This is a genomic window from Amycolatopsis sp. (assembly GCF_035546795.1).
Taxonomy (GTDB): Bacteria; Actinomycetota; Actinomycetes; order Mycobacteriales; family Pseudonocardiaceae; genus Amycolatopsis_E.
In genome coordinates this window covers 54,972-110,654 of record NZ_DASZWC010000014.1, presented here as the reverse complement: position 1 = coordinate 110,654, position 55,683 = coordinate 54,972, and the positions used below count along the sequence as shown (strand labels likewise).

At 68.6% G+C, this 55,683-nt stretch carries 57 protein-coding genes and 1 tRNA gene (2 of these 58 running past the window's edge); 35 read left to right on the top strand and 23 right to left on the bottom strand.

What is annotated here, in order from left to right:
* Window positions 1-1,116 carry the 3' portion of a site-specific integrase gene (locus tag VHD82_RS10705; RefSeq protein WP_325700470.1) on the top strand. The gene continues 24 nt to the left of window position 1, outside the view, so only the last 1,116 of its 1,140 coding nucleotides appear in the window; the start codon falls outside the window, past its left edge; it ends in the stop codon at window positions 1,114-1,116.
* A 76-nt stretch (window positions 1,117-1,192) separates the two neighbouring features.
* Here the strand turns inward: VHD82_RS10705 and VHD82_RS10700 are convergent.
* Window positions 1,193-1,263: transfer RNA gene (locus tag VHD82_RS10700), tRNA-Gly, on the bottom strand.
* 85 nt (window positions 1,264-1,348) lie between these two features.
* Here VHD82_RS10700 and VHD82_RS10695 point away from each other — a divergent pair.
* From VHD82_RS10695 to VHD82_RS10685, 3 genes are all read left to right on the top strand, one after another.
* The gene (locus VHD82_RS10695) at window positions 1,349-2,554 is read left to right on the top strand and encodes an oxygenase MpaB family protein (protein ID WP_325700466.1); all 1,206 of its coding nucleotides are present in this window, start codon (window positions 1,349-1,351) and stop codon (window positions 2,552-2,554) included.
* Window positions 2,555-2,570: 16 nt separating this feature from the next.
* A complete protein-coding gene (gene dcd, locus VHD82_RS10690) occupies window positions 2,571-3,152 on the top strand; it encodes a dCTP deaminase (RefSeq protein WP_325700463.1) in 582 nt (193 codons plus the stop codon).
* A gap of 107 nt (window positions 3,153-3,259) precedes the next feature.
* Window positions 3,260-4,681 (top strand): sugar porter family MFS transporter, encoded by a 1,422-nt coding sequence (locus VHD82_RS10685; protein ID WP_325700460.1) that lies wholly within the window; start codon window positions 3,260-3,262, stop codon window positions 4,679-4,681.
* On the opposite strand, the gene VHD82_RS10680 is transcribed toward VHD82_RS10685, so the two are convergent.
* The 5 genes from VHD82_RS10680 to VHD82_RS10660 form a co-directional block, all read right to left on the bottom strand.
* Window positions 4,674-6,287: an acyl-CoA dehydrogenase family protein gene (locus VHD82_RS10680; RefSeq protein WP_325700458.1), complete on the bottom strand. Its 1,614-nt coding sequence runs from the start codon at window positions 6,285-6,287 to the stop codon at window positions 4,674-4,676. The two genes, VHD82_RS10685 and VHD82_RS10680, sit on opposite strands and share 8 nt — an antisense overlap.
* Window positions 6,271-6,876, bottom strand: a complete 606-nt coding sequence (locus VHD82_RS10675; RefSeq protein ID WP_325700456.1) for a TetR/AcrR family transcriptional regulator — start codon at window positions 6,874-6,876, stop codon at window positions 6,271-6,273. The genes VHD82_RS10680 and VHD82_RS10675 overlap by 17 nt, the downstream gene beginning before the upstream one ends.
* A 43-nt stretch (window positions 6,877-6,919) precedes the next feature.
* Window positions 6,920-7,918, bottom strand: a complete 999-nt coding sequence (locus tag VHD82_RS10670) for a cation diffusion facilitator family transporter (RefSeq protein WP_325700453.1) — start codon at window positions 7,916-7,918, stop codon at window positions 6,920-6,922.
* Between the two features lie 20 nt (window positions 7,919-7,938).
* Entirely contained in the window at window positions 7,939-8,640 is a 702-nt protein-coding gene (locus VHD82_RS10665) for a DUF742 domain-containing protein (RefSeq protein WP_325700450.1), read from the bottom strand.
* A gap of 63 nt (window positions 8,641-8,703) precedes the next feature.
* Window positions 8,704-10,995: a (Fe-S)-binding protein gene (locus VHD82_RS10660; RefSeq protein ID WP_325700447.1), complete on the bottom strand. Its 2,292-nt coding sequence runs from the start codon at window positions 10,993-10,995 to the stop codon at window positions 8,704-8,706.
* A 128-nt stretch (window positions 10,996-11,123) separates the two neighbouring features.
* Here VHD82_RS10660 and VHD82_RS10655 point away from each other — a divergent pair, with 128 nt between their 5' ends.
* The 3 genes from VHD82_RS10655 to cynS are packed head-to-tail and all read left to right on the top strand — an operon-like array spanning window position 11,124 to window position 12,498.
* On the top strand, window positions 11,124-11,450 hold the full coding sequence (locus VHD82_RS10655) for a DMT family transporter (RefSeq protein WP_325700444.1): 327 nt from the start codon (window positions 11,124-11,126) through the stop codon (window positions 11,448-11,450).
* Complete coding sequence (locus VHD82_RS10650) at window positions 11,447-12,007, top strand: TetR/AcrR family transcriptional regulator (protein WP_325700441.1); 561 nt, start codon at window positions 11,447-11,449, stop codon at window positions 12,005-12,007. The genes VHD82_RS10655 and VHD82_RS10650 overlap by 4 nt, the downstream gene beginning before the upstream one ends.
* 47 nt (window positions 12,008-12,054) lie before the next feature.
* Complete coding sequence (gene cynS / locus VHD82_RS10645) at window positions 12,055-12,498, top strand: cyanase (protein WP_325700438.1); 444 nt, start codon at window positions 12,055-12,057, stop codon at window positions 12,496-12,498.
* A gap of 43 nt (window positions 12,499-12,541) precedes the next feature.
* On the opposite strand, the gene VHD82_RS10640 is transcribed toward cynS, so the two are convergent.
* Window positions 12,542-13,084 (bottom strand): YbhB/YbcL family Raf kinase inhibitor-like protein, encoded by a 543-nt coding sequence (locus VHD82_RS10640; RefSeq protein ID WP_325700435.1) that lies wholly within the window; start codon window positions 13,082-13,084, stop codon window positions 12,542-12,544.
* A gap of 145 nt (window positions 13,085-13,229) precedes the next feature.
* Between VHD82_RS10640 and VHD82_RS10635 the strand changes: the two genes are divergently transcribed.
* The 6 genes from VHD82_RS10635 (at window position 13,230) to VHD82_RS10610 (ending at window position 19,493) form a co-directional block, all read left to right on the top strand.
* Window positions 13,230-13,892, top strand: a complete 663-nt coding sequence (locus VHD82_RS10635) for a DUF4097 family beta strand repeat-containing protein (protein WP_325700432.1) — start codon at window positions 13,230-13,232, stop codon at window positions 13,890-13,892.
* A 169-nt stretch (window positions 13,893-14,061) separates the two neighbouring features.
* The gene (dnaK, locus tag VHD82_RS10630) at window positions 14,062-15,921 is read left to right on the top strand and encodes a molecular chaperone DnaK (protein ID WP_325700429.1); all 1,860 of its coding nucleotides are present in this window, start codon (window positions 14,062-14,064) and stop codon (window positions 15,919-15,921) included.
* The gene (grpE, locus tag VHD82_RS10625; RefSeq protein ID WP_325700426.1) at window positions 15,918-16,613 is read left to right on the top strand and encodes a nucleotide exchange factor GrpE; all 696 of its coding nucleotides are present in this window, start codon (window positions 15,918-15,920) and stop codon (window positions 16,611-16,613) included. Before dnaK ends, grpE begins: the two co-directional genes overlap by 4 nt.
* Before the next feature lie 24 nt (window positions 16,614-16,637).
* Window positions 16,638-17,819, top strand: coding sequence for a molecular chaperone DnaJ (gene dnaJ / locus VHD82_RS10620; protein WP_325700423.1), 1,182 nt, complete (start codon window positions 16,638-16,640; stop codon window positions 17,817-17,819).
* A complete protein-coding gene (locus tag VHD82_RS10615) occupies window positions 17,819-18,250 on the top strand; it encodes a heat shock protein transcriptional repressor HspR (protein WP_325700420.1) in 432 nt (143 codons plus the stop codon). Before dnaJ ends, VHD82_RS10615 begins: the two co-directional genes overlap by 1 nt.
* 7 nt (window positions 18,251-18,257) lie before the next feature.
* Window positions 18,258-19,493 carry an epoxide hydrolase gene (locus VHD82_RS10610; protein ID WP_325700418.1) on the top strand — a complete coding sequence of 412 codons (1,236 nt, stop codon included), beginning with the start codon at window positions 18,258-18,260 and terminating at the stop codon, window positions 19,491-19,493.
* Here the strand turns inward: VHD82_RS10610 and VHD82_RS10605 are convergent, their stop codons facing one another.
* Window positions 19,494-20,192 carry a dienelactone hydrolase family protein gene (locus VHD82_RS10605; RefSeq protein ID WP_325700415.1) on the bottom strand — a complete coding sequence of 233 codons (699 nt, stop codon included), beginning with the start codon at window positions 20,190-20,192 and terminating at the stop codon, window positions 19,494-19,496. It abuts the gene before it with no gap.
* Window positions 20,193-20,221: 29 nt separating this feature from the next.
* The gene (locus VHD82_RS10600; RefSeq protein ID WP_325700412.1) at window positions 20,222-21,394 is read right to left on the bottom strand and encodes a globin domain-containing protein; all 1,173 of its coding nucleotides are present in this window, start codon (window positions 21,392-21,394) and stop codon (window positions 20,222-20,224) included.
* A 347-nt stretch (window positions 21,395-21,741) separates the two neighbouring features.
* Here VHD82_RS10600 and VHD82_RS10595 point away from each other — a divergent pair, with 347 nt between their 5' ends.
* The 8 genes from VHD82_RS10595 (at window position 21,742) to VHD82_RS10560 (ending at window position 29,269) form a co-directional block, all read left to right on the top strand.
* Complete coding sequence (locus tag VHD82_RS10595; RefSeq protein WP_325700409.1) at window positions 21,742-22,209, top strand: MarR family winged helix-turn-helix transcriptional regulator; 468 nt, start codon at window positions 21,742-21,744, stop codon at window positions 22,207-22,209.
* 107 nt (window positions 22,210-22,316) lie between these two features.
* Complete coding sequence (clpB, locus tag VHD82_RS10590) at window positions 22,317-24,914, top strand: ATP-dependent chaperone ClpB (protein WP_325700406.1); 2,598 nt, start codon at window positions 22,317-22,319, stop codon at window positions 24,912-24,914.
* Between the two features lie 119 nt (window positions 24,915-25,033).
* Entirely contained in the window at window positions 25,034-25,732 is a 699-nt protein-coding gene (locus tag VHD82_RS10585) for a hypothetical protein (protein WP_325700403.1), read from the top strand.
* Window positions 25,729-26,493, top strand: a complete 765-nt coding sequence (locus VHD82_RS10580) for an SDR family oxidoreductase (RefSeq protein WP_325700401.1) — start codon at window positions 25,729-25,731, stop codon at window positions 26,491-26,493. The genes VHD82_RS10585 and VHD82_RS10580 overlap by 4 nt, the downstream gene beginning before the upstream one ends.
* Window positions 26,494-26,533: 40 nt before the next feature.
* Complete coding sequence (pyrE, locus tag VHD82_RS10575; protein WP_325700399.1) at window positions 26,534-27,097, top strand: orotate phosphoribosyltransferase; 564 nt, start codon at window positions 26,534-26,536, stop codon at window positions 27,095-27,097.
* 118 nt (window positions 27,098-27,215) lie between these two features.
* Window positions 27,216-27,608, top strand: coding sequence for a DUF2784 domain-containing protein (locus VHD82_RS10570; RefSeq protein WP_325700396.1), 393 nt, complete (start codon window positions 27,216-27,218; stop codon window positions 27,606-27,608).
* Window positions 27,609-27,622: 14 nt separating this feature from the next.
* Complete coding sequence (locus tag VHD82_RS10565) at window positions 27,623-28,276, top strand: TrmH family RNA methyltransferase (protein WP_325700393.1); 654 nt, start codon at window positions 27,623-27,625, stop codon at window positions 28,274-28,276.
* A gap of 3 nt (window positions 28,277-28,279) precedes the next feature.
* Window positions 28,280-29,269 (top strand): glycoside hydrolase family 76 protein, encoded by a 990-nt coding sequence (locus tag VHD82_RS10560; protein ID WP_325700370.1) that lies wholly within the window; start codon window positions 28,280-28,282, stop codon window positions 29,267-29,269.
* Here the strand turns inward: VHD82_RS10560 and VHD82_RS10555 are convergent.
* Window positions 29,238-30,257: a LacI family DNA-binding transcriptional regulator gene (locus VHD82_RS10555; RefSeq protein ID WP_325700359.1), complete on the bottom strand. Its 1,020-nt coding sequence runs from the start codon at window positions 30,255-30,257 to the stop codon at window positions 29,238-29,240. The two genes, VHD82_RS10560 and VHD82_RS10555, sit on opposite strands and share 32 nt — an antisense overlap.
* Window positions 30,258-30,374: 117 nt before the next feature.
* Between VHD82_RS10555 and VHD82_RS10550 the strand changes: the two genes are divergently transcribed.
* The 5 genes from VHD82_RS10550 to VHD82_RS10530 are packed head-to-tail and all read left to right on the top strand — an operon-like array spanning window position 30,375 to window position 34,627.
* The gene (locus VHD82_RS10550) at window positions 30,375-31,379 is read left to right on the top strand and encodes a substrate-binding domain-containing protein (protein ID WP_325700357.1); all 1,005 of its coding nucleotides are present in this window, start codon (window positions 30,375-30,377) and stop codon (window positions 31,377-31,379) included.
* Window positions 31,376-32,359: an ABC transporter permease gene (locus VHD82_RS10545; protein ID WP_325700355.1), complete on the top strand. Its 984-nt coding sequence runs from the start codon at window positions 31,376-31,378 to the stop codon at window positions 32,357-32,359. The genes VHD82_RS10550 and VHD82_RS10545 overlap by 4 nt, the downstream gene beginning before the upstream one ends.
* Window positions 32,356-33,168, top strand: coding sequence for an ATP-binding cassette domain-containing protein (locus tag VHD82_RS10540; RefSeq protein ID WP_325700353.1), 813 nt, complete (start codon window positions 32,356-32,358; stop codon window positions 33,166-33,168). The genes VHD82_RS10545 and VHD82_RS10540 overlap by 4 nt, the downstream gene beginning before the upstream one ends.
* Window positions 33,165-33,995, top strand: a complete 831-nt coding sequence (locus tag VHD82_RS10535; protein ID WP_325700350.1) for a PfkB family carbohydrate kinase — start codon at window positions 33,165-33,167, stop codon at window positions 33,993-33,995. The genes VHD82_RS10540 and VHD82_RS10535 overlap by 4 nt, the downstream gene beginning before the upstream one ends.
* The gene (locus VHD82_RS10530) at window positions 33,992-34,627 is read left to right on the top strand and encodes a nucleoside/nucleotide kinase family protein (protein WP_325700347.1); all 636 of its coding nucleotides are present in this window, start codon (window positions 33,992-33,994) and stop codon (window positions 34,625-34,627) included. Before VHD82_RS10535 ends, VHD82_RS10530 begins: the two co-directional genes overlap by 4 nt.
* 102 nt (window positions 34,628-34,729) lie before the next feature.
* Here the strand turns inward: VHD82_RS10530 and VHD82_RS10525 are convergent, their stop codons facing one another.
* Complete coding sequence (locus tag VHD82_RS10525; RefSeq protein ID WP_325700344.1) at window positions 34,730-35,095, bottom strand: VOC family protein; 366 nt, start codon at window positions 35,093-35,095, stop codon at window positions 34,730-34,732.
* 223 nt (window positions 35,096-35,318) lie between these two features.
* Between VHD82_RS10525 and VHD82_RS10520 the strand changes: the two genes are divergently transcribed.
* A complete protein-coding gene (locus VHD82_RS10520) occupies window positions 35,319-35,732 on the top strand; it encodes a VOC family protein (RefSeq protein WP_325700342.1) in 414 nt (137 codons plus the stop codon).
* A 333-nt stretch (window positions 35,733-36,065) separates the two neighbouring features.
* Here VHD82_RS10520 and VHD82_RS10515 read toward each other — a convergent pair whose 3' ends face one another.
* From VHD82_RS10515 to VHD82_RS10500, 4 genes are all read right to left on the bottom strand, one after another.
* Window positions 36,066-36,758 (bottom strand): DedA family protein, encoded by a 693-nt coding sequence (locus VHD82_RS10515; RefSeq protein ID WP_325700338.1) that lies wholly within the window; start codon window positions 36,756-36,758, stop codon window positions 36,066-36,068.
* 145 nt (window positions 36,759-36,903) lie between these two features.
* A complete protein-coding gene (locus tag VHD82_RS10510; protein WP_325700334.1) occupies window positions 36,904-37,725 on the bottom strand; it encodes a YceI family protein in 822 nt (273 codons plus the stop codon).
* Window positions 37,722-40,358, bottom strand: a complete 2,637-nt coding sequence (locus VHD82_RS10505; protein ID WP_325700331.1) for an MFS transporter — start codon at window positions 40,356-40,358, stop codon at window positions 37,722-37,724. Before VHD82_RS10505 ends, VHD82_RS10510 begins: the two co-directional genes overlap by 4 nt.
* Window positions 40,355-40,879, bottom strand: a complete 525-nt coding sequence (locus VHD82_RS10500; RefSeq protein ID WP_325700324.1) for a MarR family winged helix-turn-helix transcriptional regulator — start codon at window positions 40,877-40,879, stop codon at window positions 40,355-40,357. The genes VHD82_RS10505 and VHD82_RS10500 overlap by 4 nt, the downstream gene beginning before the upstream one ends.
* A 263-nt stretch (window positions 40,880-41,142) precedes the next feature.
* Between VHD82_RS10500 and VHD82_RS10495 the strand changes: the two genes are divergently transcribed.
* On the top strand, window positions 41,143-41,565 hold the full coding sequence (locus tag VHD82_RS10495) for a PPOX class F420-dependent oxidoreductase (protein WP_325700321.1): 423 nt from the start codon (window positions 41,143-41,145) through the stop codon (window positions 41,563-41,565).
* A gap of 53 nt (window positions 41,566-41,618) precedes the next feature.
* Window positions 41,619-43,004 (top strand): FAD-binding oxidoreductase, encoded by a 1,386-nt coding sequence (locus VHD82_RS10490; protein ID WP_325700318.1) that lies wholly within the window; start codon window positions 41,619-41,621, stop codon window positions 43,002-43,004.
* On the opposite strand, the gene VHD82_RS10485 is transcribed toward VHD82_RS10490, so the two are convergent.
* Genes VHD82_RS10485 through VHD82_RS10470 form a run of 4 tightly spaced genes read right to left on the bottom strand, consistent with a single transcriptional unit; the run spans window position 43,001 to window position 45,887 of the window.
* Window positions 43,001-43,723, bottom strand: coding sequence for a DedA family protein (locus VHD82_RS10485; RefSeq protein ID WP_325700493.1), 723 nt, complete (start codon window positions 43,721-43,723; stop codon window positions 43,001-43,003). The genes VHD82_RS10490 and VHD82_RS10485 overlap by 4 nt on opposite strands.
* A 49-nt stretch (window positions 43,724-43,772) precedes the next feature.
* Window positions 43,773-44,096, bottom strand: a complete 324-nt coding sequence (locus VHD82_RS10480) for a hypothetical protein (RefSeq protein WP_325700315.1) — start codon at window positions 44,094-44,096, stop codon at window positions 43,773-43,775.
* A gap of 45 nt (window positions 44,097-44,141) precedes the next feature.
* A complete protein-coding gene (nagA, locus tag VHD82_RS10475) occupies window positions 44,142-45,290 on the bottom strand; it encodes an N-acetylglucosamine-6-phosphate deacetylase (RefSeq protein ID WP_414637485.1) in 1,149 nt (382 codons plus the stop codon).
* Between the two features lie 24 nt (window positions 45,291-45,314).
* Entirely contained in the window at window positions 45,315-45,887 is a 573-nt protein-coding gene (locus VHD82_RS10470) for a SigE family RNA polymerase sigma factor (RefSeq protein WP_325700312.1), read from the bottom strand.
* Window positions 45,888-46,020: 133 nt separating this feature from the next.
* On the opposite strand from VHD82_RS10470, the gene VHD82_RS10465 reads away from it, so the two are divergent.
* Window positions 46,021-46,296, top strand: coding sequence for a YciI family protein (locus VHD82_RS10465; protein ID WP_325700309.1), 276 nt, complete (start codon window positions 46,021-46,023; stop codon window positions 46,294-46,296).
* Between the two features lie 3 nt (window positions 46,297-46,299).
* Here VHD82_RS10465 and VHD82_RS10460 read toward each other — a convergent pair whose 3' ends face one another.
* A complete protein-coding gene (locus VHD82_RS10460) occupies window positions 46,300-47,217 on the bottom strand; it encodes an SDR family oxidoreductase (protein WP_325700306.1) in 918 nt (305 codons plus the stop codon).
* 111 nt (window positions 47,218-47,328) lie between these two features.
* Window positions 47,329-48,267 (bottom strand): aldo/keto reductase, encoded by a 939-nt coding sequence (locus tag VHD82_RS10455; RefSeq protein WP_325700303.1) that lies wholly within the window; start codon window positions 48,265-48,267, stop codon window positions 47,329-47,331.
* 50 nt (window positions 48,268-48,317) lie between these two features.
* Here VHD82_RS10455 and VHD82_RS10450 point away from each other — a divergent pair, with 50 nt between their 5' ends.
* Window positions 48,318-49,145, top strand: a complete 828-nt coding sequence (locus VHD82_RS10450; RefSeq protein WP_325700300.1) for an LLM class F420-dependent oxidoreductase — start codon at window positions 48,318-48,320, stop codon at window positions 49,143-49,145.
* A gap of 64 nt (window positions 49,146-49,209) precedes the next feature.
* Window positions 49,210-50,238 carry a class II fructose-bisphosphate aldolase gene (gene fbaA, locus VHD82_RS10445; protein ID WP_325700298.1) on the top strand — a complete coding sequence of 343 codons (1,029 nt, stop codon included), beginning with the start codon at window positions 49,210-49,212 and terminating at the stop codon, window positions 50,236-50,238.
* Here fbaA and VHD82_RS10440 read toward each other — a convergent pair.
* Complete coding sequence (locus tag VHD82_RS10440) at window positions 50,213-51,313, bottom strand: hypothetical protein (RefSeq protein WP_325700295.1); 1,101 nt, start codon at window positions 51,311-51,313, stop codon at window positions 50,213-50,215. The genes fbaA and VHD82_RS10440 overlap by 26 nt on opposite strands.
* A 347-nt stretch (window positions 51,314-51,660) precedes the next feature.
* Here VHD82_RS10440 and VHD82_RS10435 point away from each other — a divergent pair, with 347 nt between their 5' ends.
* Complete coding sequence (locus tag VHD82_RS10435; protein WP_325700292.1) at window positions 51,661-52,071, top strand: DUF3151 domain-containing protein; 411 nt, start codon at window positions 51,661-51,663, stop codon at window positions 52,069-52,071.
* Between the two features lie 17 nt (window positions 52,072-52,088).
* Here the strand turns inward: VHD82_RS10435 and VHD82_RS10430 are convergent, their stop codons facing one another.
* A complete protein-coding gene (locus VHD82_RS10430) occupies window positions 52,089-53,312 on the bottom strand; it encodes a lipase family protein (RefSeq protein WP_325700289.1) in 1,224 nt (407 codons plus the stop codon).
* A gap of 72 nt (window positions 53,313-53,384) precedes the next feature.
* Here VHD82_RS10430 and VHD82_RS10425 point away from each other — a divergent pair, with 72 nt between their 5' ends.
* Window positions 53,385-54,029 (top strand): TetR/AcrR family transcriptional regulator, encoded by a 645-nt coding sequence (locus VHD82_RS10425; protein WP_325700286.1) that lies wholly within the window; start codon window positions 53,385-53,387, stop codon window positions 54,027-54,029.
* 76 nt (window positions 54,030-54,105) lie between these two features.
* Window positions 54,106-55,683, top strand: partial view of an FAD/NAD(P)-binding protein gene (locus VHD82_RS10420; protein WP_325700283.1) — the 5' portion only. The gene runs 291 nt beyond the window's last position; 1,578 of the gene's 1,869 nt are visible here — the first part of the coding sequence; the start codon lies at window positions 54,106-54,108; the stop codon falls past the right edge of the window.

Genomic DNA, 55,683 nt, shown 5'->3' with positions numbered 1-55,683 from the left:
CGACGCTTCGGCAGCATCCGGAAAACCTCGCTGGGCGAGTTCCAAGCGAGCTACCTCGGGCCGGATGGCAGGCGGCATTTCGCTCCACACCGGTTCAAGCGGGAGCGCGATGCTGACCGCTGGCTGAACGGCGTGGAGGCGCTGATCATCGCCGGGGACTGGACCGACCCGGAGCGGGCCAAGGTGACGTTGGGCGAGTACGCGGAGCGGTGGATCAAGGAGCGTCCGGGCCTTCGGCCGCGCACGGTCGAGCTGTACCGCTGGCTCCTGCGCAAGCACGTTATGCCGTACATCGGTGGCGTCGAGCTGCGCAAGCTGTCGGCGGCAACCTTTCGGCAGTGGCGGGCCGATCGACTGGAGGCCGGCGTGTCGGCGTCGGTGCTGGCCAAGTGCTACCGGCTGCTTCGCGGCATCCTCAACACGGCCGTAGATCCGGACGCGATCATCACGAAGAACCCGTGCAAGATCGCGGGCGCCGAGAAGGAGAGCCCCGAGGAACGTCCGCTCGTCACGGTGGCGCAGGTCTTTCAGATCGCCGAGAAGATGCCGGAGCGGTTCGCGGCGATGGTGTTGCTCGCGGCGTTCGGGTCGCTGCGGTACGGCGAAGTGGTCGCGCTGCGGCGGTGCGACGTGGCCGCGGACGGAAGCTGGGTCCGGGTGTCCCGGTCGTTCGGCGAGGTTCCGGGCAAGGGCTTCGTTGCGGGGCCGCCGAAGTCGCGGGCCGGTGTGCGGACGGTGATCCTTCCCGAAGCCATCCGCGGGGAGATCGTGGCCCACCTGAAGACCTTCGTGAAGCCGGACAAGGAGGCCCTGTTGTTCACGCTCGCGGAGTCGGGCAACCCGGTGCGGCGGCCGAACTTCGCGCAGCGCACGAAGTGGACCGAGACGGTGACCAAGCTCGGCCTCAAGGGCGTGCACTTCCACGACTTGCGGCACGCGGGCAACGTGTGGGCGTCCAAGGCCGGTATGTCGACGCGGGACCTCATGGCGCGGATGGGGCACGACGACATGCGGGCCGCGCTGATCTACCAGCGGGCGACCAGCGATGCGGACCGGCTCATTGCGGATCGGCTGTCGAAGTTGGTGGAAGAACACCGGCAGAAGCCCGCCGATTGATGTTGTTGGGATGTTGCTGGAGATAGCAGGAGGGGTGCCTCCCAAGATCGGGTGGCACCCCTTCTGACCTGCGAAGAGCGGATGACGGGAATCGAACCCGCGTATTCAGCTTGGGAAGCTGATGTTCTACCATTGAACTACATCCGCAGCAGCGCAAAGCATACACGCTGCCACCCACCCCCTTCACGCCAGGTGCTTGACGCGTCGGCGGCAACTGACAACACTTGTTGTCATGGAAGACCCCGAGTTGTTTCGCCAGGGTGGGTTCCGGCTTGCGGCGAGGCTGGCCGGGGTCGGGGACATCCGTGGCACCGACGAGCAGATCAAGAGGTTCCGCCGCTTCGCGCAGGCCGAAGATCCGGCGGCGGACGCGGTCGTCGCGATGATCAACCGGATGCCGCCCGGGCACGGACACCGCCTCTTCGGGGAAGCCCTTGAACACGGCATCGAGCACCTGGACAACCCGCCGCCCGAACTGGCGAGCTTCTTCGAGCGCGTCGAGGCCACGCCGTACTGGGTCGATCACGAGCGCATCGAGCGCGGGGCGCGGGCGATCACGCGGACGGGACTACTGGGCCTCTTCCCGCTCGGCGACATGTCGTTGATGGGTGGCTATCTCGCCTCGCGAGCGACGAAACCCCTTGTCGGGACCGGGGAAATCGAGCACATGGCCAGCAGGCGCCTCGTCGAAACCGCCGCGTGGTGGATCGACGTGACGACGCCCGGCAGGCTGCGGCACGGCCAATCCGGCTACGTGTCGGCGCTGCGGGTCCGGCTGGTGCACGCGCACGTCCGCGCGGCGATGAATCGGCGCCAGGACTGGGACTACGAAACCTGGGACAAGCCGGTCAACCAGATCCAGACCACCGGCACCCTTCTCCTCTTCTCCCTCGTCTACGTACTCGGCACCCAGCTCCTCGGCGTGCGCTACACCGAGCGCGAGCGTGGCGACATTCTGCATCTCTGGCGCTACGTCGGGTGGCTGCTCGGCATCGACGACGAGCTGCTCCCGGCCACCGAGCAAGACGCGTGGCGACTCTTGTGGCTGCTCGCCGCCACCGAGTTCATCCCCGACGAGGACTCGAAGCGCCTGGCCAAAGCCCTGCTCGTCACCCACGAAGCAATCGGCTACGGGCGCGGGACGCTCGGCAAGGTGCTCTCGCACGTCTCCGTCCGCGTGCACAGCTCCATCAGCAGGCTCGTGCTGGGCAAGACCAACGCCGACTTCCTCGAGCTGCCCGACGACCCGATCGCCCAGACCGCCGTGGTCACCGCGGCGGCCGTGAACTTCGCCGCCGAGACGGCGCTGCGCTACGTGCCGGGCATCAACAGCCTGCGCGAGGTCATCGGCGGCATCGAGCGCCGCCACTACGTCACCCGCCTCGGCAAGGTGTTCCAGCTCGACCCGACGTACGCCCGGCACATGCGCGCGGCCTGACGGCTAGGGTGTTCGGGTGCTGCTCAGTGACCGTGACCTCCGCAAAGAAGTCGAAGCCGGCAAGCTGGGGATCGACCCGTTCGACTCCGGCATGGTGCAACCGTCGAGTATCGACGTCCGCCTCGACCGTTTCTTCCGGGTGTTCGACAACAGCAAGTACACCCACATCGACCCGTCGCTGCAGCAGGACGAGCTGACCTCGCTGGTGGAAAAGGAGGGCGACGACCCGTTCGTCCTGCACCCCGGCGAGTTCGTGCTCGCCTCCACCTTCGAGCTGGTCAGCCTGCCCGACGACCTGGCCGGACGCCTCGAGGGCAAATCCTCACTCGGCAGGCTCGGGCTGCTCACGCACTCCACGGCCGGCTTCATCGACCCCGGCTTCTCCGGCCACATCACCCTCGAGCTGTCCAACGTGGCAAACCTGCCGATCACCCTGTGGCCTGGTATGAAGATCGGCCAGCTCTGCCTGTTCCGGCTGAGCAGCTCGGCCGAATTCCCGTACGGCTCCGCCGAAGTCGGCTCCCGCTACCAGGGCCAGCGTGGCCCGACGCCGAGCCGCGCCTACCAGAACTTCCACCGCGTGGACACCTGGCGCTGAACCGCACCAACCCGGTGAAACATCTCACCCGGTTGGTCCGGCATGGACTGGACCATTCCCGGGTTTACTCCGATTGGACGTAAGAGTCGGAGCAAGGGAGCAGGGTCGTGAGCTCAACGACGACCGGGGATCGTGCCGGTCAACAACATCTGGCCCACGTGGTGTTCATCGCCGGGGCGGCCGCGGTCGGAGGCTTCCTGTTCGGCTACGACAGTTCGAACATCAACGGCGCCGTACTCGGTATCCAGCACCACTTCCAGGTCGGCGACGGGGTGACCGGGCTGACCGTGTCCAGCGCGCTGATCGGGTCCGCGGTCGGCGCGTGGTTCGGCGGGCTGCTGTCCGACCGGATCGGGCGCATCCGCACGATGCAGCTGGCCGCGGTGCTGTTCCTGGTCAGCGCGGTCGGCGCGATGTTCCCGTTCAGCGTGTGGGACCTGGCGATCTGGCGGGTGATCGGCGGCATCGCGATCGGGGTCGCCTCGGTGATCGGCCCGGCCTACATCGCCGAGGTCGCGCCGCCGGCCTATCGCGGCAGGCTGGCGTCACTGCAGCAACTCGCCATCGTGCTCGGCATCGGGGTCTCGGCGCTGGTCAACTGGGTCATCAAGGCCTTCGCGCCTACCGGCGCCGACGGTTCGCACGACCTCAACAGCTCACTCGGCGGACTTGAGGCCTGGCAGTGGATGCTCGGCGCCGCCGCCGTGCCGGCGATCGTCTACTTCGTACTCGCCTCGATCATTCCCGAGTCGCCGCACTACCTGCTGTCCATCGGCAAGACCGAGCGCGCGCGCAAGGTGCTGGCCGAAGTCGAGGGCGGTGACGTGGACGCCAAGCTGGCGGACCTCCAGCGCGGGCTGCGCACCGAGAAGAAGTCGCGGGTGCGTGACCTCGTCGGCGGGAAGCTGGGCCTGCTGCCGATCGTCTGGGTCGGTATCGCGCTGGCGGTGTTCCAGCAGTTCGTCGGCATCAACGTGATCTTCTACTACTCGGACACGCTGTGGCACTCGGTCGGCCAGAACACCGACTCGCTGCTGATCTCGATGGTCAGCCCGGTGATCAACATCATCGGTACCTTCATCGCCATCGCCTTCATCGACAAGGTCGGCCGGAAACCGTTGCTGCTCATCGGTTCCGTCGGCATGACGATCGGGCTCGCGGTCGCCGCGATCGCGTTCGGCAACGCGCGGCAGGTGAACGGAGACCTGACTCTGCCAGGTGCGTGGGGACCGATCGCGCTGGTGTTCGCGAACCTCTTCGTGATCTCGTTCGCGCTGTCCTGGGGCGTCATCCTGTGGGTGATGCTGGGCGAGATGTTCCCGCTGCGCATCCGCAGCGCCGCGCTGGCCGTCGGCACCGCCGCGAACTGGGTCGCCAACTGGGTGGTCACGGTCAGCTTCCCGAGCATGGCCGACTGGAACCTCTCGATGACGTACTGGATCTACGCCGCCTTCGCGGTGCTCTCGATCCCGTTCGCGCTGAAGTTCGTCCGCGAGACCAAGGGCACCGCGATCGAGGACGTCAGCTGACGCGGGCCCGCTCGACGACCGCCTTCGTGTCCACTGTGGACGGCAAGGTGCCGAAGGCGATGCCCCAGTCGCCGCCGAGGCGGGACGCGCAGAAGGCGTCCGCCACGGCGGCCGGGGCGTAGCGCACGAGCAGCGAACCCTGCAGTACCAACGCCATCGACTCGACCAGCCGCCGGGCGCGGTACTGGATGTCGTCGAGATCGGCCAGTTCCTTGCGGACCCGGCCGATCGCGTCGTCCAGCCGGGAGTCCGCCCCGGCGGCGAGGTCGACCTCGCCGAAGAACGCCTCCACGGACTCGGGCTGCTTACCCATCGCGCGCAGTGCGTCGAGCGCGGCGACGTTGCCCGAGCCCTCCCAGATCGACAGCAACGGCGCCTCACGGTACAGCCGGGGCATCCCGGATTCCTCGACGTAACCGTTGCCGCCCAAGCATTCCAGCGCTTCCGCAGTATGCGCGGCGCCGCGTTTGCACACCCAGTACTTCGTCACCGCGAGCGCCAGCCGGCGGAACGGGAGCTCGTCGGGGTCACCCGTCGCGGCGGCGAGCCGCATCGCGACCGTGGTCGCGGCCTCGGATTCGACCACCAGATCGGCCAGCACGTTGGCCATCGCGGGCTGGTCGATCAGGTTCGCGCCGAACGCGCGGCGGTGCGCGGCGTGGTGCGTCGCGAGCACAACCCCTTGGCGCATCAGGGAAGTACTGCCGAGCACGCAGTCGAGCCGGGTGTTGTTGACCATCTCGATGATGGTCTGCACCCCGCGCCCCTCCTCGCCGACGAGCCAGCCGACGGCGCCGTCGTACTCGATTTCGGACGAGGCGTTGGACTTGTTGCCGAGCTTGTCCTTCAAGCGCTGCAAGAAGATCCGGTTGCGCGCACCGTCGGGCAGCACGCGCGGCAGCAGGAAACAGGACAACCCGCCGGGCGCCTGCGCCAGCGTCAGGAACAGGTCCGACATCGGCGCCGACGTGAACCACTTGTGCCCGGTGAGCATGTAACTGCCGTCCCCGGCCGGCTTCGCCGTGGTGGTGTTCGCGCGGACGTCCGAACCGCCCTGCTTCTCTGTCATCGACATGCCGGCGATGAGCCCGCGTTTGGTGGTTGGCACGCGCAGCCCGAAGTCGTACTCGGGCGACGCGAGTAGCGGCTCGTACGTCGCGGCCAGTTCGGGGCTGAAGCGCAGTGCCGGAATTGCCGCGTAGGTCATGGAAATCGGGCAGACGTGGCCGCCTTCCGCCTGGTTCCACACCAGCACCTTCGCGGCCCGCGCGGCGTGCGCGCCCGGGCGTTCGTCGCGCCACGGCGCCGCGTGCAGACCGTGCCGCACCGCGACGGTCATCAGCTCGTGCCAGTACGGATGGAACTCGACCTCGTCGATGCGGTGCCCGTAGCGGTCGTGGGTGTGCAGGACCGGCGGGTTCTCGTTGACCACCCGGCCCCATTCCTGCCCCTGCGCGCTGCCGGCGAGCCTGCCCAGCTCGTGCACCTCGTCCTCGGCCCAACCCGCACCGGCCCGGTGCAGGCCGTCGAGCAGGGCCGCGTCGCCGGCGACGTCGTAGTCGACGAGCGGCGGGGCCTGGTTGGTGACCTCATGGGTGTCGGACATCGGAACCTCCCAAAGCGCGCAGGATGAAGGTGCGCAATCCGGCGACTGCGCCGCTGTTGTTCGTGGTCAACGGACCGATCAGGATTTCCGCCGCCGCGCCGACGAGCGCGGCCGCGGTAAGCGCGGCGTCCTGCGAAGGCAGCAGCCCGGCGCGGACGCCTTCGCCGATGTGACGGGCAACGAGGTCGCGGAACACCTGACGGAACACGATGCGCTCGGCCTCCACCGGCGCATCGACCGGCTCCGCGAGCAGGGCGTACGCGCGGCGGGGCGCTTTCAGCGCACGGTTGGCGAAGGTCTCGAACACCGCGGTGACCCGCTCGACCGGATCACCGGGCAGCTCGGCGGCCTTCGTGACAGCCTCGACCTCGCGGTTCACCACCCCGCGAAACAGCTCCACGACCAGCTCGACCTTGCCGGGGAAATGCCGGTACACGCTGCCCGTGGCTATTCCGGCCTTGTCGGCGACGGCCGCGACGGAACAGCCGGCGTAGCCGCGCTCGGCGAGCAGCTCGGCGGCGGCGTCGAGGATCGCCATGCGCTGGGCGTCCAGGCGCGCCTGCACCTGCGGGGTCCGTCGGTAGGGCACTCAAGCAGTGAACCACTGGTTCACTGCTTCACGCAAGCGCGGCTCAGGGCGTATCGCCGAACTTCGAGGCGTCCTTTCCGTACCTGGCCAGCACCGCCGCGCGCAGGTCCGAATCGGTGCGCGGCACCGGCTCGATGAACACCTCCGCCACGTCGCTGTAGGTCTCGTGCAGCTCCGAAGCCAGCCGCACGCACGCCCGTTCCACATCGGCCGCGCCGAGCGAATCGTCGAAGTCCACCCGCGCGCACACGAGGATCTGGTCGGTGCCCAGCAGCATCGTCTGCAGGTCGACCACCACCTCGATCTCCGGCGCACCGGCCAGCAACTCACGAATCCCGCCCACCACAACGGGATCCGCCTGCCTGCCGATCAGCAGCCCCAGGTTGGTCCGGCCGAGGTTGTAGGCGACGAACACGAGCAGCAGACCGATGGTGATCGACGCGAGCCCGTCCCACAGGCTCGAACCCGTGAGCTGGTGCAGCAGCAGCCCGGCGAACGCGAGCACCAGCCCGACAAGCGCCGCGGAATCCTCGAAGAACACCGACTTCGGCGCGGGGTCGTCGACCAGCCGCAGGTACTGGCGGATCGACCGGTTCTGCTCACGGGCCTCGCCGCGCACCTGCCGCACCGCCTGCGTCCAGGAAACGCCCTCCATCAGGAAGGCCAGGATCAGCACGATGTAGCCGACGAGCGGGTTCGACTGCTCCTGCGGCTCCCCGAAGACCGTGGAAAAGCCTTCGTAGAAGGAGAACATCGCGCCCGAGGCGAAGATGGAGACCGCGGCGAGCAGGCACCAGAAGTAGCGTTCCTTGCCGTAGCCGAAGGGATGCACCCGGTCCGCGGGCCTCGCGGAGCGGCGTAACGCGGTCAGCAGCAGGATTTCGGTGATGGTGTCGGCGACGGAATGCGCGGCTTCGGAAAGCAGCGCCCCGGAGCCGGTGATGACCCCGGCAACCGCTTTCATCACCGCGATCGCCAAATTGACGGCCCCCGCCAGCACTACTGTGACAGTGCTCTCACCATTCGGCTCTTCGTCGTTCACCCGGCGATCCTAGAGCGCGGCTAAAGGCGTTGCAGACCGTCCAGAACGCGCCGCATCAGGTTCATCGGGGGCCTGCCCTCCGCGGTGCGCGCGGTGCCGTGGATGTGCAACAGGCCCAGCTCTGCCATGTCGGACAACAGAACCCGGGCGACGCCGAGCGGCATGGCCAGCCCCGCAGCGACCTCGGCGACCGACTGCGGTACCGCGCACAACGCGCGCACTGGCTGGTATTCGGAGTTCAGGGCCGGGCCGCTCCAGCGGGCGTCCGCGCGCAGCGAGACCATCGTCTCCAGCGCCAGCTCGTAGGCCGACTGGGTGCGCCCCTTGGTGAGCACGTACGGCCGCACGCGCGGGCCGTCGTCCTCCTGCTCGAACTGCTCGGGCGGGCGGGGCCGTGGACGCGGGCTGGGTACCGGCTGGGGCGGGGGCTCCGGCTGCGCCACAGGCTCCGGCGGCTCGTCCTCGGCATAGCGTCCGAGCTGGCGTTCTGTAGGGAACCGCGCCCCGGACGGACGCTCGGGATACCGCTTTTCGAGCGCGGGCCCGGGGGCCAGCTGTTCGTCGGCGTACTTCTCGAGCTGCTTGGCAGAGGGGAAACGAGCCCCGGCACGGACGACGACCGGTTCCTCGGCCGAATTTCCTTCGGCGGGAAAGCCCATGTCTTCGCCCCCGTTCACGCAGGTCAGGTGTTTCTCGCCGACGACCTTGGCACGCGAGGTCACCAGGATAACCCGCTTGTCGAGTCCCACCGGAGCCCCGAAAGCGGGACTCCGGCAGGAAATCGTCTACTTGTCTTCCTCCGGCAACGGCGTACCGGTGGACACCTTGTCCGTCGGCGTGTCCGCTTCCAGCGGGTCGGACCCGGACTCGGGCAGCTCCGTCGACGCCGCTTCCGGCACTGGCTGTGGCCGCCGTTTGACCGACTGCAGCAGCAGCTGCGAGACGTCCACGACTTCGACCTTCTCGCTGGCGATCCCGTCGTTCTGGCGGGCGGTCACGCCGTCGGTCAGCATGACCCGGCAGAACGGGCAGCCGGTGGCGATCTTCGACGGCGCGGTGCCCAGTGCCTCGTCGACGCGGTCGATGTTGATCCGCTTGCCGATCTTCTCTTCCATCCACATCCGGGCACCACCGGCGCCACAGCACATCGACCTGTCGCCGTGCCGCGGCATTTCGCGGAACTGCGCGCCCGAAGCACCGACCAGCTCACGCGGCGCCTCGTAGATCTTGTTGTGCCGACCCAGGTAGCAGGGGTCGTGGTAGGTGACGTCGTCGGCGATCGGGGCGACCGGCACCAGCCGCTTCTCCCGCACCAGCCGGTTCAGCAGCTGCGTGTGGTGCACGACCTCGTACTGGCCGCCCAGCTCCGGGTACTCGTTGGCGAGCGTGTTGAAGCAGTGCGCACAGGTGACGACGATCTTGCGCTCGAGCGGCGGCCGGTCCTCGAACACCGAGTTGAGCACCTCGACGTTCTGCTGCGCCAGCATCTGGAACAGGAACTCGTTGCCGGCGCGGCGGGCCGGGTCACCGGTGCAGGACTCCTCCGGGCCGAGCACGGTGTACTTGACGTCGGCCAGGTGCAGCAGCTCCGCGACCGCACGGGTGGTCTTCTTCGCGCGGTCCTCGAAGGCGCCCGCACAACCGACCCAGAACAGGTACTCGGCGTCGCCCAGTTCGCCCTCGAACACCGGCACCTCGAAGTCGAGGTCCTCGGCCCAGGCGAGGCGGTCCTTGGCGTTCTGGCCCCACGGATTGCCCTTGTTCTCCAGGTTCTTGAACATCCCGTTGAGCTCGGTCGGGAAGTTCGACTCGATCATCACCTGGTACCGGCGCATGTCGACGATGTGGTCGACGTGCTCGATGTCCACCGGGCACTGCTCGACGCAGGCACCGCAGGAGGTGCACGACCACAGCACGTCGGGGTCGATCACGCCGCCGTCTTCCGCGGTGCCGACCAGCGGGCGCTCGGACTCGGCCAGCGCCAGCACGTCGATCCCGGCGTGCGGGTTGTCGCCGGTCAGGCCGATCTCGTCACCGGCCATGTCGCGCCTGCCGCCGGCCAGCAGGTACGGCGCCTTGGCGTAGGCGTGGTCCCGCAGCTGCGTGATGAGCAGCTTGGGGGACAACGGTTTCCCGGTGTTCCAGGCCGGGCACTGGGACTGGCAGCGACCGCATTCGGTGCAGGTGGTGAAGTCCAGCCAGCCCTTCCAGCTGAAGTCCTCCACCGCGCCGGCGCCGAAGACGTCCTTCTCCGGGTCGGCCTCTTCGAAGTCCAACGGCTTGCCTGCGCTCATCATCGGCTTGAGCGCGCCGAGCGCGACGCCGCCGTCCTTCTCACGCTTGAAGTAGATGTTGAAGAACGCGCTGAACCGGTGCCACGCCACGCCCATGGTGAGCTTGCGGCCGACCACGATCAGCCAGACCATCCCGGACAGCAGCTTGATCAGCGCGGTGATCGTGACCGCCGCGGTGCTCGACGGCAGCAGCTCGGCGATGCCCTTGGTGGCGAAGCTGCTCCACCACGACGGGTCCTCGATGCCGCTGGAGATCTTGAACGCCTTCACCCCGAGGATGCCGAGCCCCTCGATGATGACCACGGCCTCGACGAAGTAGGCCTGCCCGAAGTTCGAGCCCTGGAACCGGGACTGCCGGTCGGCACGGCGCGGGTGGTTGCGCTGCCGGATGATCGCCAGCGCGATCCCGCCGATCACGGTGCCGAGGCCGAGCAGTTCGGTGAGCAGCAGCCAGGGCTGCCACGCGCCGATGATCGGCCAGTGGAACTCGGGGTCGAACGTCTCGCCGTAGGCCTCGAACCAGGCCAGCGACCCGATCAGGAAGCCCCACATGACCATCCAGTGCCACGGGCCGACGTGCCGGAACTTGTTCATCCGCGTATGCGCGGCGAACTCCTTGATCAACGTCGTGATGCGTGGGCCGAACGGGCCGTTGCGGGTGGGGTCGGGCTGTCCAAGGCGAATGATGCGCACCATCCGCCAGACGCCGGCGACGAACATGATCCAAGCGACAATGCTTATGGCGACGCCGATCACACCGAGCGTGATCTGCAGAGCACCCATGATCGGGGCCTTTCGTCCAATGTGTGGTGGTTGAACCGGAGCGTAACGGCTCTTACCGGTGGGTAACCAATCGACGTGACGTACAACTCGCTGGTTACCGGGACGATCGTTCAGGTACTTTGGCGGTTGTGTCCGCTTATCTGCTGCTCGCGTTGGCGATCGCCGCCGAGGTCACCGGGACCGTCTCGCTGAAGCTCTCCGAGGGTTTCTCGAAACTCGGCCCGTCGATCGTCGTGGTCCTCGGATACGGGGTCGCCTTCGTGGCGTTGTCCGTCGTACTGAAGATGGGCCTGCCGATCGGCGTGGCCTACGCGATCTGGGCCGCCGCCGGGGTGGCGGCGGTCGCGCTCGTCGGGGTGGTCTTCCTGCACGAGCGAATCAATCTCACCATGGTCGGCGGGATCGCGCTGGTGATCGGCGGTGTCGTACTGATCGAACTGGGGTCGGCGCAGTGAAGGCGCAGCGCGACGGACGCAAGGCCCGCGGCGACCGGCGGCGGCAGGAGATCATCGACGCCACCCTGCGCGTGATCGAACGGGACGGCGTCGCGGGCGTCACGCACCGCACCGTCGCCGCCGAAGCCGGCGTACCCACCACGTCCACGACGTATCACTTCGCAAGCCTCAACGACCTGCTGATCGCGACGCTCATCTCGTGCGCGAAGGACATGGCCACCGAGGTCTACTGGATGATCGACCGCGCCCGCTCGCGGGGCAGCCTCGGCGCGGACGAGGTGGCCGGCCTGCTCGCCGAAGCGCTCGGCCCGCGGCGCGGCCGCACCATGGCGGAGTACGAGCTGTACCTGCTGGCCGCGCGGCGCCCGGAGCTGCGCCCGGCCGCCCGGCGCTGGCTGGACGTGCTCACGTCGATGGTCCGCCCGGACGACCTGGTGGCGCTGCGGGCTTTTCTCGCCGGTATCGACGGCCTGCTGATCCAGGGGCTGATCGACGACGAGCCACCGGCGGCCGAGGAACTGAGGCCGGTGGTCGAGTACCTGCTCCGGCCGCGCTGAGATCTCCGCAAACCGCCGGTAACACTTGCCGGGCACAATGCCCTGGCATGACAAGTAAGAAAGAAGCGAGCGACGCCGTGCTCGCCGCGAAGGTGCGGCTCGGACTGAGCTGGGCCGACCTCGCCGAGGCCGTCGGCGCCCCACTGGCGTGGACCACTGCGGCGCTGCTCGGCCAGCACCCGATGAGCAAGGAGCGCGCGAGCAAGGCCGCCGACATCCTCGAACTGCCCGCGGACGTGGAGACGGCGTTGCAGCTGCAGCCCACCCGGGGCGCGCTCGACGCGGCGGTGCCGACGGATCCGACGATCTACCGCTTCTACGAGGTGCTCCAGGTCTACGGCCCGACCATCAAGGAGCTCATCCACGAACAGTTCGGCGACGGGATCATGAGCGCCATCAACTTCCGGATGAACGTCGAGCGGGTGCCGGACCCGGCAGGCGACCGCGTGGTGGTGACACTGGACGGGAAGTTCCTGCCGTACCAGTGGTGAACCCCCGGGGCGCCTTCCCTGCGCGGGAAGGCGCCCCGCCTGCTCAGCCCTTGTTCTCGTAGATCGTCGTGATCGTCGCGCGCGCGAGCGTGTGCGAGAAGAGGTTGAAGCCGAGGAACGCGGGCGTGGCCTCGGCGGGAATGTCGAGCGACTCGACGCCGACGGCGTGCACCACGAAGTAGTAGCGGTGCGGGCCGTGCCCCGGCGGCGGGGCGGCACCGAGGAACTGCTTGACCCCGCCGTCGTTGGTCAAGGTCACCGCACCCGAAGGCAGCCCCGAGCCGTTGGCGTCACCGGCGCCGGTGGGCAGTTCGGTCACCGAGGCGGGGATGTTGAACACCGCCCAGTGCCAGAAACCGCTCGCGGTGGGGGCATCCGGGTCGTAACAGGTGACGGCGAAGCTCTTCGTCTCGGCCGGGAAGCCCTCCCACGCCAGGTGCGGGGAGCGGTCCTCGCCACCGGGCACGCCGAAGATCCCGCTCAGGTGCGGGGCCGCCAACGTCTCGCCGTCGGCGACGTCGTTGCTTCGCACCGTGAAGCCGGGCACTGCGGGCAGAAAGTCGTAGGGGTTGGGCGGCTGGGCCATCAATCCTCCTCGGAGCGCGAAAAGGGACGCCTCGAAGACTAGGTAGGGGGAACCTCAGGGGCGAACCGGGGGCGTTCCCTGATGTCCCCGGATACGCGTGCGCCTTAGCGTCTTCCGCACAGCAAATTTGCCTGGGGAGGACGCAATGGGAAGGCCAGCGCTGGCGATCGGCGGGATCGCACTGATCGGCGCCGGCGTGGCCATCGCCGTCGGCTGGTGGTGGCCCACGTCGGCACGCGAGGACCGGCAGGTCACGGTGCAGGTGTCGAGCGTGCAGCTCGATGTCCGCTCCGACGACGTGCACGTCCGCGCGGAGGACGTCGCCACCACGACGGTGCACCAGGAATTCCGGTACCACGGCGGCAAACCCGCGGACGCCTTCCACGTCGAGGGCGGTCGGCTCGTGCTGACCGGCTGTGGCTCCGACTGCAGCGTCGAGTACGACATCGTCGTGCCCCGCGGCACCACGATGAGCGGGCACAGCACCTCCGGTGACGTCACCGTGGAGGGCCTCGCCGCGACGGACGTGACCACTACCTCCGGCGAGATCCACCTGCTGGACGCCGCCGGGACGGTGCAGGCGCAGGCGAGTTCCGGCGACGTCACGGTCGTCGCTCGCGTCGCATCGGACGTGCACGTGGAAACCACCAGCGGCGACGTGCAGGTGACCGTGCCGAACGACCACTACCGGGTAAGGATCGACACGTCCAGTGGCGACCAGCGGATCGGCATCCCGAGCGATCCGGCGGGCACCCATCTGCTGGATCTGCAGGCCACCAGCGGGGATGTTTCGGTCACTCCGGCGTAGCCGGGAACAAGCCCGCGAACCCGGTCGTTAGACTGGCAGAAAGGTTGAGCGCCCCCGGCTCAAGTCTGGTTTGACGCCAGGCGCGGGTCCGAGATAGAACTTGAGTGTGCCCCACTCAGGACGGGCGCAACACCGCAGCTCAAGCAGCGTATCAACAGGAGGAAAGAACATGGCGCGAGCGGTCGGCATCGACCTCGGCACGACCAACTCGGTCGTAGCTGTCCTTGAGGGCGGCGAGCCGACGGTCATCGCCAACTCCGAAGGATCCCGGACCACCCCGTCGATCGTCGCCTTCGCCAAGAACGGCGAAGTGCTGACCGGCCAGCCGGCGAAGAACCAGGCCGTGACGAACGTGGACCGCACCATCCGGTCCGTGAAGCGGCACATCGGCACCGACTGGAAGACCGAGATCGACGGCAAGGCCTACACCGCGCAGGAGATCAGCGCCCGGGTGCTGATGAAGCTCAAGCGCGACGCGGAGTCCTACCTCGGTGAGGAGATCACCGACGCGGTCATCACCGTCCCGGCGTACTTCGAGGACGCGCAGCGGCAGGCCACCAAGGAGGCCGGCCAGATCGCGGGCCTGAACGTGCTCCGCATCGTCAACGAGCCCACCGCCGCGGCGCTGGCCTACGGCCTGGACAAGGGCGAGAAGGAACAGACCATCCTGGTCTTCGACCTCGGTGGCGGTACGTTCGACGTCTCCCTGCTGGAGATCGGCGAGGGTGTCGTCGAGGTCCGCGCCACCAGTGGTGACAACCACCTCGGTGGTGACGACTGGGACCAGCGCATCGTCGACTGGCTGGTGGACAAGTTCAAGGCGTCCAACGGTATCGACCTGACCAAGGACCGGATGGCGCTGCAGCGCATCCGCGAGGCGGCCGAGAAGGCGAAGATCGAGCTGTCCAGCTCGTCCAGCGCCAGCATCAACCTGCCCTACATCACGGTCGACGCGGACAAGAACCCGCTCTTCCTCGACGAGACGCTGTCTCGCGCGGAGTTCCAGCGGATCACCTCCGACCTGCTCGACCGCACCAAGGCGCCGTTCAACAACGTCATCCGTGACGCGGGCATCTCGGTCGGCCAGATCGACCACGTGGTGCTCGTCGGTGGTTCCACCCGGATGCCGGCCGTCGCCGAGCTGGTCAAGGAGCTGACCGGCGGCCGCGAGCCGAACAAGGGCGTGAACCCGGACGAGGTCGTCGCCGTCGGTGCCGCCCTGCAGGCCGGTGTGCTCAAGGGTGAGGTCAAGGACGTCCTGCTGCTCGACGTGACCCCGCTGTCGCTGGGCATCGAGACCAAGGGCGGGGTGTTCACCAAGCTCATCGAGCGCAACACCACGATCCCGACCAAGCGCAGCGAGATCTTCTCCACCGCGGACGACAACCAGCCCTCGGTGCAGATCCAGGTCTTCCAGGGTGAGCGCGAGATCGCGGCGCAGAACAAGAAGCTCGGCATGTTCGAGTTGACCGGGCTGCCCCCGGCCCCGCGTGGCGTGCCGCAGATCGAGGTCACCTTCGACATCGACGCCAACGGCATCGTGCACGTGACCGCGAAGGACCTCGGCACCAACAAGGAACAGTCGATGACGATCACCGGTGGCTCCGCGCTGCCGAAGGACGACATCGAGCGCATGGTCAGGGACGCCGAGGAGCACGCGGAGGAGGACAGGCAGCGCCGCGAGGAAGCGGAGACCCGCAACCAGGCGGAGACGCTGGTCTACCAGACCGAGAAGTTCGTCAAGGACAACGACGACAAGCTGCCCGAGGACATCAAGGGCAAGGTCAAGACCGCGATCGACGAGGCCAACGAGGCGCTCAAGGGCACCGACACCGCGAAGATCTCCGAGGCGATCGAGAAATTGAACACCGCTTCGCAGGAGCTGGGCACGGCGCTGTACGCGAACGCTCAGCAGGCTGGTGGCGCCGATGGCGCCGCGGGTGCGGGTGCCGGCGAGCAGGCCGGTGACTCGGCCAAGGCCGACGACGTGGTGGACGCCGAGATCGTGGACGAGGACGAGAAGAAGTGACCGGCAAGCATTCGCGTGACACCGAGGAACAGGAACGGGAGGTAGTCGAGCCTGTGGTGGTGCGAGACCGCCGCAAGATCGACCCGCTGACCGGCCAGGTTCGCACGCCGGAGCAGGCGCCCGAGGAGGTCAAGGAGACCCCCTCGGGGCCGAGCCTCGGCGAGTCCATTGTGGACGACTCGGTCGGCGTTCAGTCCGATGTGGAGAAGCAGCTCGCCGAGCGCACCGCTGATCTGCAGCGGCTGCAGGCGGAGTACGCCAACTACCGCAAGCGGGTCGACCGCGACCGCGAGGCAGTGGTCAACGGCGCGAAGGCGTCGGTGGTCAACGACCTGCTGCCGCTCCTGGACGACCTGGAGCGGGCCGAGCAGCACGGTGACCTCACCGGTGCGTTCAAGGCGGTCGGCGAGAAGCTCGTCGCGGGCCTGCAGCGGGCCGGGCTCGAGGCGTTCGGCGCGGAGGGCGAGCCCTTCGACCCGAGCGTGCACGAGGCGGTGCAGCACAGCACCTCCCCGGACGTGGCCGGCCCGACGGTGACAACGGTGCTGCGCCGTGGTTACCGCTTCGGCGAGCGGACGTTGCGCGCGGCGCTGGTCGGGGTGACCGATCACGAGCCGGCTGCCCAGCCGGTCGACTCGCCGGTCGAGGGTGAACTGCCGGTGGAGCAACTGTCGGATGAGAACAACGGTTAATGAGCGTGAGGGGAGGAGACGTCCGTGAGCGCACGGGAGTGGATAGGTAAGGACTTCTACCGCGAATTGGGCGTCTCCTCCGGCGCTTCCCAGGACGAGATCAAGAAGGCCTACCGCAAGCTGGCGCGGGAGAACCACCCCGACGCCAACCCGGGCAACGCCGACGCGGAGCAGAAGTTCAAGGCCGTGTCGGAGGCCTACGGCGTGCTGTCGGATCCGGCCAAGCGCAAGGAATACGACGAGGCCCGCCAGCTGTTCGGCGCCGGTGGCGCCGGCGGTTTCGGCTTCCCCGGCGCGGGTGGCGGCGGTGGTTCGTTCGACATGGGCGATCTGTTCGGCCAGACGACCGGCGCGGGCCAGGCCGGTTTCGGTGGGCTCGGCGACATTCTCGGTGGCCTCTTCGGCCGCCGGGGCGGCGCGACAGGTGCCGCCACCGGTACCAGGGCCCAGCGCGGCGCCGACGTCGAGACGGACGTGCGGATCGACTTCACCGAGGCGGTCAAGGGCGCGACCCTGCCGCTGCGGTTGTCGAGCCCGGCCACGTGCGGCACCTGTGGCGGTAACGGCGCGAAGCCCGGCACCACCCCGCGTACCTGCCCGACCTGTGGCGGGGCCGGGCTGGTCAACCGGAGCCAGGGCGCGTTCGCGTTCTCCGAGCCGTGCCGGGACTGCCGTGGCCGCGGCAAGATCATCGACGACCCCTGCCCGGAATGCGGCGGCGAGGGCATCAGCAACCGCACCAGGACGCTCACCGTCCGGATCCCCGCCGGGGTGGACGACAACCAGCGGATCAGGCTGGCGGGCCAGGGCGAACCGGGCCGCGGCGGCGCGACGGCCGGTGACCTGTACGTACGCGTGCACGTCGCCCCGCATCCGGTGTTCGGCCGGTCGGGCAACGACCTGACGATCACGGTGCCGGTGAGCTTCCCCGAGGTGACGCTCGGCGGCACGATCACGGTGCCGACCCTGGACGGGAAGGTCTCGCTGAAGGTGCCGGCCGGCACCAACAGCGGCCGGGTGCTTCGCGTGCGCGGCAAGGGAATCAAGAAGCGCGACGGCACACAGGGCGACCTGCTGGTGACCCTGCAGGTGGCCGTGCCGTCCAGACTGGACGCCGCTGAGAAGCAGGCGCTTGAATCGTTCGCGGAGGCCTCGGCGAAGCACGACCCACGGCCTGAGATCACTGAGATGCTCAAGGAGCGGTGATGGCTTTCGGCAGCTTGCCCCACGGGGCGGATGAGGACACTCCGGTTTTCGTCATCTCGGTGGCGGCGCAGCTGTCCGGCCTGCACGCGCAGACCTTGCGCGCCTACGACAGGCAGGGGCTGGTGTCGCCGGGCCGCACGTCGGGTGGCGGTCGCCGCTACTCGATGCGGGACATCGCGCTGCTCCGGGAAGTGCAGCGACTGTCCCAGGAGGCCGGGGTCAACCTGGCCGGGATCAAGCGGATCATCGAGCTGGAGAACCAGGTCGATGCGTTGCGGGCCAGGGTGTCCGAGCTGACCGAAGAACTCGCCGCGGCCTACGCGGCGGCCGAACACGCGGCCGCCGCCGTGCATGCCTCCTACCGGAAGGACCTCGTGCCCATCCGGCAGGAGACAGCGCTGGTGGTGTGGAAACCCAAGCGCGGCAAATAATCACGGGATGCCCACCCCGCGTGCTTTTCCCTTGGAGCCGACCACTCTCCGGGTGCCCGACGAGGTCCTCGAAGACCTGCGCGCCCGTCTCGCGTTGACCCGTCCGCCAGTGGACGAGAGCAACGAGGACTGGTCCTACGGCGTCCCGGAGAGCTATCTCCGTGAGCTGGTCGCGTACTGGGGGGATGGCTACGACTGGCGCAAGGCCGAGGCCGCCATCAACGCCTACGAGCACTACCAGGTGAGCGTCTCCGGCGTCGAAGTGCACTTCATGCGCAAACCCGGCCGCGGCCCGCGCCCGGTCCCGCTGATCCTCACCCACGGCTGGCCGTGGACGTTCTGGCACTGGTCGAAGGTGATCGACCCGCTCGCCGACCCGGCCGCGTTCGGCGGTGACCCGGCGGACGCGTTCGACGTCATCGTGCCGTCCCTGCCCGGCTTCGGTTTCCCTGGCCCGCTCACCGGCTTTCCGGACGTCAACTTCTGGAAGGTCGCCGATCTCTGGCACACCCTGATGACCGAGACGCTGGGGTACGAGAAGTACGCCGCCGGGGGCTGCGACATCGGCGGGATCGTCACCAGCCAGCTCGGCCACAAGTACGCCGACGAGTTGTACGGCATCCACATCGGTTCCGGGCTGCCGCTCGACTTCTTCACCGGCCCTCGTGCCTGGGACTTCGCCCGGAACCGGCCGCTCACCGACGATCAGCCTGCCGACGTCCGCGCCCGCATCATCGAGCTGGACCACCGCTCGGCGGCCCACCTCAACGTGCACATGCTCGACGGCGCCACCCTCGCCCACGGGCTGAGCGACTCACCGGCCGGGCTGCTCGCCTGGCTGCTGGAGCGCTGGAATGCCTGGAGCGACAACGGCGGGGACGTCGAGTCCGTCTTCACCAAGGACGACCTGCTCACCCACGCCACGATCTACTGGGTGAACAACTCCATCGCCACATCGATGCGGTACTACGCCAACGCCAACCGCTACCCCTGGGCCCCCGCCCACGACCGCACCCCGGTCGTGCAGGCCCCGGTCGGCCTCACCATGGTCACGTACGAGAACCCGCCCGGCATCCACACCGCCGACGAACGCGTCCTGGCGTTCAAGACCGGCCCGCAGGGCGGCTGGTTCAACCACGTCAACGTCAACGTCCATGACCACGGCGGCCACTTCATCCCCTGGGAGAACCCCGAGGCCTGGGTGCGCGACCTGCGCCGTACCTTCCACGGCCGCAGGCCCTGACTAGCGCAGGTGCTCGCCGAAGAAGGCGAACACGCGGCGCCAGGCGTCTTCGCTCGCCTCGCGGTTGAAGCCCATCCCGGTGATTCTGGCCAGCGGCGTGAAGGGCCCGAGGTTGAACTGGTTCGCGAAGCTGTGCCCGACGTTCGGGTATTCCTTGACGTCGTGGGGAATTCCGCGCGCTTCGAGTTCTTTTTCGAGCTTCGCCGCGGTGCCCTTCAACGACGGGTCCTTCTTCCCGAAGCTGGCGACCACCGGGCAGGCATCATCCAAAATGGACAGATCCTTCGGCAGCTGCCCGTAGTACGGCGCCGACGCGTCGAAGCCCTGCGTCGCCGCGACGATCGCGAACCCGCCGCCCATGCAGAAGCCGACCACGCCGACCTTGCCCGTGCAGTCCGGCCGCGCGGCGAGCAGCTCTCGCGCCGCGGCGATGTCCTGGAACGACTGGCCCTTTGCCGCGGCCAGTTCCTTGAAGACCGTCTTGACGCAGCGGAAGAAACCGCCGCGCGAGTACAGGTTCGGGCTGAGCGCCAGGTAGCCACCCGTCGCGAAGCGCTCCGTGATGTTGCGCGCGTCCTCGGTGAGGCCGATCGCGTCGTGCACGATCACCACGCCGGGCCACGGCGGTTCCCCCGAAACCGCCCGCGACGGTTCGGCCAGATAGCCCTCGATGGATCCGTCCGCTACTGGAATGTCCATGGCACCGAACCTAGGCGATTGGCGGAGCGTCAGTCGATGGTGAACGGGTCGTAGCGGATCTGGTCGAGCGCCGTGCCGGCGACGAGCATCCGCGAGACCGTCGCCCGGATCATCGCCGGGGAGCCCGACACCAGCACGTCGCGCCCTGGCCAGGCGCCGTGCCTGGTGACGACGTCGGCCAGTGTGCCCTGCTCACAGCCGCTCACGCCGGGGCCGGACTCGATCACCGGGGTGACCGTGAGCCACGGGTTGCACGAGGCCATCAGCCGCAGTCCCTCCAGCGCGTACAGGTCCTCGCGGGTGCGCCCGCCATAGAACAGCCGCACCTTCGGGTTCTCGCCCCACTGCGCCAGCTCGTCGAGCAGCGACTGCATCGGCGCGACGCCGGTGCCGCCGGCGACCATCAAGACCTCCCGGTCCGACTCGCGGTCGACCGAAAGCCTGCCCAGCGGCGGACCGAAGCGCCACATGTCGCCCTTCTGCGTGTGGCTCACGATCGCGCGCGACACCCAGCCGCCGTCGACGGCGCGCACGTGGAACTCCAGCGAACCGTCCGGGCGCGGGGCGTTGGCCGGGGACAGGTACCGCCACAGCCGCGGCCGTTGCGGCACCTCGACGCTCAGGTACTGGCCGGGATGGAACGGGATCACCTCGTCCGGCTCCACCCGCACCATCGCCAGGTCCCAGCTCAGCCGCCGGTGCTCGGCGACTATCGCGGACCAGTTGGGCGGGTTGGTGTCGGCGGACGCCGCCTCCTGCATCTGCCTGGCGATGATCGTGAACGCCTCGGCCCACGCGCGCTCCACGTCCGGGGTCCAGTCCGGGCCGAGCTGGCTGCGCATCGCGGCGAGCAGCGCCGTGCCGATCGCCTCGTAGTGCTTGGGGATCACGCCGAACTTGCGGTGGTCCCGGCCGAGCTGGCGCAGGAAGGGCACCAGGTCGTCGGGCTGGTCGACCATCTGCACCACGTGTACGAGCGCGCGCACCATCCGGTTGCGCTGGACCTCCATGTTGATGGGGAAGAAATCCCGGGTCGCGGGCGCGAGGGTGAAAAGCATCCCGTAGAAGAACTGGGTTACTTCCGGTAAGTACGGCTCCGCCTTGGTCCAGGAATCCCGGATCAGCCGCACCATGGCGGTGACGGCTGGCGGTGCCTCCCGGTGGGCGGACCGGGGGACGGGGCTGACGGGTTCGGCGGTCATGGGGTTCCGAAGTGCTCCGGGGTGCGCGTTGATGCTCGGACTCGATTATTCACGAACGCGCAATAGCACGGGCCCGGACCGCAGTCGCAGGCCAGAGGGGTCGTCACTGCGTGAAATGATCACGAATATTCCACCCCATTCAGTCAAGCGTCAGCCGAAAAGCGGGAGAGCATTAGATCGCAGAGTAACTGCCGGACGGCCGTTTGCACCGATAGTTGCTCCGTCCGGGTGGTTACCCGATCGCTCGCCGCGTGTCCGGACTCACCCCCAAGAAGGGTGCAGCGAGCAACTACTTTTCGTATAGTTGTATGTGTCAACCAAGTTAGACGTGCGGGGCGGTGTCTGCGATGAATCTGGACGAAGATGCCAGCATCGAGCTGATGCGCCAGCTGCGCACCGCCGGCCAGTTGCAGCACTCGTGGGTGACCGCGACCTGGCAGGGTGAGGAAGGCGGGCTGCACCCCGCCGCCGCGATGCTGCTGTCCGAGCTCGCGGTGCACGGCGAGGTCCGCCCGTCCGAACTGGCCCGTCGTCGCATGGTGGACGTGTCCGTGGTGAGCCGGCAGATCGCGCAGCTGTCGGCGGCCGGGCTCGTCGACCGCCGGCCCGCCCCCGAGGACGGCCGCGCCGCGCTCGTCAGCGTCTCCGAACAGGGCATGATCGAACTCAAACGCTGGCGCGGGAAGTACCTGAAGTTCTTCCGGTCCGCGCTCGGTGACTGGACCAATGCCGAGCTCACCGCGCTGACCAGCAGGTTGAGCCAGATGAACGACGCGCTCCGCAGCGCGCTGCAACCCAAGGACCGGCCAGAGTAAAAACTCAGACTTGAGCGGAACACACTCAACTTTCCTGACGTTGTGCATAGCGACGGCCTTTGGTGGAGGCTGTCGCCAGGACATACGTTTCGACATGGAGTGTGGGGATGGACGCTTTCAACCCGACGACGAAGACCCAGCAGGCGATCTCGTCGGCGGCACAGGCGGCGACCGTGGCGGGCAACCCGGCGATCGCGCCGGCGCATTTGCTGGGTGCGCTGCTGGCCCAGAGCGACGGGGTCGCGGGCCCGCTGCTGACGGCGGTCGGCGCCGATCCGGCGCAGGTGCACAAGGAGCTGGAGCCGATCATCAACGGCCTGCCGTCGGCCACCGGCGCCACCGTTTCCACCCCCCAGTTCGACAACCACGCGCTCAAGTCGCTGACGCACGCGCAGAAGCTCGCGACCGAGATGGGCGACGAGTTCGTGTCCACCGAGCACCTCATGGTCGGCCTCGCCGCCGAGGGCGGCACGGTGGCCGATCTGCTCAAGCGCCACGGCGCCACCGCCGAAGCGCTGCGCGAAGCGTTCACCAACGTGCGTGGTTCCGCGCGCATCACCAGCCCGGACCCGGAGGGCACCTTCAAGGCGCTGGACAAGTACGGCTTGGATCTCACTGCTCGAGCTCGATCCGGCGAGCTGGACCCGGTGATCGGCCGCGACACCGAGATCCGCCGCGTGGTGCAGGTGCTTTCCCGCCGTACCAAGAACAACCCGGTGCTGATCGGTGAGCCGGGCGTCGGCAAGACGGCGATCGTCGAGGGGCTCGCCCAGCGCGTGGTCGCCGGCGACGTGCCGGAATCCTTGCGTGGCAAGCGGGTCGTCGCGCTGGACCTCGGTTCGATGGTGGCCGGCGCGAAGTACCGCGGTGAGTTCGAGGAACGACTCAAGGCCGTGCTGAAGGAGATCACCGACTCCGCGGGCCAGGTCATCACCTTCATCGACGAGCTGCACACGATCGTCGGCGCGGGAGCGGCAGGCGGTGCCGAGTCTTCTCTGGACGCGGGCAACATGATCAAGCCGATGCTCGCCCGCGGCGAGCTGCGCATGGTCGGCGCGACGACGCTCGACGAGTACCGCAAGCACATCGAGAAGGACGCCGCGCTGGAGCGCCGCTTCCAGCAGGTGCTGGTCGGCGAGCCGTCGGTCGAGGACACCATCGGCATCCTGCGCGGGCTCAAGGAGCGCTACGAGGTGCACCACGGCGTCCGCATCACCGACGCCGCGCTGGTGTCGGCCGCGACGCTGTCCGACCGCTACATCACCGCGCGGTTCCTGCCGGACAAGGCGATCGACCTCGTCGACGAGGCCGCCTCCCGGCTGCGCATGGAGATCGACTCCCGCCCCGTCGAGATCGACGAAGTGGAGCGGGCCGTGCGCCGGCTCGAGATCGAGGAAATGGCGCTGGAGAAGGAGGAGGACCCCGCGTCGCAGGAGCGGCTCGCCGCGTTGCGCGCCGAACTGGCCGAGAAGCGCGAGGCGCTGTCGGCGCTGACAGCCCGATGGCAGAACGAGAAGGGTTCGATCGAGAAGGCCCGTGACCTCAAGGAGCAGCTGGAGCAGCTGCGCGGTGAGGCCGACCGGGCCGAGCGCGACGCGGATCTGGGCCTGGCCGCCGAGCTGCGGTACGGCAAGATTCCGGCGCTGGAGAAGGAACTCGAGGCGGCCGAAGCCGCCACCGCCCAGCGCGCCGACGTGATGCTCAAGGAAGAGGTCGGCCCGGACGACGTCGCCGACGTGGTGAGCGCGTGGACCGGGATCCCGGCGGGGCGGCTGCTGGAGGGCGAGACCGGCAAGCTCCTGCGGATGGAGGAGGAGCTCGGCAAGCGGGTCGTCGGGCAGCAGGAAGCCGTCGCCGCGGTTTCCGACGCGGTGCGCCGCGCCAGGGCCGGCGTCGCCGACCCCGACCGGCCGACGGGTTCGTTCCTGTTCCTCGGCCCGACCGGTGTCGGCAAGACCGAGCTGGCGAAGGGGCTGGCGGAGTTCCTGTTCGACGACGAGCGGGCGATCACCCGGATCGACATGAGCGAGTACTCGGAAAAGCACAGCGTGGCCCGACTGGTCGGCGCCCCGCCCGGGTACGTCGGCTACGACCAGGGCGGCCAGTTGACCGAATCGGTGCGGCGCAGGCCTTACTCGGTGGTACTGCTCGACGAGGTGGAGAAGGCGCACCCCGACGTGTTCGACGTGCTGCTGCAGGTGTTCGACGACGGCAGGCTGACCGACGGCCAGGGCCGCACGGTCGACTTCCGCAACACCATCCTGGTGCTGACGTCGAACCTGGGCTCGCAGGCCATCGCCGATCCGAACCTCGACGAACGGCAGCGCCGCGACGCGGTGCTGGAGACCGTGCAGCGACATTTCAAGCCGGAGTTCCTGAACCGGCTGGACGACATCGTGGTCTTCCACTCGCTCGACACCGAGCAGCTGACGTCCATCGTGGACATCCAGGTCGCCAAGCTGGCGCAGCGGCTGGCCCAGCGGCGGCTGACGCTCGACGTCACGCCAGGCGCGAAGGAATGGCTGGCGCTGAACGGTTTCGACCCGATCTACGGCGCGCGCCCGCTGCGGCGGCTGGTGCAGTCGGCGATCGGTGACCAGCTGGCGAAGAAGCTGCTCTCGGGCGAGGTCCGGGACGGCGACACCGTGAAGGTCGACGTGCCGAGCCTGGAAGCCGCCGACGCGCTGACCGTGACGAAGGAATAGTCGCGAACGAAAGGCCGCCGGGTGCCCGGCGGCCTTTCCGCACGCCAAGAACCCAATCGAGTCACGCCGACACGGCCCACTGATCTTGGTTCCACGCTCCGTGGCGATACCCTGAGCGCGTGGGTATTCCAGCGTGGGTCTGGTTCGTGATCGCCGCCGTCGCCCTGCTCGCGGGGCTGGTGCTGCTCGCGGCCGACCGGACCAGAGAAGGCTCCCGGAACCGGGAGCGGATGCGCTGGGCCGACCTGCGCGGCTGGCAGTTCGTCGAGGAGGACGAGCGGCTCGCCAAGCAGTGGTCGGGCGGCGCGATCGGCTACTTCGGCGCGGACGCGGCGGTGAACGTCGTGGCCGGGTCCACCTTCACCTCAGACGGGCGGCGCCCGGTGTTCGTCTTCGACATCGAGGCCGACGGGCAGATCCCGGCCGTGGTGGTCGCGGTGCGGTGTAACCGGGTGCATCCGGTGCTGGTCGAGCTGTGGCTGGCGAGCGTGCCGTTCCAGCGCGCCGACATGCCCGAACTGCTCGGCCCCGTCGGCCAGCGCTACGCCTTCGCCGACGACCCCGAGGGTGCTCGTCGCGTCATCACGCAGGAGCTGGTGGACGCGGCCGACGCGCTCGGCGGTGACGTCGGGGTGGCGTGGCTGGAGAACGAATGGGTGCTCGCCAGCTCCGCCCCGCAGGCCGGGCCTTCCCGGCTGGAGCGGCTGTTGCGGGACCTCGGCGAAATCGCCGATATCGTCGACCCTTTTGACGACGAGGGCTCCGGCCGGCACTGGCAGGGCGGCGAGCAGCCGACCACTCCGCAGGGCCAGGCGTGAGTACCTCTTTGGTCACCGGTGCGACAGCTGGGCTCGGCGCCGCCTTCGCGCGCCGGCTCGCGACCGAGGGTTATGACCTCGTGCTCGTCGCCAGGGACAAGCAGCGCCTGGACGCCGCCGCGAGCGAACTCGCCGAGCGGCACGGCGTACACGTCGCCGTGCTCGCGGCCGACCTCGCGACCGCGGAAGGCCGTGCCGCCGTGGAAAAGCGGCTCGAAGAGAGCCCGGTGGACCTGCTGGTGAACAACGCCGGCCTCGGTCTGGCCGGTGAGTTCTGGACGGTGCCCGCCGACGATCTGCAGCGCCAGCTCGACGTCAACGTGACAGCCGTGCTGAGGCTGACGCGCGCCGCGCTGCCGGGCATGATCGCGCGCGGCAGTGGGGACGTGATCAACGTGTCGAGCGTGGCCGGGTACTTCGCCGGCCGCGGTTCCACGTACACGGCGAGCAAGAAATGGGTCACCTCGTTCAGCCAGGACATCGCCGCCGGGCTGCCGCGCGGGATCCGGATGATGGCGCTGTGCCCCGGTTTCACGCACACGGAGTTCCACGAGCGGGCCGGCCTGACCAAGCCGGGGCCGAAGCTGTTCTGGCTGCAGGCCGACCGGGTGGTCGCCGAAGGGCTCGCGGATCTGCGCCGTGGCCGCACGGTCTCGATTCCCAGCCCGCAGTACAAGGCGCTGGTCGCGCTGAGCAGCCTGGTGCCCGACAGTCTCGTCCGGCGCTTGAGCGAACTCGTCGGCTCGCACGACCGGCCCTGACCTCGCGGGACTGTCGGACCCGTGTGTAAGACTGCGAGCCGTGCAGACATCCGGGGTTGACCAAGCGGCGAAACTCGAACTGGCCAGGCTCGTCACCGAGCTTTCCGTGGTACACGGCAAGGTGACGCTCTCCTCCGGCAAGGAAGCCGACTACTACATCGATCTGCGCCGGGCCACGCTGCACCATGCGGCCGCCCCGCTGATCGGCAGGCTGCTGCGTCAGCTCACCGCGGACTGGAACTACGTCGCCGTCGGCGGGCTCACTCTCGGCGCGGACCCGGTGGCCACCGCGATGCTGCATTCCGCGGCGGCCGACGGGATGGTGCTCGACGCGTTCGTGGTCCGCAAGGAGACCAAGCAGCACGGGATGCAGCGCCGGATCGAGGGCCTCGAGGTCGCCGGGCAGCGGGTGCTCGCGGTGGAGGACACGTCCACCACCGGCGGCAGCGTGCTCACCGCCGTGGAGGCGATCAAGGAGGCCGGGGGCACTGTCGCCGGCGTCGCCACGGTCGTCGACAGGGACACCGGGGCGCGCGAGGCGATCGAAAAAGAAGGCCTCGAATACCGCTATCTGCTCAATCTGGATGATCTCGGGCTCGGCTGACCTGCCGGGGTGATCAAAACCACCCCCTTGTGCGTCCCCACCAGCTATTTGTCGACGTTTCTCAAGAAACTCGGAGTAGCGTGGAATGTAAGGGGACTGTGAAAGGGGGCGGTCAGGGGTGTCGACCGCGAGACTTCTTGCCGACGCGACCGTCGCCATTCACATTTTGGCGTTGCTCTACATCGGTCTCGGCGGCTTCCTGGCCTGGCGCTGGCCCAAGAGCATCTTCGTGCACATCTTTTTCGCCATCTGGGGCGTGGCGGTCAACGTCTTCCCCATCCCGTGCCCGCTGACCGCGCTGGAGGACTACTTCCGCAGTCTGCAGGGGCTCGGGCCGCTGCCCGGCGGGTTCAACTCGTACTACCTCTACGGCACGATCTTCCCGCGTTCACTGCTGCCGGTGGTCGCGGTGACGGCGCTGGCGATAGTCGTGTACTCCTACGTCGGCGCGTTCAGCCGCTGGCGCAACCACGACTCCGGCGCACCGACGCACCAGGCCCGGCAGGCCTGAGCGAAAATCACCGGGTGAGCTTGGACGAGGCCGGACCCACCGAATGGACCGCACGCGAGGAAGTCGGCGTCGGTCCGTGGGAAGGACCTTGGCCGGCGGACGAGAAGTACGACCCGGAACTGCTCGCCGAGGGCGACCGCCGCAACGTGGTCGACGCCTACCGCTACTGGCGGCGTGAGGCGATCGTCGCCGACGTGGACGCGCGGCGGCATCCGTTCCACGTCGCGATCGAGAACTTCCAGCACGACCACAACATCGGCACCGTCGTGCGCACCGCGAACGCGTTCGCCGCGGCGGCCGTGCACATCGTCGGACGCCGCCGCTGGAACCGCCGCGGCGCGATGGTGACCGACCGGTACCAGCACCTCGAACACCACACCGACGCCACGGCGCTCGCGGAGTTCGCGGCGGCCCGCGGGCTGACCGTGGTGGCCGTGGACAACACGCCGGGCGCGCGGCCGGTGGAAACGGTTTCGCTGCCCCGGGACTGCGTACTGCTCTTCGGCCAGGAGGGTCCGGGGCTCTCGGCCGAGGCGCAGGCGAGCGCGTCGCTCGTGGTGTCGATAGCGCAGTTCGGCACCACCCGCTCGATCAATGCCGGGGTGGCCGCCGGGATCGTCATGCACGCGTGGATCCGGGAGCACGCCGACCTTTCCCAAAGCTGGTGAGCGATGTACCACGAGTGGGCCGCCGCGGCGGAAAGCGCGATCACCACCCGGCATCTGCGCCGCGTGTGGGGCCTGCCCGGCACGGTGCTCGGCCGTAGTGGCTGGCCGCCGTCGCCGGATCAGCGCGTGCACTGGCATTGGAACTACTGGTGGCAGGCGCATCTGCTGGACTGCCTGATCGACGCGCAGCTGCGCGCCCCGTCGGCGGCCCGCGGCGCCACTGTCGACAGGTTCATTTCGTCGGTGCGGCTGCGCAATTTCGGCAGATGGACCAACGACTACTACGACGACATGGCCTGGCTCGGGCTGGCGATGCAGCGTGCCGGGCGCGACATCGAGCCGCTGCTGGCGGAACTGCGCTCGGCGTGGACGCCCGAAGGTGGCGGCGGAATCTGGTGGCGCCACAACGATCGCTTCAAGAACACCCCGTCCAACGGGCCTGCCGCGATCCTGCACGCGCGCGCCGGAGAGACCGAACGTGCGCGGGAACTGTTCGAGTGGATGGATTCCACACTTGTCGACCCGGAGACCGGACTCGTCTGGGACGGGCTACAGGTCGATTCCGGCGAACTCGTGAAGCATATTTACACGTACTGCCAAGGGGTTTTCCTCGGCGCCGCCCTTGAACTGTCCGAAGTGGACGCCGCCGCGCGCACGGTGCGCGCGGTCGGTGTGCATTGCGCGCGCGACGGAGTGCTGGTTGGTCAGGGCGACGGAGACGGCGGGCTGTTCGCCGGGATTCTGGCGCGATATCTGGCTTTGGCCGCGAACCGGCTACCGCCCGGCGCGGAAGCCGATACGGCGCGGGAACTGGTGCTCTCGTCGGCAAGGGCGTGCTGGGAGGGCGCGCACGAAGCACCCGGCGGGCCGCTCTTCAGCGCGGAATGGTCGCGCTGGTCGCCGGCGACCGACCTGTCCGTTCAGGTCGGCGCGTGGCTGCTGCTCGAAGCCGCGGCCACGCTCACGAGCAACCACACGAATGGCGGTGCATGAGCCGCGGCGGAAGGCGAAGCGTCTCCGGCGGGCGGTTCGGGTCGGCGATCCTGGCCAGCAGTAACCGCACCGCGCGACGGCCGATTTCCTCGATGGGCTGCGACATCGTGGTCAGCGGCGGTTCGACCAGATCGGCCCACTCCGCGTCGTCGTAGCCGACGATCGCCAGGTCCTCGCCGACGCGCAGGCCCGCGCGGCGCGTTTCGTGCAGGACGCCGACCATCATGCTGTCGTTCGCCACCACGAGCGCGGTCGGCTTTTCGGGCAGCTCCAACAGTTTCCGCAGCGCCTGCGCGCCACCCTCCTTCGAGGAATACCCACAGGCCACCAGTTCCGGGTTCCACGACAGGCCGCCGCGGCCGAGGCCCAGCCGGTAGCCGAGCGTGCGTTCCTCGCTGGTGCTCAGGCCGGCTGTCCCACTGATCAGGCCGATCCGGCGATGCCCGAGCGAGGCGAGGTGCTCGGTCAGCGCGGAGGTGGACTGGATGTTCTCCGAGCCGACCTGATCGACGTCGGTGCGGGTGGTCAGCCTGTCCAGCAGCACCACCGGCGCGCCCAGCGACACCAGCTCGCTGATCACCGCGCCGTCGCCGGACGAAGGCGTCAGCAGCAGCCCGTCGACGCGACGGGAACGCAACGTGCGCACCGTGTCCTGCTCGGTCTGCACGGTGTCGTGCGTGTCGGCGAGCAAGACCGTGTACCCCGCCGTCGCCGCTTCGCGCTCGATAGCCTGCATCAGCGCGGCGAAGTACGGGTTGGCCAGCAGCGAGATCGCGACCCCGATGGACCGGGTGCCACCGGTGACCAGCGAACGCGCGATGGCGTCGCCGGTGTAGCCGGTCTGCTCGATCGCCTCCAGCACCGCGGCCTTCGTCTCCGGCGCCACGGCTCGCGTCCCGTTGACGACGTGCGAGACCGTGGTGATGGAGACCCCGGCCAGCTCGGCGATGTCTCGCTGAGTCGGCCTGGTCGATTTTGACTGCGGCATCGGCTGCTCCCGTGAGGAATCAACGGCAAGCGTTTGCGCAAACGCTTGCCGTTTCATGTTAGGTCCTTCTACGGTCCGGAAATCATCAAGGGTCCAGCCTCGACGAGGAGGAAGCACGTGGGACGACGAAGTCTCCTGTGTCTGGCCGTCGTCGCCGCGGTGGCGCTGACCGGGTGCACGGTCCAGCGGCACTGGGGCGGCAGCACCAGTGCCGGCGGTGGTGGCAAGGCCAAGATCGGCCTGGTCACCAAGACCAACACCAATCCCTATTTCGTCGAGCTGCGCAACGCGGCCGACGCCGCGGCGAAGGCGCAGGGCGCCGATTTCGTCGCGCTCGCCGGCCAGTTCGACGGCGACAACGACGGCCAGGTCCGCGCGATCGAGAACCTGATGCAACAGGGCGCGACCACGATCATGATCACGCCGAACTCCTCCACCGGCGTGCTCGACGCGATCAGCCGGGCGCGGCAGAACGGCATCATGGTGATCGCGCTGGACACCGCGACCGATCCGGCCACCGCCGTGGACGCCACCTTCGCCACCGACAACGTCGCCGCCGGCCGCGAGCAGGGCCAGTACGTCAAGGCCGCGCTCGCCGGTGTGACCCCGAAACTGGTCATGATCGACGGCACCGCGGGCAGCACCGTGGACACCTACCGGCACAACGGTTTCCTCGAAGGCATCGGGCTCAAGGACGGCGACTCCGCGATCGTCGGCCGCGAACCGGCCAACGGTGACCAGAGCACGGCGCAGCAGAAGATGGAGAACCTGTTACAGCGCAGCAGTGACATCAACGCGGTGTACACGATGAACGAACCGACCGCGCGGGGCGCGTTCGCCGCGTTGCAGGCGCGGAACCTGCAGGTCGTGATGGGTTCGATCGACGGCGGCTGCCAGGGCGTGCAGAACGTGCGCGACGGGCAGTACGCCGCGACAGTCATGCAGTTCCCGCGCAAGATGGCGCAGGAGGGCGTGGACGCGGCCGTCGAATACGCGCGCACGGGGCAGAAGCCCAGCGGGTTCATCGACACCGGATCCGTGATCGTCACCGACAAACCGATGCCGGGCGTGCCCAGCCAGAACACCGACTGGGGCCTGCAGAACTGCTGGGGGACGAAATGACCGCAATCGCCGCCAGGCGGCGCGAAAGCGTCGGCGAGTTCTTCCTGCGCGCGCCGGCGGCGGGCCCCGCGCTCGCCCTCATCGTCGCGATGATCGTGTTTTCCTTGTCCACCAGCAGGTTCCTCGAACTGGACAACCTGTCGCTGATGGTCAACCAGGCGCTCGTGGTCGGCACGCTGGCACTGGGCCAGACGCTGATCATCCTGACCGCCGGTATCGACCTGTCCAACGCGTCGAGCATGGTGCTGGCCACCCTGATCATGGCGAAACTGTTCGCGGGCGGGATGCCCGGGATTTTCGCGCTGATCCTCGGCATCCTGGTCGCGGTGGGCATCGGGCTGGTGATCGGCTCGCTCGTCACGAAGATCAAACTGCCGCCGTTCATCGTCACGCTCGGCTTCTTCACCATGCTCACCGCGGCCGACAAGCTCGTCGCGAGCGGGCAGGCCGTGCCGGTGTCCGAGCACGGCGTGCTCACCTGGCTCGGCACCCAGCGGTACCTGTTCGGCGGCATCCCGGTCACCTACGGGATGACCGTGGCGCTCGTGATGTACCTCGTCGTCTGGTATGCGCTGACCCGCACCGCCTGGGGCAAGCACGTCTACGCCGTCGGCGATTCCGCCGAAGCCGCAAGGCTTTCCGGGATCAAGGTGAACCGCACGGTGATCTCGGTGTACGTGGTGGCCGGGGTGATCTTCGGGATCGCGGCCTGGCAGGCGCTCGGCCGGATCCCCAACGCCGACCCGAACGCCTTCCAGCTCGGCAACCTGCAGTCGATCACCGCCGTGGTGCTTGGTGGCACCAGCCTGTTCGGCGGGCGTGGTTCGGTGCTGGGCACGATGGTGGGTGCGCTGATCGTGACCGTGCTGCAGTCCGGGCTGTCCCAGCTCGGCGTCGATTCGCTCTACCAGGACCTGGCGACGGGTGCGCTGGTGATCGCCGCGGTGGCCGTCGACCGGCTCGCGAGGAGGCAACGATGACGACCACACCAACGCTTTCCGCCCGCGGCTTGGTGAAGCGCTACGGGCACGTGACCGCGATCGACGGCGCCGATTTCGACCTGTACCCCGGCGAGGTGCTCGCGGTCGTCGGCGACAACGGTGCCGGGAAGTCCAGCATGATCAAGGCGTTGTCCGGGGCGCTGGTGCCCGATGCCGGCGAGATCAGGGTGGACGGCGAGCCCGTGCACTTCCGCACTCCGCTGGACGCGCGCCGGGTCGGCATCGAGACCGTGTACCAGGATCTGGCGCTGTCACCGGCGCAGGACATCGCGTCGAACATGTTCCTGGGGCGGGAAATCCGGCGGACCGGCCCGCTCGGGGTGATCCGCAAGCTGGACACGGCGAAGATGCGCGACGAGGCCCAGCGAGTACTCGCCGAGCTGGACATCAAGATCAAGTCGATCACGCAGCCGGTGGAAACGCTGTCCGGCGGGCAGCGCCAGGGTGTCGCGGTCGCGCGGGCGGCGGCGTTCGGCTCCAAGGCGGTGATCATGGACGAGCCCACCGCGGCGCTCGGCGTCGCCGAGTCCGCGCAGGTACTGGCGCTGATCGACCGGATCCGCGAGCGTGGGCTGCCGGTGGTGCTGATCAGCCACAACATGCCGCACGTGTACGAGATCGCGGACCGGATCCATGTGCACCGGCTGGGAAAACGGGTCGCGGTGGTGTCGCCGAAGAGCACGTCGATGAACCAGGTCGTCGGGCTGATCACCGGCGCCCTGGAACTCGACGACAATGGCGAGGTGCGCGAAGTGGAGTCGGCCATTCACACGGGGCTGAGCGCGTGACCGTCCTTCTCGCCGGATTGTGCACGATCGACGTGGTGCAGCGGGTCGAAGAGCTGCCCGCGCCCGGCGAGAAGGTGCAGTCGCTGTCGGTGGACGTGGCCGCGGGTGGGCCGGCGACCAACGCGGCGGTGACAGTGGCGGCGCTCGGGGAGTCCGCCACCCTGCTCACCGTCCTCGGCTCGCATCCGCTCGCGGCGCTGGCCCGCACGGACCTGGCCGCCTGCGGGGTGGATCTCGTCGACCTCGCCCCGGACCATCCCGAGCCGCCGTCACTGAGCGCGGTCGCGGTACGGGATCGCGACGGCGAACGAACCGTGGTGTCCCGCAACGCCGGGCACCTGCAGGTGGAAGTGTCCAGTTTGGACGCTCCGGACGCCACCGCCGTGCTCGTCGACGGGCACCATCCGGAGCTGGCGCTGGCCGCCGCGCGATGGGGTCGCGCGCACGAAGTTCCGGTGGTGCTGGACGCGGGCAGCTGGAAACCGGTGCTGGACGAACTGTTGCCGCTGGTGGACATCGCGGCCTGCTCGGCGCATTTCCGGGCGCCGGGGCCCGGTCTGCTGGAGCGCGGGGTCGGCACCGTCATCGTCACCGCCGGGCCGGATCCGGTGCGCTGGTGGACGAGCAAGGACTCGGGAACGGTGCCGGTGCCGCCGGTGCGGGCGCGGGACACCCTCGGCGCGGGCGATGTGTGGCACGGCGCGCTCGCTTACGGTGTCGGAAGGTTCGCGCTGCCGGAGCTGATCCGGTTCGCCAACGACGTGGCCGCACGCAGGGTGCGGCAGGCGGGGCCCAGGTCTTGGGTGCGGGAGATGGGAGTGCGATGACGTCGTTCGATGACCTGCTGGGCAGGGCCGAGGAGCTGGTGGCGCGGGGCGGCCGGACGGTGCTCGGCATCGTGGGGGCGCCGGCGTCGGGCAAGACCACGCTCGCCTGGGGGCTGGCGAACGCGCTGGGCACCCGGGCGACCGTGGTGGGCATGGACGGCTTCCACCTCGCGCAGGTCGAACTGCGACGGCTCGGGCGCGCCGAGCGCAAGGGCGCCCCGGACACGTTCGACGCGCACGGGTACGTGCATTTGGTGCGGCGGTTGAAGGAAGCAACGGAAACCGTGTACGCGCCGGAGTTCCGCCGCGAGATCGAGGAGCCGATCGCGGGCGCGGTGCCGGTGCCGCCGGACGTGCCGCTGGTGATCACCGAGGGCAATTACCTGTTGCTGGACAGCGAACCGTGGACCGAGATCCGCGGCCTGCTCGACGAGGCCTGGTTCCTCGCGCCCGACGAGCACGACCGGATCGAGCGGCTGGTCACCCGGCACCGGCGCTACGGGCGTTCGCTGGTGGAGGCGCGGCAGCGGGCGCTGGGCACCGATCAGCGCAACGCCGACCAGATCCAGGCCACGGCCGCGCGGGCCGACCTCGTGCTGGAAAACATGCCGCTGGTGAACTTCGCGCTGTGACGCTCATCGTGATCGGCGGGAGCCGCCGGGGCGCCGGACCGGATCGCTCCCCCGATTCCCTTGGCGGAGTGGGACTGCCGGCGGAAATCGCGGAAGCGGGGCTCACCGTCGGCGGGGGCCGGTAGCGATCTGGAACTGGTTGCCGGACGGGTCTTTGACCATCGCTCGGTAATCGCCGTACGGGGTTTCGCGGGGTTCCTCGATGGTCGCGGCGCCGGCGGCCAGCGCGCGGCGGTAGGTCTCGTCGACGTTGTCGACGTACACGTACAGGAACGCGGGAAACGGTTCTCGGGCACCGGAGCCGGAAACCAGGATCAGCGAGTCACCGATCCGGATCTCGGCCGGGCGGTCCGCCGGGGCAGTGCCCGCTGCGCCGAAGACTTCGCGCAGAAACCCGACCGCAGCAGGGACATCGGGCACGACCATCCGTGGCGTGACCGAATGGTAACCGGCTGGAACCGAAGTCATGGCAGCACCTCGCGGTGGTCGAGCGTAACGGCGGCGGCCTCGCGATGGATACCCGCAGGGTGGCCGGTCACCGCGGACCGGTCTGGATCGCTGCGCGATGCCGCCGAGTTATCCACAAGATGTGAGTAATTCGTGGAGTTGTCCACAGATTCTTGAGAAAGCGCTTACTCCGAGCGGACGTAGGTAGCCTGACGCTGGGGTAGAGAAAGGACGGCCTGCCGATATGTCAACGCTGACCAGCGTGCATCACCTGGCACTCACGGTGACGGACGTGGATCGCAGCGTGCCCTGGTACGAGCGGGTGCTCGAACTGAAGGAGGTCGCCCGCCGCGAGGACCCCGAGTCCGGTATCCGCAAGGTGTTCATGCGAGCACAGGCCGATTCGTTCTCGGTGATCCTCGTCCAGCACCCCGACACCGAGCGTGGTGGCTTCGACGAGCGGCGCACCGGCCTCGATCACGTCGCCTTCAAGGTGGAGACGTACTTCGAGCTGAAGGAATGGGAACAGCGGCTCGCCGACTACGGGGTGACCTACAGTCCGGCGAAGGCCTCACGCACCCTGCCCGGCTCGGCGGTGGTGGTGTTCCGCGATCCCGACGGGATCCAGCTCGAGGTCTGGGCCGACCCAGCCAGCTGAGATCCCGCGCACGGGAACCCGGGTAGGCCCGCCTGAACTCCACGCGCGGGGAACCCGGGCCGACCGGGCCACCTCAACTCCCGGCACGGGAACCCGGACCGACCCGGCCATCTGGACTCCGCGCGCGGGGAACCCGAGCCGACCCCAGCCACCAGAAGACCACGCGCAGGGAACCCGGACCGACCCCAGCCATCTGGACTCCGCGCGCGAGAACCCGGGCCGACCCCCAAGCCACCTGAAATCCCGCGCGGGGAACCCGGGCCGACCGGGCCACCTGCGCGGACCGCCACCGGAAGCGGGCGGGCCCTCGGAACTACGCGGGACCGTCGGAACTTACGCGGCGCGGCGGAGTTCCGGGTCGTCGTCGGTTTCGCGGCCGTCGTCCACCGGGCGGCGCATCTCCTGCCGGTAGCGCACGATGCCGTAGCCGGTCCCGCCGACGAAGAACGCGACCGAGATCCAGACCATCGCCGTCTTGAGCCACGGCAGCACGTCCAGCAGCCCGGCGCCGTAGTAGCCGAGCAGCACCAGCGTCGGCACCCAGAGCAGGCCACCGAGGGTGGTGGCCACCAGGAACCGCCGTGGGTCCATCCGTGCGGCACCGGCGATCAGCGGGGCCAGCGTGCGCACCCACGGAATCCACCTGGCGGCGACGATGGCGAAGAAACCCTTCCGGTCCAGGAAGGCCCTGGCCCGGTCGAGGTTGCCGCGGTTGAGCACCCGACCGCCACGACGGGCGATGAACCGGGTGCCGGTGTGTCTGCCGATGTAGTACCCGACCTGGTTGCCGACGACGGCCACCACCAGGGCGGCGACCGACAAGAGCCAGGCGTTCGCGTCCGCGCCGTGCGTGGCGAGCACGACCCCGGCGGCGAACAGGAGCGAATCCCCCGGCAGGAAAAGGCCGATGATCAGCGCGCATTCCATGAACACGAAGCTGAGCACGATGACCCAGACCAGCGGTGGACCAGCCGTATCCAGCCAGCTCACGCCGAGTGATCCGGACGCGGAGTAGACGACACTCACCCGGCGAAGCCTACGTGCCCGTGCCGAACCGTATCCATCCGAAGGGTGGATTTGCGATATCCGTTATCAATCAAGAACGCCCGGACCAGCGCGGAACCCGCCGGAAAACCGGTTCGGGCCCGCGCCGGGCCGGGCGCCCGATGGGCTACATCTGCGGTAGAGACTCGCCCTGAACCGCTTCGATGTCGAGTTCGATCTTGACCGTGGTGCCGATCGCGGCCACCCCGGCGCGGACCATCGCGTTGTAGTTGATCGCGAAATCGTTCCGGTGCAACTGAGTCTCGGCGTGGAAGGCCACCCGGACCCCGCCCCACGGGTCGGGCCCGTAGCCGCCGTACGTCAGGTCCAGCTCCACCGGGCGCTTCTCCCCGTGCAGGCTCAGCTCCCCGAGCAGAGTCCAGCTGTCCACGCCGCGCTGACGCAGCCCGGTGCTCGCGAACCCGATCGTCGGATACGAGTCGACGTCGAGGAACTCCGGCGAACGCAGGTTGTCGTCCCGCATCGTGATGCCGGTGTCGATACTCGCCGCCTTGATCTCGGCCTGCACCGACGACTGCTCGACGGGCCTGCCGACGGTGATCCGGCCGCCGACATCGCTGAAGCGCGCCTTGATGCTGGCGATGCCCAGATGCCGGGCGGTGGCGACGACCGTGGAGTGCACCGGGTCGATCGTCCACGGCCCCGGCGGCGGGAGCTCGACGGCTCCCGCCATCGGGGCCAGCGGGATCTCGCCGAGCGAGCCACTGCCGTCCGAACCGATCTGCGCCGTGCGGGCGACCGGGCTGTACCCGGCCGCCGTGAGCACCGCGGTGTAGATGCCGGGGGCCAGCGGCGTGGTGTCCACCGTGCCGGTGGCGTCGGCCACCGCACGGGCGACCTGCTGGCCGCCCATGTCGGTGACCGTCAGCACCGCGTTCTCCACGGCCCAGCCCTCGGCCGTGCGGATCTGCGCGCGCAAGCCCGTCATGACTGCTCCGACCCGTTCTGGCTGTGCCCGGAGAACTGGTCGATCACCTGCTCGTAGCCAAGGCTCACGTCGTGGGTGATCTCCCCGCCGCCGAGCAGGTTGACCTGGCTGGTGGCCGGCGGGTACCCACTGGCCACGACCGTGTAGTCGCCCTCCGGCAGATCGCTGACCAGGTACCGGCCCTCGCTGTCGGTCCTGGCGACCGCGGCGACGTTGCCCTCCGCGTCCAGCACCGTGATCCGCGCGTCGGGCACGATCCGCTCGCCGTCCGTGCGGGCCGTACCGGCCAGCACGACCGCGGAGGTCAGCTCGACGTCGTGCCGGAGCACGCCGCTGTCGGGCACCGTCAGCAGTGTCGCGACCGGACGCATCCGCTCGGCGCTGGCGACCAGCGTGTACGTGCCGGCACCGACCCCGTTGAAGGTGTACGCACCCTCGCCCGTGGTGATGGACGCACCGGTGACCTCACCGCGCGAGTCGGTCAGGGTGACCGTCGCGCCGGCGAGCGCGGTGCCGCTGCCCGCCAGCCGGACGAACCCGGACAGCTCGCCCGAACCGATCAGCGTCACGTCCAGGCGCGCCGGGGCCTGCCCGACGACCACGCTGGACGCCTGCGGCTGGTGCCCGCCCGCTGAGACGATCAGCACGTACGTGCCGGGCCCCGGAGTGCCGATGCGGTAGCCGCCGTCGCTGCCCGCGGTGCCCCGCGCGACCTGACGGCCACGCTGGTCGATCAGCGTCAGTGCCGCACCCAGCACCGAGGAGCCGTCCTGTCGCCGGATGTGCCCGGTCACAGGCTGGCCGTCGGTGTCGACCGGGCTGCTCATCCCCGCCGTGACGGTGGCGAACGGCGTGGTCCGCGCGGCAGGCTCATACGAGCCATGCCCGTTCTCCAGCGGCCGGGAGTGCTTGCCCGCCCCGACGAGCTCGGGCTCGCGGTCGTCCAGCTGGGCGTCGATCTCGGCCCAGTCCTCCTGCGTGGCACCGGCCGCTGCCGCCGCGTTGTCCTGCGGGGTGTCGGCGAACGCCTCCGCACCCTCGACCGGCGGCGGGGTGGCCGCGCCGCCCTTGAGCGGGATCTCCTTCATGAACAGCAGCACGATGAACGCCAGCAGCGCGACACCGGCCGCCACCCAGAACACGACCACCATGGAGTTGGTGAACCCGGTCAGCACCGGGATCCGGAGCTGGTCCGGCAGGCTCTGGATCCCGCTGGTGTTGCTGGCGAGGTCGCCGCTACCGGAGAAGCCCGCGGGCAGTTTGCCGCCGAACGCGTCGGCCAGCTTGCCCGGCAGCGCATTGAACAGGATCGTCAGGAACACCGCGACACCGAGCGTGCCGCCGATCTGCCGGAAGAACGTGGCGGCCGCCGTGGACACACCCATGTCCCGGCGCGGGCCGGCGTTCTGCACCGCGATGATCAGCGTCTGCATACAGCCACCGAGGCCGAGACCGATGATCAGGGAGAACACCATCGGCTGCCACAGCGCGCTGTCGTACTTGATCAGCGTGGCGAACAGCACCATGCCGACGGTGATCAGCGCGGTACCGGCCACCGGCAGGAACTTGTACCGCCCGGTGCGGGCGGTGATCTGACCGGAGATCAGCGAGCCGGACATGATGCCCAGCACCAGCGGCAGCATCAGCAGACCGGACTGGGTGGGCGTGTAGCCACCGACGACCTGGTAGTACTGCGGGATCATCGACAGGCCACCGAACATCGCGACACCGACGATGATGCCGCCGAGGATCGCGACGCTGAACGTGGCGTTCTTGAACAGCCGCAGCGGGATCAGCGCCGCGTCCTTCATCACGTACTCGGTGAAGATGAACAGCACCACGCCGAAGGCCGCGACCGCGTAACAGAGGACGGCCCCGGTGGAGCCCCACCCCCAGGTGCGGCCCTGTTCGGCCACGATCAGCAGCGGCACCACGGCCACCGCAAGGGCTATACCACCGAACCAGTCGACCTTGCTCTTGCGCGGCACGTGCGGGACGTTGAGCACCTTGGCGACGACGAACAGCGCGATGACGCCGATCGGCACGTTGATCAGGAAGACCCAGCGCCAGCCGGCGATGCCGGCGATCGTGTCCTGGCCGGACAGCAGGCCACCGAGGACCGGGCCCAGCACCGTCGAAGTGCCGAAGACGGCCATGAAGTAGCCCTGGTAGCGCGAGCGCTCACGCGGCGGCACGATGTCGCCGACGATGGTCAGCGCGAGCGACATGAGACCACCGGCGCCGAGACCCTGGAAGGCACGGAACGCCGCCAGCATGTACATCGAGTTGGCGAACGTACACGCGGCCGAACCGACCACGAAGATCGAGATCGCGGTCAGGAAGAACGGCTTGCGGCCGTAGATGTCGGACAGCTTCCCGTACAGCGGCGTCGCGATGGTGGCGGTGATCAGGTACGCCGTGGTGGCCCACGCCTGCAGGTCGTAACCGTTGAGGTCGTTGGCGATCCGGACGATCGAGGTGCTCACGATCGTCTGGTCCAGCGCCGCGAGGAACATGCCGAGGATCAGCCCGGACAGGATCGTCAGGATCTGCTTGTGGGTGAGCCGCGGCCCTTCCGCTTCGACCGGCACACCCCCTGCCGCGGCCGGTTGTTGTCGGATGGAACTCGTCATGCGTCAGCCCCCTTGCCCTGAGCCGACATCGGGTCGGCGACTTTCGGAATGTTCGTTTCGATGCCGGTGTTGAGCCGGTCCAGCAGTTCGTTCAAGGCTTGCCGGTCCTCCTCCGGCCAATCGGCCAGCATGCGTGCCAGCCATTTGTTGCGTTGCTTGCGGTTCTCCTCGAAGACCCGCAACCCCTCCGCGGTGGGGGCCAGCAGGCAGGCCCTGCCGTCCTCGGGGTCGGCCTGGCGCTCGACCAGACCGTGCTGCACCAGCGAACTGCTCTGCCTGCTGATGGTGGAGATCTCGGCATGCAGTGCGTCGGCCAGCCTGCTGGTGCGTTGTGGCCCCTCGTGGATCAGGTGGAACAAGATCGCGTACGCCGCGCGCTCGATTCCGTCCGGTCCGGCCGCGGCAACCTGCGACTTGGTCTTGGTGATCAGGCGCATGAAGCGCACCAGCTGGACACCGAGCGCGTCCGCAAGGTCCAGCTCGACCGCGGAGAACACCTCTTCCGGTGCTGCAGACGGCATCGTGATCATCACCTTCGTCATCTTGATTGGCTGCTGCAACTAGTTGCCTTAGGCAAGGATGCACCCGAACAGGTTGGTTGCGCCACTCAAATATATACCTCTGTGTCACAAAACACTTTAGTTGCCCAGAGCAACTGAATAACCGCGGGTAAACTGTCCGGTTCGTACCGGTCAGCCCGATCGCATGACCAGACCGTATCGCCGGGGTACGACAGTTTCGGTCGCCGGGAATGCCGGCCGCGCCACACACCGTTTGCGAAGGCATGACCGACGACGCTCTGTACAAGCTGCTCACCGACCGACCATTCGGCGTACTTGCCACGATCCGGCGCGATGGCCGACCCCAGCTCTCGAACGTCAGCCACTTCTACGATTCCAGTACCCGCAAGATCCTGGTCTCAGTCACCGACAGCCGCGCGAAGACGCGCAATCTGCGCCGCGACCCCCGGGCCACTTACTACGTGACCTCAGCCGACGGCTGGTCGTACGCCGCTGTCGAGGGCACAGCGGAGCTGACGCCGGTGGCCAAGGACCCGCACGACGCGACCGTGGAGGAGCTGATCGACCTCTACCGCAAGATCGGCGGCGAGCACCCGGACTGGGACGAGTACCGCGCGGCGATGGTCAGCGACGGGCGGCTGGTGCTGCGGATTCCGGTCGAGCGGATCATCGGCTTCGCCCGCTGACGCGATACGGAAATAATCTTCCGCAGTGCGGATAATCCACCTACCATGACGGGATGGACGCGCTGCTGACGGAACTCCGTGCCGCCCTGGGCAAAGAAGCCGTACTCACCGATCCCGATGTTGTCGCGAGCTACTCGCGCGACATGATGCCGTTGGCTCCCAACGGAAAGCCGCTGGCAGTCGTGCTGCCGACGGATGTGGCCGGAGTTCAGGCGACGGTCCGCGCCTGCGCTGAAGCGAAGGTGCCGATCGTGCCGCGCGGTGCGGGCAGCGGCCTGTCCGGTGCCGCGAACGCGATCGACGGCTGCGTCGTGCTGGTGATGACCAAGTTCGACCGGATCGTCGAGATCGACGCGGGCAACCGGCTGGCCGTGGTGCAGCCGGGCGTGGTCAACCTGGACTTCCGCAACGCGGTCGAGGAGCACGGGCTGTTCTATCCGCCCGACCCGTCGAGCTACGACTGGTGCACCATCGGCGGGAACCTCTCCACCAACGCGGGCGGGCTGTGCTGCGTGAAGTACGGGGTCACCACGGATTCCGTGCTGGGGCTGGAAGTCGTGCTCGCCGACGGGTCGGTGCTGCGCACCGGGCGCCGCACGGTGAAGGGCGTGGCGGGCTATGACCTGACGAAGCTGTTCATCGGCAGTGAGGGCACGCTCGGCATCATCACCGAAGCCACCGTCGCGCTGCGCCCGTTGCCGCAGGCGCCCGGCACGCTGGTCGCCGGTTTCGATTCGACGGAGAAGGCGGGCGAGGCCGTCGCCAGGGTGGTGCGCGAGGGGCTGGTGCCCTCGCTGATGGAGATCATGGACGCGAGTTCCATCAAGGCCGCGGAGTCGTATCTGAACACCGACCTCGGTGCGGGTTCGGACTGCCAGGCGTTGCTGCTCTGCCAGTCCGACGCGGGCGGCGAAGCGGCGCGGCATGAACTGTCCGCACTGGAGCGGATCTGCCTGGACTGCGGAGCCACGATGGCTTACGCCACCGACGATGTGGCCGAAGGCAAGATGCTGCTGCAGGCGCGCCGGGTGGTGCTCACGGCGTTGGAGCAGTACGGCGTGTGGCTCACCGACGACGTGAGCGTGCCGCGCACTCGCATCGCCGAGTTGATCGCCGGCTGCGAGCGCATCAGCGAAGAAGTGGGGCTGCGGATCGCGGTCGTCGGGCACGCCGGCGACGGCAACATGCATCCGACCATCGTCTACGCCCCCGACTCACCGGAGGAGTTCGCCAGGGCCCGCAAGGCTTTCGACGCGATACTCGAAGTCGGGCTGGCCCTGGGCGGCACAGTGACCGGCGAACACGGGGTCGGCAAGATCAAACGGGACTGGCTCGAACGCGAAGCCGGCCCGGTGGCGATGCGGGTGCATCGGCAGATCAAGCAGGCGCTCGACCCGGGGCGCCTGTTCAACCCCGGCTCGATGTTCTCGCTGGACTAACGCTCGGTCCGCGGGATCTGCTGGGTGACCTCGGCGGCCGGGATCTGCTGCGTGACTTCGGCGTCCTGCTCCGGGGCGAGCTTCTTCTGGCGACGGTTGCGGGCGTACTCGATCACCAGCGGCACCACCGAGACCAGCACGATCAGGATGAAGATGGCCTCGATGTTGTTCTTGATGAACGAGATGTTGCCCAGCACGTGCCCGAGCGCGGTGATGCCGCCTGCCCAGGCGATGCCACCGATGATCGTGTAGGTGAAGTACTTCTTCGGATCCATCCGGCCGACACCGGCGATCCAGGTGATGAACGTCCGCACGAACGGCACGAACCGGGCGAGCACGACCGCCTTCGGGCCGTGCTTCTCCAGGAACGCGTGCGTCTTGTCGACGTACTCCTGTTTGAAGAACTTGGAATCCGGCCGTTTGAACAGCGCCGGGCCCACCTTGTAGCCGAGGAAGTACCCGACCGCGTTGCCCAGCAGCGCGGCGACGCTGACGACCAGGCACACCAGCCACAACGGCGTGTGGATCGAGCCCTGTGCGACGAACAGACCCGCGGTGAACAGCAGTGAATCGCCGGGCAGCACCGGGAAGATGCTGCTTTCGATGAAGATGACCAGGCACAGCCCGACGATCACGTACGCGCCGAACTGGGTCAGCAGGTACTCCGGGTTGAACCACTTGGGCATCAGGGCCAGCGTGGTCGTCGTTTCGGCGAGCATCACGACAAAAACGGTACAGGGTCACCCTATGTCGTGGCTGAGCCCGCACTCACAACAACGTGATCAGACCGATCACGGCGCCGGTGGCCAAGCCGAGAAGTACTGCCAGCACGAGGATCCAGTAGACCGGCAGACCCGCGGGCGATGGTTTGGCCTTCGGCACGGGGTGACGCACCGTGGGCGGCTCGAGCGCGGCGTGTTCCCGTGCCAGCGCGCTGCCGTCGGCGCCGGAGAGCAGCCCGTACTGCGGCGGCAGCTGACTGCCCGCCGCCTGATTGCCCGCCGTCGCCGCATGGTCCGGTGGCGGGGCGCTGCGCGCCTGCGCTTTCAGCGCCTCGGCCAGGAGGCGCTCCGGATCCTGAAGCTCGCTCACCCTCTTCAGCCTAGTCGGGTGAGTCACTCGGCCGATAGCGCCGGGTCAGCGGACCCACTCGCCCCGGCGAAGCACCCGCAAGGGGCGGAGATCGTCGTCGAGCACGACCAGGTCGGCGGCAAGTCCGGCCTCCAGCGAACCGGTCTGCTCGGTCAGACCTAGCAGCTCCGCCGGCCGTCCCGAGGTGGCGCGCACGGCGTCCGGCACGGTCATGCCGGCGCCGTGGACCAGGTTGCGGAACGCCACGTCCATGGTCAGCGTGCTGCCGGCCAGCGCACCCGTCTCGGCGACGGTGGCCACGCCGTCCCGCACGTCGACCTCCAGCCGCCCAAGGTGGTAACGGCCGTCGGCGGCATCGGTGGCCGACATGGCGTCCGTGATGAGCAGGGTCCGCCCCCGCCCGGCATACGTCGCGGCCAGCCGCAGCACCGTCGGGTGGACGTGCACCAGGTCGCAGATCAGTTCGACGGTGACCCGTTCGTCGTCGAGCAGCGCGCCGATCGGGCCCGGTTCGCGGTGGTGCAGCGGGCGCATGCCGTTGAACAGGTGCGTGCCGACGGTCGCGCCCGCGTCGATGGCAGGCCGGATCTGCTCCTCGGTGCCGTCGGTGTGCCCGATGGCGGCGATGACCCCGGCCTCGGTGAGCTGCCGGACCGCGCGCACACCGCCTGCCAGCTCCGGGGCGAGCGTGACCATGCGGACCGCGCCACGGCCGGCGCGCAACAGCGCGTCGACGGCGGCTGTGTCCGGTTCGAGCAGTACGGCCGGATCGTGCGCGCCGCAGCGGGCGGCGGCGATGAACGGGCCCTCCAGGTGGATCCCCGCCAGCTCCCCCTCCTCGACCAGCTCACGCAGCGCGGACTGCTGGCTCACCAGCGAGCGGATCGGCTCGGAGACCAGGCTGGCCAGCATCGTCGTGGTGCCGTGCCGCCGGTGCGCGTGAATGGCGCGCAGGATCTCCTTCGGGTCGCCGCTGGAGAACGAACCGCCTCCACCGCCGTGGCAGTGACTGTCGATGAAGCCGGGCACCACGAGCGCGCCGTGTAGTTCGACCGTGGTGCCGCTCGGCGGGGTACCGGTGCCGACGCCGGAAATTCTCGCTCCGGACACCGACAACCAGCCGTCATCGACCAAGCCTTCGGGGAGTGCCAGCTTGCCGCCGGTGAGCACGAGGTCCGTCACGGAACCCAGCATATATTGGTCTGGACCAACAAGACGTCAGCCGCTCATGGCTTTCTGCAGCGATTCGAGTGCCCGGCTCGCCGTGGATTTGACCGTGCCCTTGGAAATCCCGGCGGCCTCCGAGATCTCCGCCTCGCTCAGGCCGCCGTAGTAGCGCAGCACGAGCACCTCGCGTTGCCGCGGCGGCAGCTTGCCCAGCGCGCTGACCACGGCCTGGTGCTCGCTCGACAACATCGCGAGACTCTCCGCCGAGCGGGCGTTCACCGCGTGCGGCGGGACGTATTCACGCGCCGTCTTGCGGCGGCGCAACACACTCCGTGACCCGTTGACCACGGCGGTGCGCAGATAACCGACGGCCGCCGCCGCGTCCCGTAGCCTGCCCCAGTTGCGGTACAGCCCGGTGAACGCCTCCTGCACCACGTCCTCCGCGGTGGCCGGCTCGTCGACGAGCAGGATCGCCAGGCGCACCAACCGCATCCGGTGGGTGCGGTAGAGATCTTCCAGCGTCAGCGGCGCGGTGGGCTGGCTGGGAACCTGTTCGAAACCGTCGATCGTCCGCAAATGTCCCAGGGTGCGCTCGACACTGCGCTCCGCACTGCCTTCCGGCATCTAGATCCTGCCCGTCCCTCGCCCGTTGTCACATCTTCGACGCGCGCCAAGAGTATCGGGTTGCACCGGGTCGGCCATAGCTCACGACAGGTAGCGTGCAGGCGGACAGCCGAAGTCGGTCGGGAGGCGTTCGATGGCCTGGTTCCTGGTGGAAACCCGTTACGTGCCGGAGAAGTTCGGGGAGGTGCGGCCGCGGCACCGGGAGTTCCTGCGCAAGCTGTCGGACGAGGGCGTCTGCACGGTGGCCGGCCCGTTCGGCGACGGCAGCGGGGGCGTGATGATCTTCCAGGCCGAGGACGAGGCGGCACTGGTGAAGATCCTCGACACGGATCCGTACCACCTCGAAGGCGCGCTCGCGGAACGGACCTTCCGCGAGTTCTCGCCCGTCCTCGGCTCCTGGGTTCCCTGACGATCAGCGCGTAGCGGCTCGTCCGCCGTGGCCGGTGACGGCCGCTTCGCGCGAACCGCGGGCCTTGATGTCCTCGATCGCGGCCTTGTCCGCGGCCGGGATCCGGCTGCGCGAACCGAGCTCGATGATCGGCGGCAGGAACGCACGCAGCAGTTTCAGCGCACCGACCCAGCGCGGCACGTGGATGGTCCTGGCCCGCTTGAGCACTCCGGCCTCGAGGTCGTCGAGCGCCACTTCGAGCGGGTAGGTCTTGCCGAGCAGGCCGGGCATGCTGCCGCGCACCTTGCCGAACACCGGGTGCGCGTCGGCGCTTTCCACCAGGTCGGTGCGGATCCAGGTGGGGTGCGCGACGCCGACCTTCACGCCAAGGTGCGCCACCTCGGCGCGCAGGCTGTTGCAGAACGCCTCGACCCCGGCCTTGGCGGCGGCGTAGTTCGCCATCCCCGGCGCGTGCGTGATCGCGGCCAGCGAGGAGATCGCGAGCAAATAGCCCTTGCTCTCGATCACGTGTGGCAGCGTGACCCGGAAAGTGCGCCACACGCCGAGCAGGTCCACCTCGATGACCTTCTCGAAGGCCGCCCGGTCGACCGAGCGGACGAATCCGGTGGTGGCGATGCCGGCGTTGGCGATCACGATGTCGATCCGGCCGAAGTGCTCGACGACCCCGGCCGTCGCCCGCTCCAGCGCGTCCCAGTCCGTCACGTCGGCTTCCCAGGCGTGCGCGGCGGCGCCGATCCGGTCGGCGACCTTCTGCTGTTCCTCGGCTTCGAGCCCGACCAGAGCCACCTTGGCGCCACGCGCGGCGAGCCGCTCGGCCAGCCCCGCGCCGATGCCGCGCGCAGCCCCGGTGATGAGCACGACCTTGCCTTTTACCGATCCGGCCGAAAGTAGGCGGATACGGTCTGCAGCCGACGTGCTCATAGAAACCCGTTTCCGCCGTAGCTGCCGCCGGATTGGTAGGAACGACACAGTGCGTTGGCCATGGTCGCACCGTACCGCACCCTACCGTCAGTAAGCTACTCCCCAGTAGGGTCAGTTCGTGGAGGAAGCATCCGACAGCCGGGCCAGTTCGTCGCTGGTCAGCCGCAGCTCCACGGAGGCCACCAGGTCGGCCAGCTGCTCCGTGTTGCGCGCGCTCGCGATCGGCGCCGCCACCGTCGGCTGCGCGGCCAGCCACGCCAGCGAGACAGCAGCGGGCGAACTGCCGTGCGCGGCCGCGATCTCGTCGAGCGCCTCCAGCACGCGCTCACCCCGGTGATCCAGGTAGGACACCGCGCCCTCGGCACGCGGGCTGTCCGCGTTCGCCTCGCGCGAGCGGTACTTCCCGGTCAGAAAGCCCTTCGCCAACGAGAAGTAGGGCAGGCAGGACAAGCCCTCCTGCTGCAGCAGCGGCGCGAGATCCTGCTCGAACTCGCGCTCCACGAGGTTGTAGTGCGGCTGCAGCGCGACGAACCTGGCGAGGCCGTTCTTGTCCGAAATGGACAGTGCTTCGGCCAGCCCTTCGGCGGTGTAGTTGGAGCCCGCGATGTAGCGGACCTTGCCCGCGCGCACCAGTTCGTCGAACGCCGCGAGGGTCTCCTCCAGCGGGGTGTCCGGATCCGGCTTGTGCGCGTAATACAGGTCGATGTGGTCGGTTTGCAGGCGCCGCAACGAATCCTCGGCCGCCTCGCGGATGTTGCGCGCGGACAGGCCGGGGCGTTTCGCCCAGCTGCCGACCTTGGTGGCGATGACGAACTCGTCGCGGTTGCCGCGCCCGGCCAGCCATTCGCCGATGATCGTCTCGGACTCGCCGCCGGAATTGCCGGGAACGCGGGCCATGTACGAATCGGCCGTGTCGACGAAGTTCCCGCCGGCCGCGGCATAGGCGTCCAGCACGGTGAACGACTGCTGCTTGTCCGCTGTCCAGCCGAAGACGTTGCCGCCGAGGTTGAGCCCGTACACGTCGAGATCGCTGTTACCGATTTTCGCCATGCCCCCAAAATAGAGGAATGAAACCCGGGCGGCCGTCCGTTGGGACGGACATGGTGAACGCACTCGGGAAGATCGGTATCTGGCGCGGCGCGACTCAGCTGAGCCCGGAACTCGCCCAGGAGGTCGAGAACCTCGGCTACGGGGCGATCTGGATCGGCGGCTCGCCGAACGGGGAGCTGGCGCTCGTCGACCAGCTGCTCGACGCCACCGAACACATCGTCGTCGCGACCGGGATCGTGAACATGTGGTCCGACGACGCGGCCACCGTCGGCGCCTCCTACCACCGCATCGCGGCGCGGCACCCCGGCCGGTTCCTGCTCGGTGTCGGCATCGGCCACCCCGAAGCGACCCAGGTCTACCAGAAGCCCTACGACAAGATCGTCGAATACCTCGACCAGCTCGACGAGGCCGGTGTACCGGTCAAGGAGCGTGTACTCGCGGCGCTCGGGCCCAAGGTGCTCAAGCTCTCCGCCGAGCGCGCGGCGGGCGCGCACCCGTACCTGACGACGCCGGAGCACACCCGCCAGGCCCGCGAGATCCTTGGCCCGGACGCGTTGCTCGTACCGGAGCAGAAGGTGGTCTTCGAAACCGATCCGGTGGCCGCCCGCGCGATCGGCCGGGCGAAGGTGGACAACCCGTACCTGCACCTGCGCAACTACGTGAGCAACCTCAAGCGGCTCGGCTGGGACGACGCCGATGTCGCCAGCCCCGGCAGCGACAGGCTGGTCGACGCGCTGGCCCTGCACGGGAGCGCGGCGGAAATCGCCGCCGGGATCACCGCGCACCTCGACGCCGGCGCGGACCAGGTGTGCGTCCAGGTGCTCGACGAGGACCCGCTGCCGGGCTACCGGGCTGTGGCGCAGCTCCTGCTCTCATAGTGGTCTTGGGCCGGACCTCGTACGATTCGGGCACCAGCTGTACCACCTGCTAGGAGGATCAACGATGCCCATCGCCACCCCCGAGGTCTATGCCGAGATGCTGGACAGGGCCAAGGGAGGCGAGTTCGCTTACCCGGCTATCAACGTGACCTCGTCGGAGACCCTGCACGCCGCGCTCAAGGGCTTCGCCGACGCGGAGAGCGACGGCATCGTCCAGGTCTCGACGGGCGGTGCGGAGTTCCTGTCCGGCACCAACGTCAAGGACATGGTGACCGGCGCCTCCGCGCTCGCCGAGTTCGCCCACGTGGTCGCGGACAAGTACCCGGTGAACGTCGCGCTGCACACCGACCACTGCCCGAAGGACAAGCTGGACGGGTTCGCCAACCCGCTGATCGCGATCTCGCGGGAGCGCGTGGCCCGCGGGGAGAACCCACTGTTCCAGTCGCACATGTGGGACGGCTCGGCGATCGACCTCGACGAGAACCTCAAGATCGCGGCGGACCTGCTGGAGCGGGCGGCCGCGGCGAAGATCATCCTCGAGGTCGAGATCGGCGTCGTCGGCGGTGAGGAGGACGGCGTCTCGAACGAGATCAACGAGAAGCTGTACACCGCCGAGGGCGACTTCGTGAAGACGATCGACGCGCTCGGCTCCGGTGACAAGGGCCGCTACCTGCTGGCCGCCACCTTCGGCAACGTGCACGGCGCGTACAAGCCGGGCGCGGTCCAGCTCAAGCCGGACGTGCTCAAGCGTGGCCAGGAGGTCGCGTCGGAGAAGCTGGGGCTGGCCGCCGGTTCGAAGCCGTTCGAGCTGGTCTTCCACGGTGGGTCCGGCTCGCTGCTGGAGGAGATCCACGAGGCGCTGTCGTACGGCGTGGTGAAGATGAACGTCGACACCGACACCCAGTACGCGTTCTCGCGGCCGATCGCGGACCACTTCTTCAAGAACTACGACGGGGTGCTCAAGATCGACGGTGAAGTCGGCAACAAGAAGACCTACGACCCGCGCAGCTACCTGAAGAAGGCCGAAGCCGGCATGGCGGAGCGGGTCGTCGAAGCCGCGCAGAACCTCAAGTCGGCCGGGAAGAAGCTCTAGCGTTCAGGCTCGCCGTCGTCGCCCGGTACACCAGGGCGACGGCGGCGAGCACGATCGGCGCCGTCCACCAGGCGAACGGTGGCGCGATGTCCGACAGGCTCTGCAGCCACAGCACTCCATAGCCGAACACCGCGACCAGCACGCCGGTGAGCAGTCCGCGGCGGTGGCCGAGATCCACCGCGAGGCCGACGAACACCAGGTAGAACGGGATCGTCGAAGCCGGGAAAGTGCCGGCGACGAGCAGCGGCCAGATCACCATCCGGTAGGCGACATACGCGGCCGCCACGCTCGTCGCGGCCCAGCGGTGCTTGAGCGTGTGCCGCGCCAGCGTGAGCACCAGCGCCGAAACCCCGATGCCCCACAACGGATAGACCCAGTCCGCGATGGGCATCGTGAAGTGCAGCACCGCCGTACGGTCCACCGGATGCCCGATCTGCGCGGCGGCGAAGTTCAGCAGCGAGGGCTCCGCTTCGGGCGCGCCGCGCTCCCATGCGCGCAGGCCGATGATGCCGTACTCCTGCTGCCCGTTGGGGAAGAAAGTGTTCTCCAGGAAGAAAACCCACAGCCCCGTCAGCACCAGGGTGCGGAACCGGCCCGGCTCCGCGAGCTTCAGCCAGCCCGTGATCACCCCGGCGAGCATCACGCCCGTGCCCAGGTAGAGCAGCAGGTGCGTCGGGCTCCACGCGGTCAGGTCGAGCCCGTTGATCCGGTGGTTGATCACGTCCAGCGGCGCGGCGAGCAGGAACAGCCCGAGCCCGGACTGCATCAGCCGCAGCGAGCGGCGGTCGCAGCCGAGCCCGGTGTAGCTGTGGATGGCGACCAGCACGATCACGATCCCGGTGCCCACGGTGTTGATCAGGTGCGGGGGCGCCAGGTCGTCGCGGATGAACTTGAAGTGCCATGACACGTCCCAGGACGAGCCGAGCAGCTTGAACGCGAACGCCACGAGCCACATGCCGTAGGCGAAGCGCAGCACCCACTGAGGAGTCGGTCGGCCGGGCGCGCCACGCTCCCAGTGCTCGGCGAAGAACTGCTTCGTCTTCGCGACCGGATTGCCCGCCACCGCCATCGTCATGCGCTCATCAAACACGGTCCCGACGTGCCGCAGGACGGCTATGTCCGAAAATCAGGGATCACCCTGAGGTGTGAAGGATTTGCGCCGATCGCGGCTTGTTCGGCAAGGTGGCCGCCCGTGATGCCGAAACGAATGGTCGCCGCGGTTCTGGTCGCCTGCCTTGTGCTCCTCGGCAGTGGGGTCCTGGCGAGCCTGTTCTTCTAGCTTGAATTTCAACGTCGCGGAGCCGCTTGCGGTGGGCCGGCAGCCTGCACTGCTGCGGGTTCTGGGCGACGGGAGGGGCCGCTACTCGCACCGCCATGCAAGCCGGTTCCGGAAACAATCTCCCGAAGAGGCAGGATGGCGGCATGACGCACAACCTGCTGGGCCCCGAGCCGACCCGTCTGCCCGAACGCAGCGGCCCGGAGGCCGCGCTCGACGCCGGGACCGATCCCGCCGAGGTCGCCGCGGAGCACCCGGATTTCAGTGAAGCCTGGGCCGCGCTCGCCGAGAAGTCACTTGAGGCGGGCGAGATCGTCGCCGCGTACGCGTACGCCCGCACCGGGTATCACCGCGGCCTCGATCAGCTGCGCCGCGCCGGCTGGAAGGGCTTCGGCCCGATCCCGTGGAGCCACCGGCCCAACCAGGGTTTCCTGCGCGCACTGGCGGTGCTGGGCAAGGCGGCCGAACGCATCGGGGAGTCCGACGAGTACGACCGCTGCCGGACGTTCATCGCCGACTCCGACCCGGCCGCCGCCGAGGCGACCGGGCTGAAGTAGACCGTCAGCCGGACCATCTAGAACGCTCCGCAGTTGTCGGGGGCGGGTGCGCCCTTGAGTCGTCCGTCCAGCCAGTTCAGCGCTGCCGGGTAAGCGGCGACGAAGCCTCCGACATGCGTGGGGACGGCGAGGGCATCGAACTGCACGGTCGCGCCTTCGGAGCACCACGAGCGCGCCATCTGGCGGCCCTGCTCGAACGGCACGATGTCGTCGGCCGAGCTGTGTTCGACCAGCACCGGGACCTTCGGCGCGATGGTGCCGATCAGCTGCTCGGCGACCACCGAGGCGAACGGCTCGTCGGCGAGGTAGTCGGTGATCGGGCGCCCGTCGGCGGTCAGGTCGGCGGTCTTGGTGAAGGCGTTCTTGACCAGCCCGTCCACCGTGCATTCGGTCTCGACGGCGGATTCCAGCGCCTTACCCTTCTCGTTGAGCAGTGCCGGGATGTTCAGCTCGGGGTAGGCGTAGTTCATGCTCGCCACGGCGAACATCAGGAAGCCAACGGCGTACTGCCCGTCGAGGCTCTTGGCGACGGCGGCGAGGTCCGCGGGCGGAGCACCGGCGTACGCGCCCTTGAGATCCAGCTCCGGCGCGTAGGTCGGCTGAAGTTCAGCTGCCGCGGCGGAAGCGCCGCCGCCCTGTGAGTATCCGGCGATCGCGATCGGGCCGTTCGAAGGCAGGTGCGCGTCGGGAAGCCGTTGTGCGGCACGGGCCGCGTCGAGCACCGCGTAGCCCTCGGCCTTGCGGTTGACGTACGTGTGCACGCCCGGCGTGCCGAGACCTTCGTAGTCGGTGAGCACGACGCCGTAGCCACGGGTGAGCAGGCCGTCGATGAAAACGCCCTCGTACTCGTAACCACCGGCCAGCGCCTTGGACGGCGCGCATTGGTCGCCCATTCCCTGTGTGCCGACGGCGTAGCTGACGATCGGGCGCTGCCCCGGCCCGGTCCACGGTGTGGTCGGCGTGAGCACGGTGCCGGTGACCGCGACCGGGTCGCCATGCGCGTCGGTGCTGCGGTACATGATCAGCTGCGCGCTCGCGGGGGCCGGGATGAGCTTGACCGGGTCGAGGAAGAACGTCGTCGGCTGGTGGCGGATGATGTCGCCGGCGTGGCCCGACGGTAAGGGAGCCGGCGGATCATAGAAGTCGGCCGCACCGGCCGGTGCCGCTCCGACGGCGAGCGAGACGAGACTTATCAGCGTGGTGATAGTCGCCGCCAGCCGGCGACTGTGTGTCAGACGCATTCTCGCTCCCCGATGAGCTATTTTCCGACATGGTTGTCGGAAAAAGGATCGAGGTGAGGGTTCCCAGTGTCAATGCCCCGAAAGCGTGGTCCGGGGCGGCCGCGGAAGCTGCCGGTCGACGACCAGCGCGCCCTGACGCTGGCCGCGGCCAGGCACGTCTTCGCCGCACAGGGTCCGCAAGGCGCGACCATCGAGGAGATCGCCAAGCAGGCCGGGCTGACGAGGCAGACCGTTTACGAACTGTTCGGCGACAAGCATTCGCTCTTCGCGCAGACGGTCGCCGACGTCGAGGAACAGGCCTACGCCACGATCGCCGAGCGCGGTTCGGGCGACGCCGATCTGGACCTGAAATCCTGGGCGCGCACCAACTACGCGAACATGTTCGCCTACGTCGCGGAGAATCCGGACGCCCTGCCGGTGCTGCAGGAGGCCGAGCGCGCCGGCGATCCGGCGCTGACCAGGCTGCGGTCCCGGCTCGCCGAGATCTACACCGAAGCCAGCGGTCGGCGCTGGGCGGAGTACGGCATCGAACCCGGCCGGGCGGACACCGCACTCGTCGCGATGTACTTCGCGATGACCGAGGCCCTCGTGAACCTGAACTGGCCGGACTCCGCACCGGACCGCGACGCCCTGATCGACCTGCTCACCGAGTTCACCATCGGTGGCGTGCTGCGGCTTTACAGCCAGACGCCGGACGTCATCGAGCGGATGCGGTGACTCGTCACAAAGCCGAACGGTGTCCACATTGCGGACACAGGGGCATCCGCGCCGATCCGGTCGTAGCGTCGAAGGCATGCCGCCTGCCCAGCTCGCGATCATCGGTGCGGGACCGCGCGGGGTCGGCGTGCTGGAACGGCTCTCCGCGAACGCCCCGGAACTGCTCGGTGACGCCCGGCTGGTCGTGCACCTCGTCGACCCGTTCCCGCCCGGGCCTGGCCGGATCTGGCGGTACGAGCAGTCCCCGTTGCTGCGGATGAACTCGATGACCGAGGACGTCACGATGTTCACCGACGAGACAGTGCAGATCGACGGGCCGATCGGGCCGGGCCCGTCGCTGTTCGAGTGGGTGGAGCGGCTGCGGGCGGGTGAAGTGGACCATGTGCTCGCCGAGGATCTGCGCGAAGAGCTGAACTCCTTGGCCAGTACGGACTTTCCGACCCGGCGGCTGCAGAGTGCCTATCTCGGCTGGGTTTACCGCAAGGTACTGACCGACCTCCCGCGTGGCATCGAGGTGGTCGAGCACCACACGCGCGCCACGCACATCGAAGGCGACGTCGTGTGGCTGGCCGACGGCGGCAGCATCGCGGCCGACATCGTCGTGCTCACCGTCGGCCACCTCGACGCCGAGCCCGATCCGGCGGAACAGGGCCTGGCCGACGAAGCCGCCGGGCACGGGCTGGCGTACTACCCGGCCGGCTACACCGCGGACGTGGACTACGCGGCCGTGCCGCCCGGCGAACACGTTCTGGTGCGCGGTTTCGGGCTCGCCTTCGTGGATCTGATGCTGTTGCTGACCGAAGGCCGCGGCGGCCGCTTCACCGAGCTTCCCGGTGGCGGGCTGCACTACGAGCCCAGCGGCCGTGAGCCGGTACTGCACGTCGGCTCGCGGCGCGGTGTGCCGTACCACGCGAAGCCCGGCTACCGGCTGCAAGGCGAGCCGTTGCAGCTGCCGAAGTTCTTCACCCCGGAAGCGATCGCGGAAATCCCCGGTGAACTGGACTTCCGCGCCGACCTGTGGCCGCTGATCGCGAAGGAACTCGCCTGGGGTTACTACAGCGAGCTGTTCACCGGACACCCCGGTCGCGTGTCGCTCAGCTTCGCGGAGTTCGCCGCCCAGTACGCCGACTTCGCCTGGGACAGCGCGGAAATGCGGGCGCTGATCGAGCGCGCCGTGCCCGGCGAGGACGACCGGCTCGACCTGGACAGGCTCGACCGCCCGCTGACGGGCAAGCGGTTCGACACCGCGGAAGCGTTCGGTAAACACCTGCGCGAGTACATCGAGGCAGACCTGGCGCGCCGCGCGAACCGGGAGTACAGCGCGGATCTCGGCGCGTTCATGGCGATGCTCTCGGTGTACGGCAGACTGCCGGGACTGGTGGCGACCGGCAGGCTGGATCCGCGTTCTCAAGTGTCCGATTTGGACGGTTGGTTCCACGGGTTCTTCAGCTACTACGCCAGCGGCCCGCCGCCACGTCGGCTGGAGGAGCTCCTCGCCCTGGAACAGGCCGGGGTTGTTTCGTTCCTGGGTGCGGAAATGCGGGTGACACTGGAGGACGGGCGCTACGTCGGCAGCAGCGTGAGTTTCCCCGGCGAGGTCGAGGCGTCCACGCTCATCGAAGCCCGGCTGCCCGCGGCCAGCCTGTCCCGCGCG

Bases quoted from the DNA above. Each gene is read 5' to 3' on its own strand.
- VHD82_RS10695 (WP_325700466.1), top strand. From the start codon at position 1,349: ATGGAAGACCCCGAGTTGTTTCGCCAGGGTGGGTTCCGGCTTGCGGCG.
- VHD82_RS10680 (WP_325700458.1), bottom strand. From the start codon at position 6,287: ATGTCCGACACCCATGAGGTCACCAACCAGGCCCCGCCGCTCGTCGAC.
- VHD82_RS10660 (WP_325700447.1), bottom strand. From the start codon at position 10,995: ATGGGTGCTCTGCAGATCACGCTCGGTGTGATCGGCGTCGCCATAAGC.
- cynS (WP_325700438.1), top strand. From the start codon at position 12,055: ATGACAAGTAAGAAAGAAGCGAGCGACGCCGTGCTCGCCGCGAAGGTG.
- VHD82_RS10640 (WP_325700435.1), bottom strand. From the start codon at position 13,084: ATGGCCCAGCCGCCCAACCCCTACGACTTTCTGCCCGCAGTGCCCGGC.
- VHD82_RS10635 (WP_325700432.1), top strand. From the start codon at position 13,230: ATGGGAAGGCCAGCGCTGGCGATCGGCGGGATCGCACTGATCGGCGCC.
- dnaK (WP_325700429.1), top strand. From the start codon at position 14,062: ATGGCGCGAGCGGTCGGCATCGACCTCGGCACGACCAACTCGGTCGTA.
- VHD82_RS10615 (WP_325700420.1), top strand. From the start codon at position 17,819: ATGGCTTTCGGCAGCTTGCCCCACGGGGCGGATGAGGACACTCCGGTT.
- VHD82_RS10610 (WP_325700418.1), top strand. From the start codon at position 18,258: ATGCCCACCCCGCGTGCTTTTCCCTTGGAGCCGACCACTCTCCGGGTG.
- VHD82_RS10605 (WP_325700415.1), bottom strand. From the start codon at position 20,192: ATGGACATTCCAGTAGCGGACGGATCCATCGAGGGCTATCTGGCCGAA.
- VHD82_RS10600 (WP_325700412.1), bottom strand. From the start codon at position 21,394: ATGACCGCCGAACCCGTCAGCCCCGTCCCCCGGTCCGCCCACCGGGAG.
- VHD82_RS10595 (WP_325700409.1), top strand. From the start codon at position 21,742: ATGAATCTGGACGAAGATGCCAGCATCGAGCTGATGCGCCAGCTGCGC.
- clpB (WP_325700406.1), top strand. From the start codon at position 22,317: ATGGACGCTTTCAACCCGACGACGAAGACCCAGCAGGCGATCTCGTCG.
- VHD82_RS10560 (WP_325700370.1), top strand. From the start codon at position 28,280: ATGTACCACGAGTGGGCCGCCGCGGCGGAAAGCGCGATCACCACCCGG.
- VHD82_RS10555 (WP_325700359.1), bottom strand. From the start codon at position 30,257: ATGCCGCAGTCAAAATCGACCAGGCCGACTCAGCGAGACATCGCCGAG.
- VHD82_RS10545 (WP_325700355.1), top strand. From the start codon at position 31,376: ATGACCGCAATCGCCGCCAGGCGGCGCGAAAGCGTCGGCGAGTTCTTC.
- VHD82_RS10540 (WP_325700353.1), top strand. From the start codon at position 32,356: ATGACGACCACACCAACGCTTTCCGCCCGCGGCTTGGTGAAGCGCTAC.
- VHD82_RS10530 (WP_325700347.1), top strand. From the start codon at position 33,992: ATGACGTCGTTCGATGACCTGCTGGGCAGGGCCGAGGAGCTGGTGGCG.
- VHD82_RS10525 (WP_325700344.1), bottom strand. From the start codon at position 35,095: ATGACTTCGGTTCCAGCCGGTTACCATTCGGTCACGCCACGGATGGTC.
- VHD82_RS10520 (WP_325700342.1), top strand. From the start codon at position 35,319: ATGTCAACGCTGACCAGCGTGCATCACCTGGCACTCACGGTGACGGAC.
- VHD82_RS10510 (WP_325700334.1), bottom strand. From the start codon at position 37,725: ATGACGGGCTTGCGCGCGCAGATCCGCACGGCCGAGGGCTGGGCCGTG.
- VHD82_RS10505 (WP_325700331.1), bottom strand. From the start codon at position 40,358: ATGACGAGTTCCATCCGACAACAACCGGCCGCGGCAGGGGGTGTGCCG.
- VHD82_RS10500 (WP_325700324.1), bottom strand. From the start codon at position 40,879: ATGCCGTCTGCAGCACCGGAAGAGGTGTTCTCCGCGGTCGAGCTGGAC.
- VHD82_RS10495 (WP_325700321.1), top strand. From the start codon at position 41,143: ATGACCGACGACGCTCTGTACAAGCTGCTCACCGACCGACCATTCGGC.
- VHD82_RS10490 (WP_325700318.1), top strand. From the start codon at position 41,619: ATGGACGCGCTGCTGACGGAACTCCGTGCCGCCCTGGGCAAAGAAGCC.
- VHD82_RS10485 (WP_325700493.1), bottom strand. From the start codon at position 43,723: ATGCTCGCCGAAACGACGACCACGCTGGCCCTGATGCCCAAGTGGTTC.
- nagA (WP_414637485.1), bottom strand. From the start codon at position 45,290: ATGCTGGGTTCCGTGACGGACCTCGTGCTCACCGGCGGCAAGCTGGCA.
- VHD82_RS10470 (WP_325700312.1), bottom strand. From the start codon at position 45,887: ATGCCGGAAGGCAGTGCGGAGCGCAGTGTCGAGCGCACCCTGGGACAT.
- VHD82_RS10465 (WP_325700309.1), top strand. From the start codon at position 46,021: ATGGCCTGGTTCCTGGTGGAAACCCGTTACGTGCCGGAGAAGTTCGGG.
- VHD82_RS10460 (WP_325700306.1), bottom strand. From the start codon at position 47,217: ATGAGCACGTCGGCTGCAGACCGTATCCGCCTACTTTCGGCCGGATCG.
- VHD82_RS10455 (WP_325700303.1), bottom strand. From the start codon at position 48,267: ATGGCGAAAATCGGTAACAGCGATCTCGACGTGTACGGGCTCAACCTC.
- VHD82_RS10450 (WP_325700300.1), top strand. From the start codon at position 48,318: ATGGTGAACGCACTCGGGAAGATCGGTATCTGGCGCGGCGCGACTCAG.
- fbaA (WP_325700298.1), top strand. From the start codon at position 49,210: ATGCCCATCGCCACCCCCGAGGTCTATGCCGAGATGCTGGACAGGGCC.
- VHD82_RS10440 (WP_325700295.1), bottom strand. From the start codon at position 51,313: ATGACGATGGCGGTGGCGGGCAATCCGGTCGCGAAGACGAAGCAGTTC.
- VHD82_RS10435 (WP_325700292.1), top strand. From the start codon at position 51,661: ATGACGCACAACCTGCTGGGCCCCGAGCCGACCCGTCTGCCCGAACGC.
- VHD82_RS10430 (WP_325700289.1), bottom strand. From the start codon at position 53,312: ATGCGTCTGACACACAGTCGCCGGCTGGCGGCGACTATCACCACGCTG.
- VHD82_RS10425 (WP_325700286.1), top strand. From the start codon at position 53,385: ATGCCCCGAAAGCGTGGTCCGGGGCGGCCGCGGAAGCTGCCGGTCGAC.